The sequence below is a fragment of the Paenibacillus sp. NPDC058177 genome, assembly GCF_042883835.1.
In the GTDB taxonomy this organism is placed as follows: domain Bacteria; phylum Bacillota; class Bacilli; order Paenibacillales; family Paenibacillaceae; genus Paenibacillus_AQ; species Paenibacillus_AQ agri.
This window is the reverse complement of record NZ_JBHVVB010000007.1, coordinates 212145-269087: the sequence shown is the minus strand read 5'-3', so window position 1 is coordinate 269087 and position 56943 is coordinate 212145. Positions and strand designations below refer to the sequence as shown.

55 protein-coding genes and 1 riboswitch (2 of these 56 running past the window's edge) are annotated in these 56943 nt (G+C 51.3%); of the genes, 35 read left to right on the top strand and 20 right to left on the bottom strand.

Going from position 1 to position 56943, the window contains the following annotated elements; genetic code table 11:
• Window positions 1–1310, bottom strand: the 5' portion of a protein-coding gene (locus ACFVU8_RS24760) for a bifunctional diguanylate cyclase/phosphohydrolase (protein ID WP_387430839.1). 562 nt of this gene lie to the left of the window's left edge; 1310 of the gene's 1872 nt are visible here — the first part of the coding sequence; the start codon lies at window positions 1308–1310; the stop codon falls past the left edge of the window.
• A 360-nt stretch (window positions 1311–1670) separates the two neighbouring features.
• Here ACFVU8_RS24760 and ACFVU8_RS24755 point away from each other — a divergent pair, with 360 nt between their 5' ends.
• The 3 genes from ACFVU8_RS24755 to ACFVU8_RS24745 all read left to right on the top strand — a co-directional run bounded on the left by ACFVU8_RS24755 (window position 1671) and on the right by ACFVU8_RS24745 (window position 4741).
• Window positions 1671–1949 (top strand): metal-sensitive transcriptional regulator, encoded by a 279-nt coding sequence (locus ACFVU8_RS24755; RefSeq protein ID WP_387430885.1) that lies wholly within the window; start codon window positions 1671–1673, stop codon window positions 1947–1949.
• A gap of 16 nt (window positions 1950–1965) precedes the next feature.
• On the top strand, window positions 1966–2166 hold the full coding sequence (gene copZ, locus ACFVU8_RS24750) for a copper chaperone CopZ (protein WP_379467112.1): 201 nt from the start codon (window positions 1966–1968) through the stop codon (window positions 2164–2166).
• 118 nt (window positions 2167–2284) lie between these two features.
• Window positions 2285–4741: a heavy metal translocating P-type ATPase gene (locus tag ACFVU8_RS24745; RefSeq protein ID WP_387430836.1), complete on the top strand. Its 2457-nt coding sequence runs from the start codon at window positions 2285–2287 to the stop codon at window positions 4739–4741.
• 191 nt (window positions 4742–4932) lie between these two features.
• Here the strand turns inward: ACFVU8_RS24745 and ACFVU8_RS24740 are convergent, their stop codons facing one another.
• Complete coding sequence (locus ACFVU8_RS24740; protein ID WP_387430834.1) at window positions 4933–5889, bottom strand: DMT family transporter; 957 nt, start codon at window positions 5887–5889, stop codon at window positions 4933–4935.
• Window positions 5890–6115: 226 nt separating this feature from the next.
• On the opposite strand from ACFVU8_RS24740, the gene ACFVU8_RS24735 reads away from it, so the two are divergent.
• The 6 genes from ACFVU8_RS24735 to ACFVU8_RS24710 all read left to right on the top strand — a co-directional run bounded on the left by ACFVU8_RS24735 (window position 6116) and on the right by ACFVU8_RS24710 (window position 12076).
• The gene (locus ACFVU8_RS24735; RefSeq protein WP_387430831.1) at window positions 6116–7459 is read left to right on the top strand and encodes an aminotransferase-like domain-containing protein; all 1344 of its coding nucleotides are present in this window, start codon (window positions 6116–6118) and stop codon (window positions 7457–7459) included.
• 104 nt (window positions 7460–7563) lie between these two features.
• Complete coding sequence (nfsA, locus tag ACFVU8_RS24730) at window positions 7564–8319, top strand: oxygen-insensitive NADPH nitroreductase (protein ID WP_387430829.1); 756 nt, start codon at window positions 7564–7566, stop codon at window positions 8317–8319.
• Between the two features lie 354 nt (window positions 8320–8673).
• Entirely contained in the window at window positions 8674–9582 is a 909-nt protein-coding gene (locus tag ACFVU8_RS24725) for an ABC transporter ATP-binding protein (RefSeq protein ID WP_387430827.1), read from the top strand.
• A gap of 2 nt (window positions 9583–9584) precedes the next feature.
• Window positions 9585–10319, top strand: a complete 735-nt coding sequence (locus tag ACFVU8_RS24720; protein WP_387430825.1) for an ABC transporter permease — start codon at window positions 9585–9587, stop codon at window positions 10317–10319.
• A gap of 6 nt (window positions 10320–10325) precedes the next feature.
• Window positions 10326–11477, top strand: a complete 1152-nt coding sequence (locus ACFVU8_RS24715; protein ID WP_483875058.1) for a sensor histidine kinase — start codon at window positions 10326–10328, stop codon at window positions 11475–11477.
• Window positions 11474–12076 carry a response regulator transcription factor gene (locus ACFVU8_RS24710; RefSeq protein WP_379467120.1) on the top strand — a complete coding sequence of 201 codons (603 nt, stop codon included), beginning with the start codon at window positions 11474–11476 and terminating at the stop codon, window positions 12074–12076. The genes ACFVU8_RS24715 and ACFVU8_RS24710 overlap by 4 nt, the downstream gene beginning before the upstream one ends.
• A gap of 653 nt (window positions 12077–12729) precedes the next feature.
• Here ACFVU8_RS24710 and ACFVU8_RS24705 read toward each other — a convergent pair.
• From ACFVU8_RS24705 to ACFVU8_RS24690, 4 genes are read right to left on the bottom strand one after another with little or no spacing between them, the layout of a single operon-like run.
• Window positions 12730–13584, bottom strand: coding sequence for an ABC transporter ATP-binding protein (locus tag ACFVU8_RS24705; protein ID WP_387430820.1), 855 nt, complete (start codon window positions 13582–13584; stop codon window positions 12730–12732).
• Window positions 13585–13602: 18 nt separating this feature from the next.
• Window positions 13603–14364, bottom strand: coding sequence for an ABC transporter permease (locus tag ACFVU8_RS24700; RefSeq protein WP_387430818.1), 762 nt, complete (start codon window positions 14362–14364; stop codon window positions 13603–13605).
• The gene (locus ACFVU8_RS24695) at window positions 14361–14654 is read right to left on the bottom strand and encodes an MTH1187 family thiamine-binding protein (RefSeq protein ID WP_066374901.1); all 294 of its coding nucleotides are present in this window, start codon (window positions 14652–14654) and stop codon (window positions 14361–14363) included. Before ACFVU8_RS24695 ends, ACFVU8_RS24700 begins: the two co-directional genes overlap by 4 nt.
• 37 nt (window positions 14655–14691) lie before the next feature.
• Window positions 14692–15744, bottom strand: a complete 1053-nt coding sequence (locus tag ACFVU8_RS24690) for an ABC transporter substrate-binding protein (protein ID WP_387430815.1) — start codon at window positions 15742–15744, stop codon at window positions 14692–14694.
• Between the two features lie 213 nt (window positions 15745–15957).
• Window positions 15958–16069: riboswitch (TPP riboswitch) on the bottom strand.
• A 137-nt stretch (window positions 16070–16206) separates the two neighbouring features.
• Between ACFVU8_RS24690 and ACFVU8_RS24685 the strand changes: the two genes are divergently transcribed.
• Window positions 16207–16563 (top strand): Hpt domain-containing protein, encoded by a 357-nt coding sequence (locus ACFVU8_RS24685; protein ID WP_379467124.1) that lies wholly within the window; start codon window positions 16207–16209, stop codon window positions 16561–16563.
• A 9-nt stretch (window positions 16564–16572) separates the two neighbouring features.
• Here the strand turns inward: ACFVU8_RS24685 and ACFVU8_RS24680 are convergent, their stop codons facing one another.
• Complete coding sequence (locus tag ACFVU8_RS24680) at window positions 16573–18027, bottom strand: hypothetical protein (protein ID WP_387430812.1); 1455 nt, start codon at window positions 18025–18027, stop codon at window positions 16573–16575.
• A gap of 72 nt (window positions 18028–18099) precedes the next feature.
• Window positions 18100–19314, bottom strand: a complete 1215-nt coding sequence (locus tag ACFVU8_RS24675) for an MFS transporter (RefSeq protein ID WP_387430809.1) — start codon at window positions 19312–19314, stop codon at window positions 18100–18102.
• A gap of 164 nt (window positions 19315–19478) precedes the next feature.
• Between ACFVU8_RS24675 and ACFVU8_RS24670 the strand changes: the two genes are divergently transcribed.
• Together ACFVU8_RS24670 and ACFVU8_RS24665 are read left to right on the top strand one after the other, a co-directional pair.
• On the top strand, window positions 19479–19919 hold the full coding sequence (locus tag ACFVU8_RS24670) for a pyridoxamine 5'-phosphate oxidase family protein (protein WP_387430806.1): 441 nt from the start codon (window positions 19479–19481) through the stop codon (window positions 19917–19919).
• 276 nt (window positions 19920–20195) lie between these two features.
• Entirely contained in the window at window positions 20196–20561 is a 366-nt protein-coding gene (locus ACFVU8_RS24665; protein WP_066374889.1) for an ArsR/SmtB family transcription factor, read from the top strand.
• A gap of 57 nt (window positions 20562–20618) precedes the next feature.
• Here the strand turns inward: ACFVU8_RS24665 and ACFVU8_RS24660 are convergent, their stop codons facing one another.
• The 3 genes from ACFVU8_RS24660 to ACFVU8_RS24650 all read right to left on the bottom strand — a co-directional run bounded on the left by ACFVU8_RS24660 (window position 20619) and on the right by ACFVU8_RS24650 (window position 22632).
• The gene (locus ACFVU8_RS24660) at window positions 20619–21380 is read right to left on the bottom strand and encodes a CPBP family intramembrane glutamic endopeptidase (RefSeq protein WP_387430803.1); all 762 of its coding nucleotides are present in this window, start codon (window positions 21378–21380) and stop codon (window positions 20619–20621) included.
• Window positions 21361–21561: a helix-turn-helix transcriptional regulator gene (locus ACFVU8_RS24655; protein ID WP_379467129.1), complete on the bottom strand. Its 201-nt coding sequence runs from the start codon at window positions 21559–21561 to the stop codon at window positions 21361–21363. Before ACFVU8_RS24655 ends, ACFVU8_RS24660 begins: the two co-directional genes overlap by 20 nt.
• A gap of 108 nt (window positions 21562–21669) precedes the next feature.
• Window positions 21670–22632 (bottom strand): cation diffusion facilitator family transporter, encoded by a 963-nt coding sequence (locus ACFVU8_RS24650; protein WP_387430801.1) that lies wholly within the window; start codon window positions 22630–22632, stop codon window positions 21670–21672.
• A 235-nt stretch (window positions 22633–22867) separates the two neighbouring features.
• Here ACFVU8_RS24650 and ACFVU8_RS24645 point away from each other — a divergent pair, with 235 nt between their 5' ends.
• On the top strand, window positions 22868–25126 hold the full coding sequence (locus ACFVU8_RS24645; RefSeq protein ID WP_387430798.1) for a heavy metal translocating P-type ATPase: 2259 nt from the start codon (window positions 22868–22870) through the stop codon (window positions 25124–25126).
• A 70-nt stretch (window positions 25127–25196) separates the two neighbouring features.
• Here the strand turns inward: ACFVU8_RS24645 and ACFVU8_RS24640 are convergent, their stop codons facing one another.
• The 3 genes from ACFVU8_RS24640 to ACFVU8_RS24630 form a co-directional block, all read right to left on the bottom strand.
• Window positions 25197–26159: an L-lactate dehydrogenase gene (locus ACFVU8_RS24640; protein ID WP_175370861.1), complete on the bottom strand. Its 963-nt coding sequence runs from the start codon at window positions 26157–26159 to the stop codon at window positions 25197–25199.
• A gap of 300 nt (window positions 26160–26459) precedes the next feature.
• On the bottom strand, window positions 26460–26960 hold the full coding sequence (locus ACFVU8_RS24635) for a CcdC family protein (protein WP_066374857.1): 501 nt from the start codon (window positions 26958–26960) through the stop codon (window positions 26460–26462).
• A 213-nt stretch (window positions 26961–27173) separates the two neighbouring features.
• The gene (locus tag ACFVU8_RS24630) at window positions 27174–27434 is read right to left on the bottom strand and encodes a GlsB/YeaQ/YmgE family stress response membrane protein (RefSeq protein WP_066374856.1); all 261 of its coding nucleotides are present in this window, start codon (window positions 27432–27434) and stop codon (window positions 27174–27176) included.
• Window positions 27435–27622: 188 nt separating this feature from the next.
• On the opposite strand from ACFVU8_RS24630, the gene ACFVU8_RS24625 reads away from it, so the two are divergent.
• Complete coding sequence (locus tag ACFVU8_RS24625) at window positions 27623–28678, top strand: lactonase family protein (RefSeq protein ID WP_387430796.1); 1056 nt, start codon at window positions 27623–27625, stop codon at window positions 28676–28678.
• 393 nt (window positions 28679–29071) lie between these two features.
• On the opposite strand, the gene ACFVU8_RS24620 is transcribed toward ACFVU8_RS24625, so the two are convergent.
• Window positions 29072–31354, bottom strand: a complete 2283-nt coding sequence (locus ACFVU8_RS24620) for a poly(ethylene terephthalate) hydrolase family protein (protein WP_387430794.1) — start codon at window positions 31352–31354, stop codon at window positions 29072–29074.
• A gap of 350 nt (window positions 31355–31704) precedes the next feature.
• Here ACFVU8_RS24620 and ACFVU8_RS24615 point away from each other — a divergent pair, with 350 nt between their 5' ends.
• The 4 genes from ACFVU8_RS24615 (at window position 31705) to ACFVU8_RS24600 (ending at window position 35012) form a co-directional block, all read left to right on the top strand.
• Window positions 31705–32814 (top strand): sulfate ABC transporter substrate-binding protein, encoded by a 1110-nt coding sequence (locus tag ACFVU8_RS24615; RefSeq protein WP_387430792.1) that lies wholly within the window; start codon window positions 31705–31707, stop codon window positions 32812–32814.
• 99 nt (window positions 32815–32913) lie between these two features.
• Window positions 32914–33768: a sulfate ABC transporter permease subunit CysT gene (gene cysT, locus ACFVU8_RS24610; protein ID WP_175370856.1), complete on the top strand. Its 855-nt coding sequence runs from the start codon at window positions 32914–32916 to the stop codon at window positions 33766–33768.
• 62 nt (window positions 33769–33830) lie between these two features.
• Window positions 33831–34694, top strand: a complete 864-nt coding sequence (gene cysW, locus ACFVU8_RS24605) for a sulfate ABC transporter permease subunit CysW (RefSeq protein ID WP_175370855.1) — start codon at window positions 33831–33833, stop codon at window positions 34692–34694.
• Between the two features lie 102 nt (window positions 34695–34796).
• Complete coding sequence (locus ACFVU8_RS24600; RefSeq protein ID WP_066374835.1) at window positions 34797–35012, top strand: YezD family protein; 216 nt, start codon at window positions 34797–34799, stop codon at window positions 35010–35012.
• Between the two features lie 129 nt (window positions 35013–35141).
• Here ACFVU8_RS24600 and ACFVU8_RS24595 read toward each other — a convergent pair whose 3' ends face one another.
• The gene (locus ACFVU8_RS24595; protein ID WP_387430790.1) at window positions 35142–35450 is read right to left on the bottom strand and encodes a hypothetical protein; all 309 of its coding nucleotides are present in this window, start codon (window positions 35448–35450) and stop codon (window positions 35142–35144) included.
• Between the two features lie 194 nt (window positions 35451–35644).
• Between ACFVU8_RS24595 and ACFVU8_RS24590 the strand changes: the two genes are divergently transcribed.
• The 3 genes from ACFVU8_RS24590 to ACFVU8_RS24580 all read left to right on the top strand — a co-directional run bounded on the left by ACFVU8_RS24590 (window position 35645) and on the right by ACFVU8_RS24580 (window position 38646).
• Window positions 35645–36058, top strand: a complete 414-nt coding sequence (locus tag ACFVU8_RS24590; protein WP_387430788.1) for a GNAT family N-acetyltransferase — start codon at window positions 35645–35647, stop codon at window positions 36056–36058.
• A 228-nt stretch (window positions 36059–36286) separates the two neighbouring features.
• A complete protein-coding gene (locus ACFVU8_RS24585; RefSeq protein WP_379467136.1) occupies window positions 36287–36919 on the top strand; it encodes an NAD(P)-dependent oxidoreductase in 633 nt (210 codons plus the stop codon).
• An 89-nt stretch (window positions 36920–37008) separates the two neighbouring features.
• Entirely contained in the window at window positions 37009–38646 is a 1638-nt protein-coding gene (locus ACFVU8_RS24580) for an NAD(P)H-hydrate dehydratase (protein WP_387430786.1), read from the top strand.
• Window positions 38647–39923: 1277 nt separating this feature from the next.
• Here the strand turns inward: ACFVU8_RS24580 and ACFVU8_RS24575 are convergent.
• Both ACFVU8_RS24575 and ACFVU8_RS24570 read right to left on the bottom strand, forming a co-directional pair.
• Window positions 39924–40382, bottom strand: a complete 459-nt coding sequence (locus ACFVU8_RS24575; protein ID WP_387430783.1) for a hypothetical protein — start codon at window positions 40380–40382, stop codon at window positions 39924–39926.
• A 26-nt stretch (window positions 40383–40408) separates the two neighbouring features.
• Entirely contained in the window at window positions 40409–41314 is a 906-nt protein-coding gene (locus ACFVU8_RS24570; RefSeq protein ID WP_387430781.1) for an SDR family oxidoreductase, read from the bottom strand.
• A gap of 163 nt (window positions 41315–41477) precedes the next feature.
• Here ACFVU8_RS24570 and ACFVU8_RS24565 point away from each other — a divergent pair, with 163 nt between their 5' ends.
• The 5 genes from ACFVU8_RS24565 (at window position 41478) to sdaAA (ending at window position 44702) form a co-directional block, all read left to right on the top strand.
• The gene (locus ACFVU8_RS24565) at window positions 41478–42203 is read left to right on the top strand and encodes a DUF4269 domain-containing protein (RefSeq protein WP_387430779.1); all 726 of its coding nucleotides are present in this window, start codon (window positions 41478–41480) and stop codon (window positions 42201–42203) included.
• Window positions 42091–42558: a GNAT family N-acetyltransferase gene (locus ACFVU8_RS24560; RefSeq protein WP_387430776.1), complete on the top strand. Its 468-nt coding sequence runs from the start codon at window positions 42091–42093 to the stop codon at window positions 42556–42558. Before ACFVU8_RS24565 ends, ACFVU8_RS24560 begins: the two co-directional genes overlap by 113 nt.
• Window positions 42555–42971 carry a GNAT family N-acetyltransferase gene (locus ACFVU8_RS24555; RefSeq protein WP_387430774.1) on the top strand — a complete coding sequence of 139 codons (417 nt, stop codon included), beginning with the start codon at window positions 42555–42557 and terminating at the stop codon, window positions 42969–42971. The genes ACFVU8_RS24560 and ACFVU8_RS24555 overlap by 4 nt, the downstream gene beginning before the upstream one ends.
• A 145-nt stretch (window positions 42972–43116) precedes the next feature.
• Complete coding sequence (sdaAB, locus tag ACFVU8_RS24550; RefSeq protein ID WP_387430772.1) at window positions 43117–43827, top strand: L-serine ammonia-lyase, iron-sulfur-dependent subunit beta; 711 nt, start codon at window positions 43117–43119, stop codon at window positions 43825–43827.
• Window positions 43824–44702, top strand: coding sequence for an L-serine ammonia-lyase, iron-sulfur-dependent, subunit alpha (gene sdaAA / locus ACFVU8_RS24545; protein WP_387430770.1), 879 nt, complete (start codon window positions 43824–43826; stop codon window positions 44700–44702). Before sdaAB ends, sdaAA begins: the two co-directional genes overlap by 4 nt.
• Before the next feature lie 25 nt (window positions 44703–44727).
• Here the strand turns inward: sdaAA and ACFVU8_RS24540 are convergent, their stop codons facing one another.
• On the bottom strand, window positions 44728–45030 hold the full coding sequence (locus tag ACFVU8_RS24540) for a hypothetical protein (RefSeq protein ID WP_387430768.1): 303 nt from the start codon (window positions 45028–45030) through the stop codon (window positions 44728–44730).
• 91 nt (window positions 45031–45121) lie between these two features.
• Here ACFVU8_RS24540 and ACFVU8_RS24535 point away from each other — a divergent pair, with 91 nt between their 5' ends.
• Window positions 45122–45316 (top strand): YwbE family protein, encoded by a 195-nt coding sequence (locus tag ACFVU8_RS24535; protein ID WP_175370842.1) that lies wholly within the window; start codon window positions 45122–45124, stop codon window positions 45314–45316.
• A 153-nt stretch (window positions 45317–45469) separates the two neighbouring features.
• Here the strand turns inward: ACFVU8_RS24535 and ACFVU8_RS24530 are convergent, their stop codons facing one another.
• A complete protein-coding gene (locus tag ACFVU8_RS24530; protein ID WP_387430766.1) occupies window positions 45470–46396 on the bottom strand; it encodes an HNH endonuclease in 927 nt (308 codons plus the stop codon).
• 132 nt (window positions 46397–46528) lie between these two features.
• On the opposite strand from ACFVU8_RS24530, the gene ACFVU8_RS24525 reads away from it, so the two are divergent.
• The 8 genes from ACFVU8_RS24525 to ACFVU8_RS24490 form a co-directional block, all read left to right on the top strand.
• On the top strand, window positions 46529–47041 hold the full coding sequence (locus tag ACFVU8_RS24525; protein WP_387430764.1) for a hypothetical protein: 513 nt from the start codon (window positions 46529–46531) through the stop codon (window positions 47039–47041).
• A gap of 52 nt (window positions 47042–47093) precedes the next feature.
• Entirely contained in the window at window positions 47094–48113 is a 1020-nt protein-coding gene (locus tag ACFVU8_RS24520; RefSeq protein ID WP_387430762.1) for a LacI family DNA-binding transcriptional regulator, read from the top strand.
• 170 nt (window positions 48114–48283) lie between these two features.
• Complete coding sequence (locus ACFVU8_RS24515; protein WP_387430760.1) at window positions 48284–49624, top strand: glycoside hydrolase family 30 protein; 1341 nt, start codon at window positions 48284–48286, stop codon at window positions 49622–49624.
• Window positions 49625–49647: 23 nt separating this feature from the next.
• Window positions 49648–52875 carry a cellobiose phosphorylase gene (locus tag ACFVU8_RS24510; protein ID WP_387430758.1) on the top strand — a complete coding sequence of 1076 codons (3228 nt, stop codon included), beginning with the start codon at window positions 49648–49650 and terminating at the stop codon, window positions 52873–52875.
• Between the two features lie 263 nt (window positions 52876–53138).
• Window positions 53139–54134, top strand: coding sequence for an ABC transporter permease (locus ACFVU8_RS24505; protein WP_387430756.1), 996 nt, complete (start codon window positions 53139–53141; stop codon window positions 54132–54134).
• Window positions 54135–54152: 18 nt separating this feature from the next.
• Window positions 54153–55043 carry a carbohydrate ABC transporter permease gene (locus tag ACFVU8_RS24500; protein WP_175370836.1) on the top strand — a complete coding sequence of 297 codons (891 nt, stop codon included), beginning with the start codon at window positions 54153–54155 and terminating at the stop codon, window positions 55041–55043.
• 92 nt (window positions 55044–55135) lie between these two features.
• Window positions 55136–56830: an extracellular solute-binding protein gene (locus ACFVU8_RS24495; protein ID WP_175370835.1), complete on the top strand. Its 1695-nt coding sequence runs from the start codon at window positions 55136–55138 to the stop codon at window positions 56828–56830.
• Between the two features lie 104 nt (window positions 56831–56934).
• On the top strand, window positions 56935–56943 hold the 5' portion of the coding sequence (locus tag ACFVU8_RS24490; RefSeq protein WP_387430754.1) for a cache domain-containing sensor histidine kinase. The gene runs 1914 nt beyond the window's last position; the window shows 9 of its 1923 coding nt (coding positions 1–9); its start codon is at window positions 56935–56937; its stop codon lies off the right edge, out of view.

Sequence of the window (56943 nt, the reverse complement as noted above, 5' to 3'; positions counted from 1 at the left end):
AAATCCTTGTACATGAACAGGTTAAGCTGCTGCTCAATGTCCCGCACATCTTGGCTAAAATCAATCTCGCGTTCCAGAGGCGACTGGTTGCCATAAATATGGACCAGATTTTTCCCCTGCTTCTTGGCATAATACAATGCCTGATCCGAGTGTTCGACAAGCTCCGACTTCTCGTGCACATCAGGCTTGTAACCAGCGATGCCTGCAGAGAAGGAGAGGCAACCTTGCGGGAAAATTTCGACACCTTCAAAAGGGGACCGGTTAAGCGTCCTGCGCAGCCGTTCGATGAACTGCTTGGCCTGTACTGTATCATGTGCGGGCAGGAGCAGTGTGAATTCCTCGCCGCCATAACGGGAAACGATAATCTCTGTCCCCTTCGACTCCTTTTTCAGCAGCTCTGCGAGGAAGACGATCAGCCCATCTCCCTTCAAATGACCGAAATGATCATTGTATTTCTTGAAGTCATCAATGTCGATCATCGCCAGGGAGAGTGCGGAGCCATCAGCCTTAGACTTGCGCATAGCCTCTTCCAGCGCCGTCTCGAAATAGCTGTGGTTGAACAAGCCTGTACGCTGATCCCGGTTGGCGCGTTCCTCAATGCTGCGGTACATCGCGAACAATTGCTTGAATGAATAGGACAGCAGAACGCTTAGACATAGAAATAGTGCCAGCCCAACAAATTCGTTATGGGATACCAGAATAGTCAACACAAGTGAAAGCACCAGCGTACTAAGATAGGCCAGGAGGGTATCTCTCAGCATTCCTTTGAGCGTTTCGTACAGATTTTCGTGGAAAACCACGTAATAATAAAGTCCAATCAAGAGCGTATTTAGGATAAAATATACAGCCATACTTGCGGCGTAGGCGTACAAGTGATGGCTCACTAGAGGACCTTCCTCCCCGCCAAATATCGCAAAGATTAGTGAGGACGTACAGATCATGATGGAATAGACGGCAAAATTATTGAGCTGCTTCCACCAAACCTTATTCCGCTCCAGGAAGAAAGAAATCAGGGAAGAGAGCAGCAGTACCGTCAATGAGAATGAAGGGCCGAAAAGGAAGATACAGGCCAGATAAACCGAAGAATCCAGGGACAAACCATTTCCCTGTGGAGGAAGCTGGAAGGTGAATACAGTAAGAATGACCACAGCTGCCGACATGGCGCAAATCCAGACCCAGCCTGAAGCGGTATACTGCAGAAAGGCAGCCTGATTATAGATGGCAAAGAGGCCAAAACCGGCCATGCATATGATCAGTGCATACAACTGGCCTATATTTCGCCTGAACAAAATTAATGTGCGGTTGGGCAAGGTAGACCCTCTCCTCTCGAGCAATGTCATGATGTTTCATTAGTGTAAGGGAAATTCCCCAAATTTTCTAGGTACGAGGATGTAAAGGATAGTACTGGAAAAACAAGGGTATAATTCTAATTGAATTCGCTTCCATATGCTGAATTCCTGCTATTTTATAACAAAAAACAATTAATTTTACTCATTTTCAACATCGTTAAACGTGAAAGATGTGGTGAGTTAATTTTCTCTGATTCATCTTGACATACCCATGGGGGGTATATTATATTGAATTCAAGGAGGTTGATGCATGTGTCTGTCAATGACAAAGAACGGGCAGGGCATTCCTGCGACGATGAATGCGGGACGTCTGATTCCGGCGTGCGTAAGAGTCATCACTCTGCGGATTTCAAGAACTTACTGACCACGCGACTCAACCGAATTGAAGGCCAGGTTCGCGGAATCAAAGGAATGATTGACCGTGATACCTATTGTGATGATGTACTTAATCAACTGGCCGCAGTCCAATCGGCTCTCAACAGTGTGGGACGGCTGCTGCTCGAAGGCCATATGAAGAGCTGCATTATCGAGCGGATCGAAGCCGGTGAGCATGAGGTCATCGATGAACTGCTGGTGACTGTGAATAAATTAATGAAATAATTAAGGAGGAATTATCATGTCAAATGCTGTACTTAATGTTGAAGGAATGTCTTGCGGTCACTGTGTGAATTCTGTAGAGAAGGCCGTATCGAGCCTTGGTGCCTCTGCGAAAGTAGATTTGCCAGCGAAGACTGTAGCTGTTGAATTCGATGAGAATAAGGTAAGCCTCAGCGCGATCAAGGAAGCTATCGAAGATCAAGGGTATGATGTAGTTTAACTTGAAGCACAGTAATAAGGCTTGGAGCGGTGCGGACCTTCTTTGGTTCCCAAGGCGCCAACGCCTTTTCTTTTGAAGATAATTATACCCCCTTGGGGTATAAAGAGGGGTGGAGAAGATGGGGAATACCGCAGCGGCACAGGAAGAGAAGCAGACGACTCTGCAAATTACAGGAATGACCTGTTCGGCTTGCGCAACCCGGATTGAGAAAGGGTTGTCCAAGATGGAGGGAGTCTCCCGGGCAAATGTTAATTTAGCGCTGGAGCAAGCTACAGTAGGCTTTGATCCAAAGGTGGCCGGACTGCCGGAGATCGAAGAGAAGATACGTGCATTAGGCTATGATACTGTAAAAGAATCCGCCGATTTTGATATCTCGGGCATGACCTGTGCGGCCTGTTCGGCACGTATAGAGAAGGTGCTGGGCAAGATGCCGGGGATTGCTTCGGTGAATGTGAATCTGGCGCTGGAAACCGCGCATGTTGAATACATTCCTGGTGATATTGGGACCCGTGAGATCATGGAGAAGGTCAGCGGCATCGGATATAAAGCTACGCTCAAGCAGGATCGTAAAGAGAATGTTGACCGGCGGGGAGCGGAGATTAAGCACAAGCGGAACAAGTGGATCATCTCCGCGATTTTGTCCTTGCCGCTCTTATGGGCTATGGCTGGACATTTTTCCTTCACCACCTGGATTCCTACCCCGGATCTATTCATGAATCCGTGGTTCCAACTGATTCTGGCTACTCCGGTCCAGTTCATTATTGGCTGGCAGTTCTACGTCGGCGCTTATAAGGCGTTGCGTAATGGCAGTGCCAACATGGACGTGCTGGTGGCACTTGGAACCTCGGCAGCCTATTTCTACAGCTTGTACCTGACGATTGATTCGCTTAACATGTCGGGCATGGATCATACGGTGGAAATGTACTACGAGACGAGTGCGGTTCTAATCACGTTGATTCTGGTCGGGAAGTGGTTCGAGGCGCTTGCCAAGGGCCGCTCTTCGGATGCTATCAAGAGTCTTATGGGCTTGCAGGCGAAGACCGCGCTCGTTATTCGGAATGGTGCCGAAATCAGCATCCCAGTGGAAGAGGTAGTTCCTGGCGATATCGTACTGGTCAAACCGGGCACGAAAGTGCCAGTGGATGGCGAGGTTGTAGAGGGTCTGTCATCAGTGGACGAATCTATGTTGACTGGCGAGAGTATCCCGGTGGAAAAGAAGCCGGGGGATACTGTAATTGGTGCAACGATTAACAAGAACGGAATGCTGCGGGTGAAAGCAAGCCGGGTAGGCCGGGACACTGCACTTGCACAGATTATCCGAGTCGTAGAAGAAGCACAGGGCTCCAAAGCGCCTATCCAACGGATTGCTGATGTCATATCCGGTATTTTCGTACCGATTGTGGTCGGGATTGCAGTCTTGACCTTCCTGATCTGGTATTTCGGGGTTGCCCCTGGTCAGTTCGCGGAAGCGCTGGAGAAAGCAATCGCGGTGCTGGTGATTGCCTGTCCGTGTGCCTTGGGGCTGGCAACGCCAACCTCAATCATGGCAGGCTCGGGCCGTGCAGCGGAACTGGGTATTCTGTTTAAGGGCGGCGAGCATTTGGAAGGTGCACAAGCTATTCAGGTCGTTGTTTTGGATAAGACAGGGACTGTAACCAACGGCAAACCTGTGCTGACGGATGTTATCGTTACCGCAGGTGTTGCGGGGAATGACAACGCAGCAGCCGAGAATGAGCTGTTGGCGTTGACCGCGGCTGCGGAAAAGCTGTCGGAGCATCCGCTTGCGGAGGCAATTGTCGCCGGAGCTGTAGACAGAGGGCTGACCTTGCCGGAAGCGGGACAATTCAATAATATACCGGGCCGGGGTATAGCGGCTGTGGTGAATGCAAAAGCGGTGAGGGTTGGTACGCGCCGGATGATGGAAGAGGAAGGTCTGGATATTGCGCCCTGGACGGCAATTATGACAGGGCTGGAGCAGGAAGGGAAGACAGCGATGCTGGTCGCTGTCGAGAAGGCTGTAGTCGGGGTCGTCGCTGTGGCCGACACGATTAAGGAAACTTCGCGGGCAGCCGTAGCCGCGCTGCACAAGATGGGGATTGAGGTTGTCATGATTACAGGTGACAACAAGATCACTGCCGAGGCCATTGCGCAGCAGGCAGGGATCACTAAGGTGTTGGCCGAGGTCTTGCCGGAGGGCAAGGCTGAGGAGGTCCGCAAGCTGCAAGCGGGCGGGACCAAAGTGGCGATGGTCGGCGACGGCATCAACGATGCGCCGGCGCTGGCGACTGCCGACACGGGCATGGCGGTCGGCACCGGGACGGACGTGGCGATGGAAGCCGCGGACATCACGCTGATGCGCGGCGATCTGAAGAGCATCCCGGATGCGATTGAGATGAGCCGTAAGACGATGCGGAACATCAAGCAGAATCTGTTTTGGGCGCTGGCCTACAATACAATCGGAATTCCGATTGCGGCTCTAGGCTTCCTGGCCCCATGGCTGGCGGGAGCGGCGATGGCATTCAGCTCTGTATCCGTTGTGCTGAACGCACTGCGGCTGCAGCGGGTGAAGCTGTAAAGCAATATAGTTTTGATTTCTGTTGATAGGAGAAACCTTTACATCCATAGACAGCATTAATAAAAAGTCGCAGGTGCCTTATTAGGCATCTGCGACTTTTTTTAATATATATAGAACAGTACCTTACTGATTCGTAAGTTCAGCTTATATGGCAGGATCGAAGTGACGATTATACGCCACTATGGTATGGATCATAATTTTGCTGATTTAGACAATGGTACATTGGCGGGAATAGCGACAGCTTTTTTCCGACCGAGACGGTTCGTACCAATAACGCCTGCGATGATCAGAGCCGATCCGATCCAGTGATAAACCGTGATTTCTTCGCCCAGAAAAATCGCTCCGGCTGCAAGCGAAACAATTGTGGAGAGATTGGCGAACACGCTCATGAGGGAAGCTTCGATTTTGGACAAGATATAGTTAGAGGCCAATGTAGTGACAAGTGATGCGATAACACCTAAATAGAGCGCCGATAAGACAAACGTGCCGCTGCTCAGTGGCTTGAAGAACTCGCCCATCGTTCCGTTGCTGACATGCCCGGTTACCGAAATAATCAGGAAGGTGGCGAAGCCAATTCCCATCATCAAGTAGCTGATTTCAGCAGGGCTGAAGTGCTTCGTGAGTGAACGGGCCAAAACGCTGTACCCAGCAAAAGCGATACAAGTCAGGAATAGCAGCACAATTCCGGTCATATTGGCCAGATTAATACTGCTTCCTTTCATCACAAAGATGAACACCACGCCGAACACGGACAGGAAAATACATAGCTTCTGCAAGAGTGTCGTCGTTTCTTTCAAGAAGATCGAAGCGATAATCATCGTCACTACCGGTGTAAAAGCGTAGAGAATCCCTCCCTCGGCCGAGGTGGCGTGCTGGAGTCCGAACACTTGAAGCGTGAAGAACCCGAGCGGGTACATGGATGCCAGTAGTAGTGCTTTAAAAATGGGTTTGCCGCGGTAGGAGATTTTGACCCAGCCGAAGGCGACCGGGATCGACATCACCAGGAAGGAAGCAGCGAAGCGGAAGGTCAGGGTATCGAGCGGTCCGGCGTGGCCGAGCGCTACTTTGGTGAACAAGAATGAGAATCCGATAATAGCCGCATTGAGTACGGCGAGAATATATGCCAATTTAAGACCTTTTTGTTGCATGGTTGCATCTCCCTTTCTATAACAAGGCGGGATCGTGTATCCGCCTCTGTTTGTTAGTTTAAAATTAAAAGAATTTACGCGGGGCTACAATGCCAGTTTTTCATGACTGTACCGGTACAGTTTATGGATTCGTTTATAATGAATGGAGAAGAATGGTGTTAATATGAATTTATAAGATCTCGGATTTCACTTTTGGAGTGTGACGAAGGCTGTACAGGGGGGCAATATGAAAAAGTATCATTCCGTTTTAGCTGATATGGAATACCAAATCCGGGAGGGCAAATACAGCCCTGGGCAAAAGCTGCCCTCCGTGCGAAGTGCCGCAACATTCTACAACTGCAGTGTCAGCACTGTTCTGAGGGCATACGGTGAGCTCGAAAGAAAACACACGGTATATTCTATTCCGCAGAGCGGATATTACATGGTGGAGAAACCTGAAGACCTGGAGCCTTCCACTGGCCATGAGACTCTGGATTTTGCTTCTGCTTCGCCCGACCTGAACGTGTTTCCGTATTTGGATTTTCAGCATTGTCTCAACAAAGCGATTGATATCTACAAGTATCACCTGTTCACCTACAGTGATGTTTTGGGATGGGGGACGCTGCGTCATACTTTGGTATCTCATTTGGCTGAATATCAGGTGTTTGCCAAAGCGGAGCGGATCATCATCACCTCTGGCATCCAGCAGGCGCTCGAAATTCTGGCCAAGATGCCATTTCCAGGCGGAGGGACACAAATTCTCGTCGAACAGCCCGGCTATGACATCTATCTGCGTTATTTGGAGGGTGAGGGCCTGCCAGTCAGCGGAATCGCTCGTTCGGCGACGGGAATGAATCTGCAGGAGCTGGAGGAGCGGTTCAGGAGCGGGGATGTGAAATTTTTCTATACTATGCCCAGGTATCAAAATCCACTCGGAACCTCCTATAGCGCAGAGGAACGGAGAACCATCGCCGGATTGGCTGCCAAATACGATGTTTATATTGTTGAGGATGATTATATGGCTGACCTGGGTGCAGAGCGGCGTTTTGATCCCATCTATGCGTATGATCAGACTTCACACGTCATTTATTTAAAAAGCTTCTCCAAGATCATCTTCCCTGGCCTCAGACTGGGTGCAGTGGTATTACCAGAAGTCTTGCTGGAGGCCTTCCGCGCACATAAAGGATATACGGACACTTCCCTTTTGTCTCAGGCGGCACTTGAGATCTACATCAAGAATGGGATGTATGAGCACCACAAGCACAAAATAAAAGACCTGTATGCGGAGAGAATGCATGCTCTGTATGCGGCCCTTGAACGACATAATACAGAAGGTTTGATTGAGGTGTCTCCCGGTAGTTCCGGTGTCTACGTGCAGTTGAAGCTGCCGGGAACGATGAACCTGGATCGTCTGCTTAAACGTCTGAAAGAGAGAAAGATTAGCGTTGTGTCCGGCAGGGGGTTCTATTTATCCGATTATCAGGAGCGAGAGAAATTTATACGGATTAGCATTTCACGTGCCCGGCTCGATCAGATTGACGAAGGCATTAAGGTGATTATCGAGGAGGTTAAGCGCACGGGTAGGTGGTAGATTGCCTGCTCTATATATTTTTATTTGTGTGGGAATGTATGCTAATAATATAGAGGCAGGCTTGCATGAGAAGCCAATTTCGGAAAAAGAGAGGCGAATAAGTTATGAAACCAAATAATGAAACCCTGGAGCTGTTGAACCGACATGGATCGGTCCGTCAGTATAAGGATACACCTGTTAGCGAAGAGCAGCTTGCGGCTATCATCGGTGCAGCCCAGATGGCCTCCACCTCCAGCAATGTTCAGGCGTACAGCGTCATCTCAGTGACCGATCCTGGATTGAGAAGCCAGCTAGCCGCATTAGCCGGAAATCAAGCCTATATCGAGCAGGCTCCTGTCTTTTTGGTCTGGTGTGCGGATCTGTATCGTCTGCGGGAAGCATCCACGCCGCATCTGGTGGCAGACAGTCCCACATATGAGGACACCACGGAGAATCTGATCGTTGCTACCGTTGATGTGGCCCTCGCCGCGCAAAATGCAGCTGTAGCGGCAGAGTCGCTGGGGCTAGGCATCGTCTATATCGGGGGTATCCGCAGTAAGATTGCCGAGGTGTCGGAGTTGCTGGGTCTTCCAGATTTGGTCTACCCTGTATTCGGGATGTGCGTCGGTTATCCGGCAGCAAGGGCAGGGCTGCGTCCGCGCTTGCCGCTTCAGGCTGTGTTGCATCGCAACGGCTATGATGCAGCGACAACTCTGGAGCAGGCCAAAGCTTACGATGAAGAGAGTCGGGTATACATGCGTGAACGGACTGGAGGCGCGAATGACACACCTTGGTCTGCAATGATGGCAAAACGAATCTCAGAGCCCGCTCGTATGCAATTGAAAGACTTTTTGCAGGCGAAAGGCTTCTTACGTAGATAATCCGGATTCATATGCAAGGAAGCTACAGGGGAATTATAGCGAATCTATAACGAACCAAAGATAGTTCTTGTAGAAGTGATTAATGTGGCAATTAGCGAGCAATCAGAAATCCAGAGAACATCCCCCGGGAGCGTAGGCTTCAATCGGGGGATTTTTTAATGGGAAATTTTGTACATCTATAATAAAAGGAAAGTGGTATTATCCAAATAAATGAAATTGTGGAAGTTGATCTCGACATACGGGTGACAATTGTCAACTTAAAGCAGTGACACTCCATACTAATGTCATCTTCTTTTTGACATTAATATTAGATACATGGAGCAGAACGCAACGGATTACGGGAGGGAGCAGGACATGGAGACAGTGATTGCAATGAACGGCGTCAGCAAAGTATTCAAGGGGAAAAAGGCGGTAGACAACATTAGCTTTAAAATATACAAAGGTTCGATTACCGCCATTCTGGGGCCAAATGGAGCAGGCAAGACCACAGCCATTCTGATGATGCTGGGTCTGCTGGAGCCCACTGAAGGATCCGTAACCATCTTTGGGCAGCATCCCAAAGACAAGTCAGTGCGCGAGAAGACGGGTTCCATGCTGCAAGAGGTTAGTGTCATGGACCGCCTGAAGGTAAAGGAGATCATTAGTCTGATCTCAAGCTACTATCAGTACCCCATGGAGCAGAAGTTACTGGTAGAGGCAACAGGTCTTGACCCGGCAGATCTAAACCGATACGCCGAGAAGCTGTCGGGCGGCCAGAAGCGTAGTCTCGGCTTCGCGCTTGCACTTGCTGGAGATCCGGAGCTGCTGTTCTTCGATGAGCCGACGGTCGGGCTGGATATTACCGCCCGGCGGCGGTTCTGGGAGAAGGTGCGTGGGTTGGCAGAACAGGGGAAGACGATCCTGTTCACCACTCATTATCTGCCGGAAGCGGAGGATATCGCTGACCGGATTCTGCTCTTCAATCGGGGAAGCCTGGCGGCAGACGGCAGTCCGGATGAGATCAAGGCGAGAATCGTGAAGCGTTCGCTGTCTTTTTTAGAGCCGGCTGATGGACTGGATCTTCAGCAGCAGTTGCTGGCTCTGCCTTCCATAGACGGCTGTTACTATAAGGACGGACGAATTTTCGTGACTACAGAAGACACGGATGAGGCTTTGCGGGATATTTTTACGGCGGGTCTGCCGGTGAAGGATGTACGTATTGATCAGGGACGGCTGGATGAAGCCTTTGAACAGCTTACAATGAACCAAGAGGGGGCAGTTTAACGATGAGAAGCCTAACGATGCAGTGCAAAGCAGAAATGCTGCGGATTGTGCGCAACCCCTACTATGTATTCTGGTCGCTGCTCATGCCGATCATGTTCTATTTTATTTTCACTAGAGTCGTGAACACGGGCGATAGCGATCCAACCTGGGCAGCACATTATCTCATGTCGATGGCGGCCTTTAGTGTGATGGGATCAGCGATCATGACGCTGGGGATTCGTCTCGTGCAGGAGCGTTCACAGGGCTGGACGACCTTTATCCGCATTACTCCGCTGCCAGGATATGTGTACTTTTTGGGCAAAATGTTCGGTCAAACGATGATGCACCTCTTCTCGATCATCTGCATTTTTGCGGCAGGCTATCTCATTAACGGGGTCTCGCTGTCTGCCGCTCAGTGGTTGCTCTGTGGATTGTGGCTACTGGTAGGCTCCCTGCCGTTCCTCGCGATGGGGACGCTGGTGGGTTCGATGAAACGGGTCGATACGGCCAGTGGTGTCAGCAACGCCGTCTATATGGCCCTTGCTATAACCGGTGGCATGTGGATGCCGCTGGAAATCTTGCCGCGTCTGATGCAGAAGATCGGAGTCTGGTTGCCTTCCTACAACTATGGAAACGGCGCCTGGCAGATTGTGCAGGGCTCGCATCCGGAATGGAGTAATATCCTGATTCTGCTCGGTTATCTCGCTGTATTTATGTTACTATCGGTGTATATTCGCAAACAACAGGAAGCGGTGTAAAAGACAATGAGGCAGTGGCAGTTCCGGTTATTTCCTAAAAAGTTAGGCATCTTCCCATTCATTTGGGTGGTTTATATGATCCTGCCGATTTTGAATATGCAAGAATATACCGGAATCAAGCTGGCGGTGGGCTATGCCATGGTGGGCTTGTTCGCTGTAACTTATCGCCAGCTGTATTGGGCTCAAGGCCGGGCATTTACTTTGTGGCTGGCCTTGCAAATGCTGCTGATTTTACTGCTTTGTCTATTTTACAGTCCCCAAAACGTGTATCTAGGTTTCTTCACAGCCAATTTTGTCAGCTGGTATAGTGATAATCGGAAATTCAATATCATCTATTCCATCTTCGTGGTACAGGAGTTATTCCTTGTGGGTTGGGGACTTAAGACGATAGAAGGTACGGAGTTATTGTTTCTACTTCCATTCATTATAATCATGCTGATTTCGCCTTTTGGGATACGTTCTATGTTCCGCCGCCGACATCTGGAGCGGGAACTGGACGAGGCCAACGAGGTCATTAAAGAACTGGTTAAACGTGAAGAACGCATGCGTATCGCCCGCGACTTGCATGATACGCTGGGTCATACGCTCTCACTGATTACCCTGAAGAGCCAGTTAGTTGAAAAACTCGTGTCCAAGGATACGGACCGCGCAGAGGCCGAAGCGCGGGAGATCCAGCGCACTTCCCGTGCCGCGCTGCGGCAGGTGCGTGAACTGGTCTCCGAGATGCGGGCTATCACGGTGGCCGAGGAGTTAACTGAGGCCGGGGAGATGCTGCGGACGGCGGAGATTGCCCTGGAGATTGAGGGGGATATTTCCCTTGGGGAAGTATCCGATCTCAATCAGAATATACTCAGCCTCTGTATCAAAGAGGCTGTCACCAACATTGTGCGGCACAGCGGGGCCAATAAATGTGTTATCAGTATTGTGAAGAGTGAGGGACAAGTGAGAATCATGATCCGGGACAACGGGCATGGATTGCACGGTCAGGGTATCGCAGATGCTGGATTCAGAGAGGGCAATGGCCTGAAGGGAATGAATGAACGCCTGTCCCTAATTGATGGCTCGTTGACCATTAATGCCGACGGAAGCAAGGGTACAGTGCTGACTGTAATGATTCCCTTAGTGGTCAAAGAACGAAAGGACGGGGAGACTGCATGATAAGAATCATAATCGCGGAGGATCAGCGCCTGCTGCGCGGCGCCATGGCTTCCCTGCTGGACCTGGAGGACGATATTGAGGTGGTCGGAGAGGCGGGGGACGGCGCGGAGGCGCTGGCCCAGATCGAGAAGCTTCAGCCGGATGTCTGTCTAATGGATATTGAAATGCCGCGAATGAGCGGGTTGGAAGTTGCTGAATTATTGAAGAAGAAGGGCTCCCGAACCCGAGTAATAATCCTGACAACCTTTGCCCGGCCGGGTTATTTTGAACGGGGTGTGAAGGCGGATATACAAGGCTACCTGCTCAAGGACGAGCCTGTTGAGAAGATCGCGGGTGCCATCCGCCAAGTCATGCTGGGGCATAAGGAAGTATCCCCGGAGTTGGTCTTTGGAAGCTTGCGGGAGGAGAATCCGCTGACCTCCAGAGAGCGTGAGATTCTGAAGCTGGCCGGGGGAGGTCAGACGGCAGGCGAGATCGCGGCTACATTGCATCTTTCTTATGGCACAGTCCGCAATTATATTTCCGAGATTCTGAACAAGCTTGAAGTGAAGAGTAGAATTGAAGCGGTAAGAATTGCTGAGGAGAAGGGCTGGATTTAGTGTTAGGATTATTCCTATTAAAAATAAGTCGCTTCTAATAAATAAAGTTTTCATCTTTGATTCCAGTGTGAGTTAACATATTTCTTAGCCGATAAATCTGTTTGAGATCATTCTTCAAATGATCTTCAAAGTTTTGGATTTGTGCAGAGATGTTAGATGTAATGTGTTGTGTTCTGACTTATTAGCGAATCAGGAGCTATATGAGAAGGATCGCAGTGTAATTAGCGGCATTTTCGTATCTTAAATCCTCTGCAGCTAGGGGTTAGTGGAGATTAAGTGCAATATTGTACCTTAAATATTCCAGAATAGACCATATAGTATGGTTTTTGGAAAAATAAGATGCAATAATGCCCTTATGTCCCTCATTTGTCTTTATTAAAGGAAAATAAGGTACAAAAATGCTGTTAATTGAGGGGAGATCCCTCTTTTTTACTGTTAAGAGGACTGGCGAAGGGGGCTACACCGCTTCTAGTGGTTGAAATCTGTCGAGAGAGAGTCTATGATCCAGTGCTAGCTGTCCTATCGAAAGAGAACTTTGCGGGAGCGTGCAACGGACTGGTTCAGGTACAATAGATGGGTAATTAACGAGTCTTCTGGTCTCTCTATCCTAAAATAAACCCAGTTTCGCCTTTGTGTGCGGAACTGGGTTTATTTTATACTCGACTCTTGGCCTGCTCCTCACGCATCCACTGCGAGAGCTGACGCTTCAGCGCGAGGAATTCTGGCGTATCCGCAATCTCCTCGCGGCGCGGGCGTGGGAACGGCACATCTACCGTGTGCAGAACCTGGCCAGGACGACCGGAGAAAACGTAGATACGATTCGAGAGGAGCAGCGCCTCTTCAATGTTGTGGGTGATGAACAACACGGAGCGGCGGTTCTCCTCCCATAGCTCCAGCAGCCAGCGCTGCATTTCACTGCGGGTCAGGGCATCCAGCGCACTGAATGGCTCATCCAGGAGCATCAGCTCCTGCGGTGCAAGCAGCGCCCGGAGAAATGCCGCGCGCTGCTGCATACCGCCCGATAACATATGCGGGTATGCCCGCTCAAAGCCGGCGAGGCCGACCTTGGCCAGCCACTGACGTGCTTCTTCGCGGCTGCCGCCGCGGGCAGCGCCTTTGATCTCTTGGGACAGGAGGACATTGTCCTCGATGGTCCGCCAGGGAAAGAGCGCAGGCTGCTGCGGCATATAGCTGATTTCCCCGCGCTGGCCGGTAACGATTTTCCCATTCATGCTGACTGTTCCACTGTCCGGCTGCTCCAGGCCGCCGATGATATGGAACAGCGTGCTTTTGCCGCAGCCGGAAGGGCCGAGAATGGTCACGAATTCTTGTTGATCCACCTTTAGTGAGACATTGTTTAATACAGGAGTAGAGTTACGGCGCTGGGTGAAGGTCTTGGACACGGCGCTGATTTCCAGCGCAGGCGGCAATCCGTGCAGTCCGGCAGCGCTAGTTCTAATCTCGTTTTTCACCAGCTCATGCGGTGGTGTATGTGTGAGTTGAGACATTTCGGGAATCCCTCCTTTCTAAGGGTTGCGGCGCGGCTTCCAGCGCACCAGCCATTTTTCCAGTAAGGCGATAATAGCGAAGAGCACCAAACTCAGCAAGACAACAATGACGATGGCAACGAACATCCGGTCGGTACGGTAGGCTGATTTTTGCAATTGCATATAATACCCGATCCCCTTGTCGGCGCCGATCCATTCGGCAACCACGGCCCCCATGACAGCATAGGTGGCTGAGATTTTAACCCCGGAGAAGATCGCGGGCAGAGAATGAGGCAGCTCCAGCTTGGTGAAAATCTGCCACTTGCTCGCCCCCGCCATTTTCATATAATTCAGCATCACCCGGTCGCTCTGTGCCAGCCCGCCCATGGCGGCCACGGCGACAGGGAAGAAGCAGACCAGCGTAATCAGCACCATCTTGGGTAGCAGTCCGAAGCCGAACCAGATGACAAGCAAGGGACCTAGGGCGATGGAAGGCACGTTCTGGCTCAGAATCAGCAGCGGGTAAAAAGCACGCTTCGCCCAAGGCATCAGGTGCAGCAGCAGCGCTACCACAAGCCCCACACCAGTACCGATGGGAAAGCCGATCAGCGTCAGCTTCAGCGTAGCCAGCGTATGGTCCCAGATGCCAGCTGGATTACCTGCAAATTCATGACCGATATCTCGGGGACTGGGCAGAATCCATTTTTCAATATCAAAAAAGGATACCGCTAGCTGCCATACCGCTAAAAAGAAGACGACCGCCACAATGGGCGGCCATATCTGCTTCCAGGACGATCTCACGGGCGATATTTCTCCGTCAGTTTGTCCATGCTGATTCCGTTCGGATTGTGGGCGATTTTGATCTGGGAGATCACGCTCGGGCTGCCGGCTTGGACCAGTGCTTCATGCATCTCGCGCACGACTTCTAGCAGGTCGTTCAGTTCGCCTTCCATTGTCGTTTCGAGCGGATTCACCTGATGCTTCACACCGGACTTCTGAATGACCTCGATCGCTTTATCGACATAAGGGATGGAATCCTCATTGTTAGGGGTTTTAGGGATAACTTGAATGCTTAGCAGTGTGTTCGCCATGGTTGATTCATCCTTTCGATTATCAGTAATGTTTGAATTATTGTGCAGGCAGGAAATCATTCGTAAACGCCTTGGTGGTATCTACTGGTTTCTCAAGCAGCTTAAGGCCATACATCCAGTCGGCATAGTTCTTCCAGACCTCAGCCTTTTGTTCGCCCCAGCGCGGCGCATCATCCTGATATTTTGGACTGAGCCATTTCTGACTGGCCATCACAAGTTTCGGATCGAGATCAGGGACGGCTTTGATCAGAATGTTCGCGGCATCCTCTGGATGCTCGATGGCGTATTTGTAGCCTTTAGAGGTCGCTTTAACGAAGGCTTTGACGATCTCGGGATGCTCGGTGATCTCTTTCTCGCTGGTGGTCAGCACAGGTGTATAATAATCGAGCTGTGGAGCGTAGTCCTTTACATAGAGCATGTCGATGGGTTCCCCGCGCAGTTCAGCTTCAATACCGGTCCAGGCATAGAAAATCCAGGCGAAATCAATATCCCGCTTCACAGCTGTAAAAAAGTCGGCTTCGCCCATATTGATGATCTTTACCTTTTTGACATCGGCACCTTCCGGGTCCATGATAGCTTTGAGTGCTGCTTCTTCGACTGGAGAACCCCAACCTCCATATGTTTTTCCTTCAAAATCCTTCGGAGAGGTAATCCCCTTGCTCTTCGGGGCCGCAAAACCAGACGTATTATGCTGAATGATCGCGGCAAGCGAGACCAGCGGTACGCCTTGCAGACGGGCCAAAGTCAGGCCTTCCTGATATCCGATACCAAAAGCGGCTTCACCAGAAGTAACCATCGTGTCCGCACCAGCTGCTCCGGGCTGCACAATCTCAACATCCAGTCCCTCTTCTTTGTAATACCCAAGATCTCTTGCAACATACACCCCCGTGTGGTTCGTGTTCGGTGTCCAGTCGAGCGCGATCTTGACTTTGGTCAGTTCTTGCGGCGTGCCTGACTCCCCGGCAGAGGCTCCGGTGTTTGTCTTGCCGGCTTCCTTGTTGCCTTCGGCAGAGTTATTGCTGCCGCATCCGGCAATGGCGATAACGAGCAGACAGGTCAGGCCCAGTATAAGCAGTTTCTTGACTCCCATTTTCTTCTCTCTCTCCTTTTGGTACCGTTCCTCCGCAGTGACTGCGTCAAATCCGGCGAATTCCCCGTCTTCACACCGTCACCCGCCACCTAAAATACAGGCAGCGCGATTCAATTCCCCATGAATTGTGTTAATCGGAAATATACCATAAAAAAAGCGTCCCGAAGATGAACGGGACGCGGCTTTGCGCAAGGATGGCATTGGCTCTAAAGCAGCCATGCTCAATTATGGTTCCTACGCTGGCATTATCCAGATCAGGTATAAGGGTCAGTATCTTGAGGGATACACTCTCAGCCGGCCAATTCCAGCCCCCCTGGTGCTATGAAGTTAACGGGTGATGCTTCTTGCTTACGGTGTAATTATAGACTCCCGTCTTTTCGTTGTCCAGCAGCTTTGTTGTTCATTTTGAAGTTGGAGGCAGGAAAGAGGGTTATCATAAACTATTTAAGGGGTGGGATTATCATGAAAAATAACCAACATTTAATTGACGAAGAGACGGTAGCTAGCATCAAGGCACTGGATGAAGATGGCGAAGGATTGTTCGCCGGACTGATTGGGATGTTCAAGACCGATACGCCGCCGAGATTGGAGGCGCTTCGGCTAGCCTTGGACAGTAGCGATTCTGCGAGCATCGCCGGAATTGCCCATAGCCTGAAGTCAGGCAGCCTCAGTATTGGCGCGGGGTACTTTGCTTCTCTGTGTGCAAGTATTGAGCAACAGGCCCGGCGGGGGGATCTAACCTCCTCACGGTCGCTAGATTCCCTGCTGGTCTCTGTTTTTACGGATACGTGTCGTGCGTTGGAGCAGCAAATGGAGTAGTAACGAAGGCTAATTCTGATATTTGAATTTTTTCCGGCGGCGGCTCCGGATGCTGTTCCAAATCTCCCGCACAGTCAGGATAATGCTGATGACAATGCCACTGAAGGTCAGCATTAACGCGAAATACTGGAATAAGGAATATTGCAGCATTTTCCCCCATTGAATACTTCCTTCCAGGTCGTCGATCACCTGATTCATTCCGTATATACCGCTTACCACAGTGAAGACAGTCAGAATCATCAGCAGCATATCCCGTCGTTTCGACTGGAACTTCACTTGGTACTGAAACAGATCATTTAGTGTCTGCTTCACCTCGTCGAATAGCGCATCATTGCCATAAACTTTGCGGAGCTGGAAGAAAATCTCCCGGCCCTGCGACTGTGAGATCAGCTCCAGAAAATAAAATTTGGCCGAGAATTTATTGATGTAAAAGATCAGATCCTCAATATCGTCATCATCCCGATTGATGCGGAGCCGGGAGTGCATATTCGCGAGCTTCAGCAGGACGATCTTATGAAACATGCTAAGTAGCAGGCCGTAATAATATTCGCCATACATTTGATTGGCAAGCTTTACGGCGAGTGGGCGTTCCGCCCGGCTGATGCAGCAGAAGGTCTGTTCATTGGTCATATAATACGTCTCTGGACCCCAGCGTTTATAGGTATGCTCCTCGCAATATTGTTCAATGTAACCAGGATCGCTCGCGCTGATGTAGGGCCGGCCCGCGGCATCCAGTCCATCCAGCTGGGAGGCACGGTAGCGCATGCTCAAGGGGATTTCGTCGGCATCTCCTTCCGGTTCCAGACCATAAAAGGCTTGCACCAGCATACGTTCATCCACGAAAAAAGGCAGCGTTTCGAAATAAGCCCCGTTCAGCTCGGACTGGTCCAAAAACGGCTTCAGCCCTTCCGCCAGATAATTAAAGATAAAATCCTCGACCTGACTAAAGGTTCGTTCTCCGCTATGGATAACCGTCTGTTCGTCCTGCACACTGACATTCTCAAGGGTACGGAAGCGATCAGCAAATTCCAGAGCGATGCTGAAGGGGGTTTTTTCTTCTTCAATCTGCACCCGCAAGGTTACAAATCCGGTTTGAAATGGGCAAATGAACAGGTCTGTGGAGAGTACCCGGAAGGCTACATTCGCTTGTGACATTTCCATCCGGCAGGACAGACCATTCACACGCGAGAAGCGGCGGAAGGAATCCTCGTCATCCTCCTGAGGGAACAATAGGTGGGCAGCGAAAGGCAGATAGGTGCGTTCCATTTTTTCATGGGATACACAGTATTCATTGCCATAATAAGCGCCTTCCAGTTCTTTTTTATCGAGGGAAAAAGAAGTGTATCCGCTCTTTCGTAGCTCAGAGATCAGTCGTGCAGACGCTCCCTGCTTGATGGAGAAGGGAAAAATAAACTGGAGCAGCGCGGTATGAAGTAGGGGTTCGGTAGATAGCATATCCATCATGAGTTCCACCTTATGTGCAGGATATCAATACAATCTACATTACCCCAAAAAGCGAATTGTGATTACCCGGCCTCAATGGCCGGGTGTTGTGTGTCCGGAATCCCGTCCGGGACGTATTCTCCATGCAGCAATGCTGAGCAAGAAGAGGACAGTAGCAAATGCCGCAAGTAGTCCTGCCGTTTGTGCCGCTTGCAGGTGATCCATTGACCAGCCGGTAAGCAGCGGCAGGATTGCTCCGCCAATGCCGCCGGAGGCAATCATGATGCTTGGCGTGGATTCCTCGGTGCCCGGCATTAATTTGCTGGAGAAGACCAGTGCGATGGAGAAGAGGCCGGACATGAACAATCCCAGTAGAATGATAATGATAAAGGCCACAAGATGGTGTTCAGTGAATGGAAACAGAGCCAGTAACACCACAGTCAGCAGGCAGCTGCCCAGAACATAGACGCGGTAAGAAATTTTCTCCGCGAGCACCCCGGCGAACAGCCGTCCTATCGACATAGCCAGCCAGAAGCAGGTAACGGTCAGGGCTGCCCCTGATTCCGACATGCCCAGCTTGGCAATGAAGATGGCGGGCATGAAATTCACCAGGCTCATTTCCGTGCCTACATAGATAAAGAAGAAGACAATGAAGATCCCGAGTATGAACCACTGTTTGCCCTTGTAAGGAAAGCGCGGCGTGTGACTGTCTGAAGTCTCGTTCGTCACTGGGCGGCGTGGACCGCGGTCATCCAGCAAGGACTGTAGCTTGCCGAACCGGCCCTTGCTCCAGAAGATCAGGGCAACTAAGGAGAAGGCAGCTACAATCAGGAAGCTCAGCTTCCACCAGCCGAAGGCGATCAGGCCGCTGGAGATTAAAGGCATAAGCAATGCACCGACACCGAATAGAACTTCAAGCCTACTCATGGCAACAGCGGTGCCTTCTGTGACTGCGGCAATAATGACAGTGCCGATGACGGCTTCGACCATACCAAAGCCAAAGCCTGCGGCAACAGCGATAACATACATCCAGCCCCACGGTGGTAAGAAGGTGTAAGCAACCTCGGCAACAAGCAACAATGCAGTGGCAATGAGAATACCACCGCGCTTGCCGAAGCGGCGATTCAGAAAGGGAGAGATCAATACACCGGCCAGGAAGCCGGCAAATTGGGTGAAGATCAGCTGCCCGCCAGCGCTGTAGCTCTGGTCATAATGCTCCAAGAGCACGGGGAGAATAGAACCCAGTACTACATGAGCCAAGCCGATCACAAAGTAGGAGAGACAGCCAAGCCAGATCAATTTTTTCACGTTGGAATACTCCTTAACAAGTTAAGTTTATGGAACCGCACCCGGATTCAATATGCCCAGAGCGGGTACACTATCTTAGGCACAATCATTATCATAAGTCTAATTGGCAGATGTGGATATATAAACTTATATTTACACTCGCCAGGAAGGAGATGTCTTGAATAATGAATCCAAAGGATCTGGAACAGAGCATCATCAAGGCACTGGATGACAACAAGTTCGGCTCTTTCGGAACCGTTGAAGCGGGGAACAAACCGAAGGTGCGTTACATGGCGGTCTTTCATGATGGACTTAAAATTTATTTGGCAACGGACCGCAAAACCCATAAGGTAGAGGAACTGAAGGAGAACCGTAACGCTTTTCTGCTGCTTGGCTATGAAGCCGGCGGGGGGAAGGATATACTGGAGATTGAAGCGACCGTAGACATTACAAAGGACGAGACCCTTCGTTCCAAGGTCTGGAATAAGGATCTGGAGCCATGGTTCAAAGGACCGGAAGATCCCGATTATGTCATTCTGGAGCTTACCCCGTCACGTATCGAATATATGGGCAAAACACAGGAACATGGTGTCTGGGAGAGACAACCAGCAGGCAGTGTAAAATAATCCTATATTAAACGAACAAACAGCAAGCTTCCTATAACGGGGCTTGCTGTTTGTCATTCTCAGCTTAGGGTGAATAAAAATTGCGATATAGCCTCGCTGGCAATGCTGCCCTACATTAGGATGTCTGAGAGACCCTCAACCTTCCGCTGGAGCAGTTAATGTTCGTTGTCTGCGGCGCTAGCGCTTCCATGGACAGCAGATCATCTTTTTCTTATAATAGATGAAAGTGATCGGGTGATCCGGTGAATTGACAGAACTGTGGAGGAGGGCGAAGTCATGGAGCCAGCAGCAATTGAAGAGTGCGACAACACATGCCACGGTTCAGAGTTGGAACCAGAAGATGTGTCCTTGATTCTGCCTGACCGGGAGACAACAGACAAGATGGCCGAGATGTTCAAGGCACTAGGCGATCCGACAAGGGTGCGTCTCATCTATGCTCTGTCACAGCGGGAGCTGTGTGTGCATGACCTGTCCGACATTCTGGATATGGGCCAGTCTGCCGTATCCCACCAGTTGCGGTACTTGCGGAACCTGCGGATTGTGAAGCGTCGCAAGGAAGGCAAGACGGTGTATTATTCGTTGAACGATGCGCATGTGGAGCAGATCTTCATGCAGACGCATGAGCATATCAGACATGAATAACTATTGATGCATACAGCAATAGACCGCCTATGGCGGTCTATTTTAGTGTGTGGATATTTAACCGGCTTGGTCTATTCCCGAAGGCAACGGTGTTCTTTTTAAAGATAAAGCAATCCATATCGCATAGGCAGCAAGCACCACCACGATAAGGAGATCATAGCCGATAAAGCCTTCGGGACTATCATTGCCCACGAATCGAATCAGGTTATGTAAAAAGTGGAACAGAATCAGTGGAATGATATTGTTATTCTTCACCATCAGCAGAGCCAGCACTATTCCTATAAGAAGAGCGTATACGATCTGAAGCAGGGTCTCGGTGAGATTTTGTCCGGAAAGAGCATTCAGAATGTGGGTGACTGCAAACAGGATACTGGACGTCGCTACGGCGACCTTCACGCTCTTGGTCAGCAGCGTCTTCAGGATTAGTCCCCGGTAGAGGCCCTCCTCCACGAATCCCACCAGCAGGGTGAAGAAGAGATAGTATAATGCATCGGAAAGTTCGATTTTTCGAAATCCATTTAACGTAGTAATAACAAGGATTAGCAGCAGCGGGGCATAATAAATCCAGTTCGCTGCAGGAATGCTACCTAGCGGGCGAAAGCCCATATAGCTCCACTTGTGCCTGATTGTAAAATAGGCAATTAAGACAAGCGCGATAGGGACAAACGCAATAAGCACAGGTGCAGTGTAGCTGAGCTGTTTGATGGTAGCGTAGGCTCCGGCGGCTATCATGGCGACCAGTAGCAGCCCTTCAATAATAACAACGGCCCATACCGGGTGTCTCTGTGAAAATGAAGAATTAACCTTCAGGTTTGTCATTGCAGAGCCTCTTCCTCTCCATAATTTCTTTTAACCACTGCTTCTCCACCATCCCCTTATCGGTCAGTCGTTTGAGTACAGGGTAGAGACTGCCAAAATTGGCCGTGTGAAAAATCTCTACGGAGCTATCAAAGGTTTTTTCAAACCAGAGCTGCTCCCGACCCCTTCCATTAACATCCATTTGACGCAATTCATAATTACATTTATTTGTAATAATGTCAAACGTTTATTTCAGTATGTAAAAAAGCTGCCCTGGCCATAATCAGGATGGCGGGGCAGCGCTAAAACTTTACACCTTTAACTCTCCGTGCTGGAATGGGGAGGTCTCGATCTGGATGGTAGTATGATTGATATTATATTTATCCTCGATTAGAGTAACTGCTTGCTGCAATATTTCCTGAGCTCTTCTGTCATCTTCAATCCGCAGGTGGCAGCTTAACGCATTGAGTCCTGAGGTAATGGTCCAGATATGCAGGTCATGAACGTCGGCAACACCGCTAATTTGTAGCAGAGTTTGTCTGACCTGATCACTGTTAACTGCAGGCGGTGTCCCTTCCATAAGGATGTGGAACGAATGTCTGAGCACGCTCCAGGCACTTTTGAGTATCAGAAGAGCTACCAGCACACTGATAATTGGGTCAGCTGCATACCAAGAGAACAATTGCATGATCACACCAGCAACAATGGCCCCGACTGAACCAAGAGCATCACCAATAATGTGGAGATAGGCACTGCGCACATTGAGGTTATCTTTCACATCACCTTTGCGTATCAAGACCCAGGCGCTCACCAGGTTGGCAAGTAAACCGATGGTAGCGATGATTATCATAGAGCCGCTGGCGACAACGGGTGGTTCGAGCAGGCGTTGCCAGGCTTCCCGGATAACAAGTCCGGCAATCACGAACAGCATGACGCCGTTGAATAGTGCGGCCATGACCTCAAAGCGGTAGAAGCCGTAGGTATTTTTGGAGGAAGCCGGTTTAGCGGCAAATATCATTGCTACAAGGCTCAAAGCCAGCGAGGCAATATCGCTGAGCATATGACCTGCGTCGGAGAGTAGGGCAAGACTATGAGTGAAGAGTCCGCCGAAGAACTCCACGAACATGATCCCCGAGGTAATGATGAGGGCAATCAAAAGCCCTTTTTTATTATTAGGTGCGTGCGAATGTCCATGATGATCATGCGTATGATCGTGATGGGAATGCCCGGGTTCTTCATGAGAATGTCTGCCGGATTGTGGATGATGGTTCATAGAAAGACCTCTTTTCAAATAACATATGAATAACTGCTCATATATTAATAATAAATGTCTGAACCAGGTATTTCAAGATGTTTTGAATAAAGTGAGGACATTTCATTATTCTCAGATAGGAGGAGGGAAATTATGCATATGCACATTGACACTCCAAGATTGGAAGGCATATAATGTGGTTAAGTTAACATATGAACAAATACTCATATATGATTATTTGAGGGAGATGAGTAGTTTGAATACGATTCAGGGAACGGTAAAACGCCAGTGGGAGCTGGAAGGACTGCACTGCGCAAACTGTGCAATGAAAATTGAAGATAAAGTGGGCAAAATCGAGGGGGTGTCCTCCTGCTCCGTGAATTTCGTGACCAAGACGCTAACTATGGTTACAGACGAGAACCATGCGGAAGCGGCCGGGGTGGAAGCGGCGCGGACCGTCACGGCGCTGGAGCCCCATGTGAAGCTAAAGGAGAAACTGGCTGGAGGCAGAGCGATTCCGCAGGCTAAATCCGGTCATGAGCATGGGCATTCACATGAAGAAAAGGGACATACACATGATCATGGAACCAGTCATGATCATGGACATGGGCACGCCCATGGCGATGAGGATGGTCACGGGCATACGCATTCCCATGGGGAAGGCGACACGCGCCGAATCTTGACCCGCCTGGCAGGCGGAGGGATTCTTGCTGCGGCAGGGATGCTGCTGCCGGTCAACGGAGCTGTCGAACTGCTGATCTTTCTCGCCGCTTACTTTATTGTCGGTGGCGAGGTGGTGCTGCAGGCAATCAAGAATATCGTCAGAGGTCAGGTGTTTGACGAGAACTTCCTGATGGCGCTGGCAACGATCGGCGCATTTGCGATTGGGGAGTACCCGGAAGGGGTCGCCGTAATGCTCTTCTATCAGGTCGGGGAGCTGTTCCAGGGCCTGGCGGTGAATCGTTCGCGCAGATCGATTACGGCGCTGATGGATATTCGCCCCGAGTTCGCCGAACTTAAAGTCGACGGCGGTACAAGACGTGTCTCGCCAGAGGAAGTGGCAATTGGTGACATTATTCTCGTCAAGCCCGGTGAGAAGGTTCCGTTGGACGGAACTATCCTTGAAGGTAGTGCGATGATGGATACCTCAGCGCTGACAGGTGAATCGGTACCACGCTCTGCGGGTCCGGGCAGCAAGGTCTTGAGCGGGTTCATTAACCGCAACGGGGTAATTACCGTGGAAGTTACGCAGACGTTTGGAGAGTCGGCAGTCTCCAAGATTCTGGAGCTGGTGCAGAATGCGTCCTCCAATAAAGCTAAGACAGAGAACTTTATTACCAAATTCGCTCGTGGCTATACGCCTGTAGTAGTGATCACAGCGCTGCTGCTGGCTGTTGTTCCACCGCTTCTGATCAGTGGAGCAACCTTCTCTGACTGGATTTACCGGGCACTGGTCTTTCTCGTGATCTCTTGCCCTTGTGCGCTGGTCGTGTCGATCCCGCTTGGCTTCTTCGGCGGTATCGGGGCCGCTTCCCGGAGCGGTATTCTCGTGAAGGGCAGCAATTACCTGGAGGCGCTCAATGATGTTAAGGTCGTTGTTTTCGATAAGACGGGTACCCTGACCAAGGGGCAGTTCAAGGTCACTGGTATATATCCGGCGGCAGGCAGAAGTAAAGACGAACTGTTACGCATGGCCGCCTATGCGGAGAGTCATTCGAACCATCCGATTGCGGAATCTATTCGGGCCGCTTACGCTGAGGAAATCGCTAAGGATGCCATCTCGGATTATAACGAGATTTCCGGTCACGGCATCTCCGTGAATGTGGACGGTAAGGCCGTGCTGGCCGGGAATGCCCGACTGATGGAACGGGAGGGCATTGCTTATCAGGTGCCGGAGCAGAGTGGCACAATCGTGCATATCGCGACCGGCAAGCAGTATGACGGATACCTCGTCATTGCCGACGAGGTGAAGGAGGATTCAGCGCGGGCCATCTCGGCGCTGAAGGGACTTGGCATCCGCAAGACGGTCATGCTGACCGGCGATGCTGCTTCTGTGGCGGAGGCTGTAGGCCGCGAACTCGGCGTAGACGAGATTCACGCCGAGCTGCTGCCGCAGCATAAGGTTGAGGCTATTGAGCGGCTGGAGCGCGAGAAGAGCGGGCGGGAGAAGATTATTTTTGTCGGGGATGGAATCAACGACACTCCAGTATTGGCGAGAGCAGATGTTGGCATCGCGATGGGCGGACTAGGCTCGGATGCGGCAATTGAAGCTGCGGATATCGTCATCATGACCGATGAGCCTTCGAAGATTGCCACCGCCATCGGCGTGGCTAAGCGCACACGGAGAATCGTCTGGCAGAACATTGGGTTCGCACTTGGTGTTAAGGCGATCTTCCTTCTGCTCGGCGCATTCGGGATCGCGACGATGTGGGAAGCGGTCTTCTCGGATGTTGGTGTCACTGTACTGGCTGTACTAAACAGTGTTCGCGCACTAAAAGTTGAACAACAAGGTTAAATCCATTATAAAACCTCCAGTGTCTGCACATTTATGAGTGCTTACGGACTGGAGGTTTTTTGGTTTGTTCTTATTCAGGCTGAGAGAGACTGAGGCTGCTAATTCCTGAACGCACGATTTCACAAGAAGCGCCGAATTTAACGGATTCCTCATCATTCAGGTTCAGCTCCAGCAATTCATGGATGCCGCTGCGCCCAATAATGGCAGGCACACCTGCACACACATCCTCCTGCCCGTATTCTCCTTCCAGAATTGCCGAGACAGCAATAATCTTGTTCTCATCGTTCAGGATAGCCCGGGTAATGTAGGCCAGGGCACTGCCGATTCCAAAATGTGTTGAGCCCTTGCGGGTAAAGATCTCCCAACCGGCATCCTTTGTCTTACGGGCGATGTCGTCCAGATCCAGGTGACTGAATCGTTCGCGATGCTGCTCCATAATGTGGAGAATAGGTTTGCCGCCAATGGTCACATGTGACCACGCAACGAACTGGGACTCCCCATGCTCGCCTAGCGCGTATCCGTTCACGCTGCGAGGGTCGATGGAGAAAACATCGGATAGCAGCGTCTTGAGCCGGGAAGAGTCAATGGAGGTGCCTGTGCCGATCACCCGGTGCCGGGGGAGTCCGGACATTTTCCAAACCATATAAGTGACGATATCGACCGGATTCGCCGCAATGACGAAGATGCCGTCGAAGCCGCCAGCCATAATTCCGGCCACAATTTCTTTTGTTATTACAGCTGCAGCGTCAAGTACATCCAGTCTGGTCTGACCAGGCTGCGGGTTAGCACCCGCCGTGAGAATAACAACGTCCATTCCAGCACAGTCACTGTAGGTTCCGGCGTATACCTTAGTTCGGGTACCTGTGAAATCCATGCAGTGGGAGAGATCCAGCGCCTGAGCCATGGCCCGATCGTAGGTCCGGTCGATCATCATAATCTCATCGCAGATCGATTGATTAACCATGGAGTAGGCACAACTGGAGCCCACCATTCCGGAGCCGACAATCGCTACTTTTCTTGTTTTACTCTTCAATTTGTAAATCCCCGCTCTCTCAAAAAAGTCTGCGATTTGCTGCTTAAAGTTTTCTTGCGCATATCTTTATTCTAGCCGATCATCCAGAAAGTTACCTGACATACAGTGAAAAAAGCGGAGGGAGCGTGTCCCTGTTCATCTCAGGTTGTACATTAAATCAGCGGGCTTTCGTGAGGATAGATACATTGCTACATGCCGTTGTTCGCAAATGTATTGTCTGCATTAAAAAGAGCATTCATCAAACCGTTAGGCTTGTTGAATGCTCTGTCGTGAGATAGTGCTACTGTCCTCGGACTAAGATTAAGATTGTGGAATCCGTGTTTCTGGCGGCACGATCACATTGTAGCGTTTATACATGAACAGTCTCCAGTGGACAATCATGCCAAAGGCCAGGATGAAGAACAGCCCCCCGGATTGCGGTACCGAGACATAGCGGTTAATGAACTCATGCAGCAGTGTGCGGACCAGTAGCAAGCCGAGTAGAATAAACGCGAAGCTCTTGGAGCGCTGGGCAAATACCTGTCCGTCCCGTTGCTCGAAGCTTGTTGTACGGATAAGCGGGTAAGCAAAGATAAACCAGCCGACCAAAAAGGCAATAGCTGCCCACCATAGCGGAAACCTCACCTCCGGGACGACGAACATGGCAAAGCCAGTTGACATGCCGAGGGGGGGAATCCATATTTTGCGAATGGTAACCGGGCGGGCGCTGGCCTTCAGCCGAATAAAGATCACCATCAATGCCATGATAACGGCCCCCACGGTGGAACCGATATGCAGTAGCGAGGGGTTGATGCTGCCCATAATTCACGACCTCTCTGTGATTTGAGTCACTTGTGCCTTCATTATAACAGAAAAATGATGGCAAAACATTGAAGCCTCCGTGAGGCTCCTCGCAATGCGAGGTCATTGGCATGGGGGAGCTGCAAGCTCAAAAAAACCTGCCGCTCAGGCTCCGGCAGGTTTTCCATCAATCAATATCTATGGGTATCAGTTATATGTTCCAAGATATACAGTTTATGAGCGGCTACGGCCTCCGGTCGAGCGCAGGATCAGACTTACAATGAAGATCAGCACGATGGCACCAATCAGGGACGGGAAAACATAGAAATCACTGACCTTGGGTCCCCAGCTTCCCAGCAGCATGCCACCCAGCCATGAGCCGAGAATCCCGGCAATAATGTTGCCGATTACGCCTCCCGGAATATCTCTACCCATAATCAGACCTGCGAGCCATCCGATAATTCCGCCAACAATCAACATCCATAGAAAACTCATTAGGCTTCAGCTCCTTTGTGATGTACTGTTCGATGATAACTATTAACCTGTTGCCGATTGTTTTAACCAGATGTGAAAAATTGGTACATGCTTTCGCTTTTCGCAGAATTCCGAAATTTTAGTCTGATGTATTGCCCCAGTAAACATGCTATAGTGAAAAAAATGATAATCGATAAGGAGTCGCTGCCATGGAACGCTCTGATGAAGTATTATTTTATGTGGGTACGTACAGTCCTGAGGGTGAACAGGGTATTCGTCTCTGCACCTTGAACCGCAGCACCGGGGACATGAGAGTTCTGGAGGGAACGAGCGGTATCGAAAACCCTTCTTATTTGGCAGTGAATCGCGCCGGGAGTGTCTTGTATGCGGTCAGTGAGAAGGATGAGGGAGAGGTTCAGGCATTCGCTATTGATCCTGGATCGAAGGTATTGTCACCGCTGGGAAGCATCCGCAAAACGGAAGGTGGCGCGCCGTGTTATGTCTCCATCAGCCCGGAGGAAGACAGGATCTTCGTAGCCAACTACTCGGGGGGAAATGTTAATGTGTTCCCTTTAAGTGAAGACGGCTCGATTCTGGAAATGTCGGCACAGATCCGGCATACCGGCTCTGGGTCACGTCAGGATCGGCAAGAAGCGCCGCATCCGCACTCGGTCATTCCAGGCAGCACGGGTGATCGTCTTTTTGTCTGTGACCTTGGTCTAGATCAGGTTATTATCTATCGCCAGAAGGAGGACGCGCTGGTCAAGCAAGCTGCAGTAGATCTGCCGCCGGGCTCCGGGCCGCGCCATCTGACACTCCACCCCTCTGGAAAATGGGCTTACCTGATCAATGAGCTAAACAATACGGTCACAGTATTCGCAAAAGATGAACAGCATGATGAGCTCACTGTCTTGCAGCATGTTAGTACGCTGCCTGAAGCCTATATTGCCGGCAGCGACGATTCAGGGGCCGATATTCACATCGCACCGTGTGGTCGTTATCTGTATGCCTCCAACCGGGGGCATGATAGCATTGCGTTGTTCCTTATTGATGGTGTTACAGGTCTTCTGGAGCCTGCCGACTGGCAGAGCACCGGCGGACGGACTCCACGAAATTTCGCTATTCTTGGTGGAAAACTGCTGGCAGCCAATCAGAACAGCGGTACGATTGTTTCGTTCCACATCGACGGGGACAGCGGCCGGTTGATTCCGACAGGCAATGAGCTGGAAATTCCAACCCCGGTCTGTATTAAGGCACTTAATTAACATAGAACATATTATCGAAGTGTAATTAACGACATTTTTGTACCCTAAATATTCTGTGGGTAAGGGTTTGTGGGAATTAAATGCAATTTTGTACCTTAAATCTTCCATAATACCCCTGTTAGCGTATTTTCTTCGGGAATAAGATACAATAATGATCTTATTTCCCTTTTATACCTCAATTTAATAAAAATAAGGTACAAAAATGCTGTTAGTTGGGGTGGTTCCGTTTGAATCTTCACTTAAATAGAGTACTTTCTAATTAAATACAGGCCATTCCAAGTTCATCCGGGTTACCGGAGGGGAGGAATGGCCTGTTCGATGATATGGGGTAGTTTACTTTCCATGAGGATATGAGAGCAGTTTACTGTTCGTGATGATATAAGGGCAGTTTACTTAACGTACATTTTCGGTACTTCCGCCATAAAATCCAATGTCGTCGAGCATGATTTTGTCGCCTTTTTCTTCGAGATAGAACGTAATCTCGGTCAGGTTCTCCGGCTCCAGAGCGGGCTCTACTTCCTGGAATCGCTCAAAGGGCAGTTCGTAGGTCTGGAATACGGCCTCCGTAGGATCTCCGTATTTGCCGTCGCTAACGCGTTCCTCCAGCCAAGGAAGCAACGTGAACTGAGTGTGCGGCAGCGGTAGCACGTCCATAATTTCAGACAATGGCAGGCGCGCCGAGGTGTCATTGCTATCCGTCAACTCTACCTCCACCTCAGGAGCTAACGAACTTTCCTCGTTCTCCTCTTCATCGTCGTCAGCATTGCGGTTGGCGAGGGAGAAGGACAGACCTTCCGCTTCCGACAAATCAAGGGGAGCAGCGTCTTCCTCCTTCCATTTGACCCGGTAGTAGGCTTCTTCCCCCTTTTCTGCTGTACGTTTCAAAACAACGCCATAGGTGGTTTTGCTTTTGTCTTCCCGATCCTTGGCCAGCTCCTCGGTCCAGGTCATGCCTTGGGCAGAGGCGGTACCGATACCTGCGGTATACTTGTTGCGGTCCTCGTCAAAATTGACAAGGGTACGATAGTCTCCGCCTTGGAAGCGGCTATAATACGCGGTGTCCGGCAGCCACTGCAGTCCGCTCCGGTAATCGCGGAACATCCCCCGGTATTCATCCTTGCCAAGCAATGTCGTCTCCAGAAAAGCCGACACGTACACCTTGGTAATCTGCCGCTGTTCGGCGCCATCCATGATTAGGCTGAGGTCCAGGAACAGCCCGGTGGGCAACGACTGATCGCGCAGTCCCCAGTCGCTGTTGAACTGGCTGTGATTGGCATCGGCAATGTAGAGAGAGCTCTTGAAGGCGGCTGAGCCTTCGGAGTAGGAGGAGCGGATATATTGCCGATCCCCGTAAAAGTCATGTACATCGCCATCGCGTGCGCCCTGCAGTGTCAGATAGCTGATATCCTTCAGCTTGGCTTGTTGTCCGTCAATAGCTTTATCGGTAGGTGCAAGGGCAACGACCGAAGAAATCTGGAAGCGGTCGGTTACTGTTTTCCATACAGGATCATCCTTGAACCAGCGGCCAGAATCGGCGGCCATAGCTACGGCTTGTCCGCCCCGGCTATGGCCCATTAGAGCCGTCTTGCTGAAATCAATTTTTCCATAGAACGGATTGCCGGGCTGATCCGAGAATGCCGCTAGCTGTTCCATATGCTTAAGGATTAGCCAGGCGCGTACCGTAAAGTCATTGTCGGGAATGCCCGTCCAGGCCGAATAATTAAGGAAGTTCTCGTCCAGTGAGACGGCGATAAATCCCCGGCTGGCCAGCAGTTCCCCAAGATAGGCGTAGCCTCCATCAGAATAATCCTCCATCATATGGTTGCCGTGAACGATTAGCACCAGCGGGTGCGAACCTTCCCCCTCTGGCATCCAGACCCGTCCGTTGAGGGGCAGCGAACGATAGTCAAACCCCCAGAACAGGCTGCGTAGCTTCGGCCAGCCCTTCTGGATATACGCAGAAGCATCGACCGGGGAAGAGAGGAGTGCTGCATCGCTTCTGTATTCCTTACGGTGCAGATCATTACCGCTGGCATACGTGAAGGAGTCATAGGCGTAGGGGCCGGGCTCCGCAGGATTGGAGGCAGCCAGTGGCTTTACAATGCTGTCGCTAATGGCATCTGCCCCGGGGTCGCCCGGCTTATTCTGTCCACCACCAGCCAAAGCCAGCTGTGATAACATAAGTGCCGACGTCAGCAGCAATCCAGCAGCGACTCGCTTGTTCCGCAGCAGCCCTAGAGCGATGCCGCTGAGGGCGCCAAGAGCGGTGCACAGCACGGCTATGACCGTAGAGGCGACCCAGTCCATGTTGGCGCCGTATAGGACAAGCCATACAATAAACAAATCTGAGAGCAGACAGCCTGCGAATAAGCGCGGGATGCGCAGGCCTGTCAATGCAATTAGTAAGGCGATCAGATGGCCTGCGGCTGCTAGTATTATTGTTCCCACCACAGCGGCAAGGGCGATGTCGGCCGGGATGCCGAGACCAGTTGGCATCCCCAGAATGGTTGCGCTGAAAGTCAAAAAGCTGAGCGTCCACAGACCAGCCAATGCGGTTCTCCATAGAGTTGTATCATAACGATAGGTTTCCCTGATTCTTTGTTCAATTACAGCTGAAATTCGCTTGTGCAGCCGCGGCTTTTGCGGCACCGGCACAAGTTCTAAATCCATTCCCATGACAGTGTCCTCCGAAAATTGCAGTGAGATCCTGTTGCTCCCTCATTTTATCTTATATATTGCAGTAATGACATTACTTTAAAGAAAAAAAGGTTTGACAGGCTAGAAGGGTTTAAGTATTATATCAATAATACCCTACTAATTAGGTAGGAATAATGAATAAAGTTCTTACCGTACAGACGGAGGAACGCCTATTGTAGCTCGCAGACACGTGTCTTGGGACCGGTTTGACCTGCCATCTTAGGCCTTCCTCCGTTATTTTTCATGTCAAAAATCTACCATGTAAGTCAGAGGGGTCATCGGGAAAGAGAAACATGAACTCATCACAACAATATGGGGGGATGGTTAGAATGAAAAAGAGGATCAAGAAGGGACTTTTAACGGGCTTAACGCTGTTGTTGACGGTGGGCCTTACGGCTTGCGGAAATAGTACAAATTCGGCGGGTAATCCACCGGCAGAGGCTACCAATTCAGGGAGTACCACCGCAGCGACGACTGAACCGACTAAAGCTCCATCCAAAGATCCGGTAGAACTGCTCAACGTTTCCTATGATCCAACACGCGAACTTTATGAGAATTATAATAAGGCTTTCTCAGCCTATTGGGAAAAAGAACACGGTCAGAAAGTAACCATCAAGCAGTCCCATGGCGGCTCCGGCAAGCAAAGCCGTGCAGTGCTGGATGGGCTGGAAGCAGATGTGGTCACTCTTGCGCTAGGCTATGATATTGATGCTTTGCAGGAGACAGGTCTGATTCATGAGGGCTGGCAGAGCAAATTTGATCATAACAGTTCTCCGTACACCTCAACGATTGTGTTCCTGGTGCGCAAGGGTAATCCTAAAGGTATCAAGGATTGGCCGGATCTTTTGAAAGAAGGGGTAGAGGTCATTACGCCGAACCCGAAGACTTCAGGCGGTGCGCGTTGGAACTATCTGGCGGCTTGGGGATATGCGCTGGATCACAATAATAACGATGAAGCCAAGGCTGAGGAGTTTGTAAAAGAGCTGTTTAAGCATGTGCCTGTGCTCGATACCGGTGCGCGCGGAGCGACCACAACGTTCGTTGAGCGTGGGATCGGTGATGTGCTGCTGGCCTGGGAGAATGAAGCCTATCTTTCTGTGAAGGAGCTCGGTCCCGATAAGTTCGACATCATCAATCCGTCCGAGAGCATTCTGGCTGAGCCGCCGGTGGCTGTCGTTGATAAAGTGGTCGACAAGAGAGGTACCCGTGAGGTGGCTGAGGCCTACCTGAAATATCTTTACACTGAAGAAGGGCAGAAGATCGCTGCGGAGAACTACTACCGCCCAACGCTGGAAAGCGTGAAGGAAGAGTATAAGGATAAATTCCCGGAGATCAAGCTGTTCACATTGGCAGATAAATTCGGAACGTGGAAGGAAACACAGGAGAAGCATTTCAATGACGGCGGAGTCTTCGACAAGATCTATGTACCTGGTAAATAATATCCTCTTAGTTTCGGCAGAAAGTTAGCAACAAGTATGCTGTAAGTAGGCTTGAGCTGATCGGTAAAAGGACCGAAGGCGAGAAAGGATGAACAGGGAATGAGTGTCACCGCAACCACCACTGCTGTCGCATCAACCGCACGGCGGAAGGTTCTGCCCGGCTTCGGGCTGACTATGGGCTACACAGTGCTGTATCTGAGTCTTGTTGTGCTGTTGCCGCTGTCGGCATTGCTCTTTAATTCGACAGGCTTGAGCTGGGCTAAATTCTGGGATGTAGCTACAGATGCACGGGTGCTGGCATCTTATCGTGTCAGTCTGTCAACGGCCGCTGCGGCGGCCTTGGCTGATGCATTCCTGGGTCTGCTGCTGGCCTGGGTCCTGGTGCGGTATGAGTTTCCGGGTAAAAGGTTGTTCGACGCTCTGATCGATCTTCCGTTCGCGTTGCCAACAGCGGTAGCGGGTGTCTCACTTACCGCTCTGTATGCAAACAAAGGCTGGATCGGCTCCTGGCTGGAGCCGCTGGGGCTGAAGGTGGCCTTCACCCCGATCGGCATTACACTGGCGCTAATGTTCATCGGCATTCCGTTCGTCGTCCGCACCGTTCAGCCAGTACTTGAGGAACTGGACCGGGACATGGAGGAAGCGTCCGCTACATTAGGCGCCGGCCGCTGGCGCACCTTCCGCAAGATCGTGCTGCCAGAGCTGTTCCCGCCGCTTTTGACCGGCTTTTCGCTGGCCTTTGCCAGAGGTATTGGTGAATTCGGATCGGTCGTTTTCATCTCCGGCAATATGCCGATGAGAACCGAGATTGCGCCGCTGCTCATCATGTCCAAGCTGGAACAGTTTGACTACGCCGGAGCCACCGCCGTGGCGCTGCTTCTGCTGTTGATCTCCTTCCTGATGTTGCTGGTAATCAATACCTTGCAGCGCTGGGTCCGCAAAACGTCCCGGTGACAGGTGATCCGCCGGAAATTCACAAGGCTTGCTTCGTAAAATCGTTGTAAGGAGGAATACCTATGGCGGGCACCGTCCCACTGTATGCTCCCCAATCGCGAAAAAGCGTCTCTTCGCCGGCTACACAGGAATCTGCGGTCGTAAAGTGGCTCCTGATTGCCGCGGCCGGACTGGTGCTGTTCTGGCTGATTGTACTGCCGCTGATTGTTGTGCTGACTGAATCACTGAAAAAAGGGGTGGATGTCTATCTGGCCGCCTTGACCGATCCGGATGCTCGTTCCGCTCTTCGACTGACCCTACTGGTCGCGTTGATTACGGTTCCGCTGAATACTATATTCGGTATAGCTGCAGCCTGGGCAGTCACCAAGTTCAGGTTCCGTGGCAAGGGTTTCCTTATCACCCTGATTGACCTGCCGTTTGCTGTTTCTCCGGTCATTGGCGGGCTCATCTTCATTCTGGTATTCGGGGCTCATGGCTGGTTCGGGCCATGGCTGAGCGCACATGATATCAAGATTGTTTTTGCCATACCAGGTATTATTCTGGCTACATTGTTCGTGACTTTTCCGTTTGTGGCCAGGGAACTGATTCCCTTAATGGAGGATCAGGGGACGCAGGAAGAGGAGGCGGCAATTACTTTGGGCGCCAAAGGCTGGCAGATCTTCCTCCGAGTCACGCTACCCAATATTAAGTGGGGCTTGTTGTACGGTATTATTCTCTGTAATGCGCGGGCTATGGGAGAGTTCGGCGCAGTGTCTGTCGTGTCTGGGCACATTCGCGGAGAGACGAATACGCTGCCGCTTCATGTCGAGATTTTGTATAACGAATATCAGTTTTCGGCATCGTTTGCGGTCGCTTCACTGCTCCTGTTATTGGCTTTAGTGACAATGATTCTGAAGAGTTGGCTGTCGCGTAAAAATGCTCATTGACGCGCTAATATATCCGTGCTAAGTTAATTCGTAGTATACAAATTGGTAATGACGGATTTCGATTGAACATCTCCCCGGATCTGGGGGAAGGGAGGCTGGGGAATGGCTAAACCGCTGAAGGTGGATGAGGTGTGGCTAGAACGTATAGCTGGGCTTTTGGATGACATGGAATTTGGTTCGTTGCAAATCGTCGTACATGAAGGGCAGATTGTGCAAATGGAACGTACAGAGCGCAAGCGTTTTGAGAATGGTAATGCACGTTATAGTGGCGAGACCGGAAGCCGGCGTACCGATACCCGTCCAGCGAGACGAGGATAGGTCATTCGCCGTCGCTGTCGAATCATGACCGTCCTTTTGGCATCCATTATAATCGGAGAATATGAAATGGCCCGTTTCCCTGGCAAAGGGAGCGGGCCATTTCTGCGGTCATTGATATGACTTCATTATTTAGTAGCGGCGTGTTCTTTGTGACACCATAACGCTTTCTACGAACAAACAGATGGCCGTAAGACCGTGCATGATCCAGCCGACTACAGGAATCAGGGCTACGACTGAGGTAATAACGCCAAGAGCGTTGCCGACAAAGGGTCCCCGTTCTTTCATCATCACGACAATTGTAATTGCATGCAGCAGAAAAGCGATGCCCAGCGGAGTCCACCCGTTCGCTACAACGAATATTCCACCCACAAAGGGGATCGCGAGAAAGGCTTCATAGAGAAAGGTTACCCATTTCAAAAGTTTTGCCAGGGAAGACATTAGACTTCACCAACCTTTTTATAAAAGTAGTGTTTAAAATAGACCCTTGGAATAGGTTACGCAGCAAGCGCCAGATTGTTTCAAGTGATGGATAGTGTACTCTTGTTGTGGACAGCTTAGTCGTATATAGTGGGTAACAGAAATGCTGTGCAAGAAACATGTGTTTTTATTCGGAAACTAGAAGGGGAGAAGATATGGAGATCCAGGGGAAGCTGGTTATCCGCCATGCGCCACCTTCGGTTCAGCAGTATTTGGCGCTACGGGTTCAAGCAGGGCTTAGTCCAATGAGTGAGGAAGGGGCCGCCATCGGGTTGCCGCGTTCCATCTTTGCAGTTACGCTATTTGAGGACGATGTCTTGATTGGTATGGGACGCGTCATCGGAGATGGAGGGTGCTTCTTCCAGGTAACCGATATCGCCGTGCAGCCTTCTCACCAAGGACGGGGTCTGGGGAAAATCATTATGCGCGAGATCAGGGAGTTTCTGGATACGCTGCCTGACAAAGCTTATACCAGCCTTATTGCTGACGGAGAAGCATCGCGGCTGTACGCCCAGTTCGGGTTTGCACCCGTCGCTCCCAGATCACAGGGGATGGCTTTTAAGCGTTGAACTGCGCGGTGTCGAAGTAACCCTATTAGCGGATCATTGACAGGCCGCGGTATAGTGGACTAGTCAGAGCCTGGTGCGCGTCTAAGTAATTCTATTAGCGAATCATTGAACAGGCCCCCTTATTCCAGGGGGTTTTCGTATGCTTGCTGCTGTCTGCAGGGTATGCAAAATTTTTTATATAAATGTAGTTATGGCATCATTCAATCAGAGAGAGCGAGGAATAAAAGAATGGATATAGTGGTACTTGCAGCATCAGGAACGATTGGAAAGGCAATTGTAGAGGAAGCTTTGAAAAGAAAACATCAGGTGACGGCGGCGATGCGTCATCCGGAGAACTTCCCTTTTGAACATGAGCGTCTGAAACTTGTGGCTGTAGATTTACTGGACCCAGCCTCAGTAACGTCTGCTGTTCGCGGACATGAAGCTGCCGTTAGTGCCTATGGGCCAAAGGCTGGCGAGGAGAACGAACTGCTCGCGGCCGCTGCTTCACTGGTAGAAGGCTTGCAGGCGGCAGATATGGATCGACTGCTGATTGTAGGCGGTGCAGGCAGCCTGAAGACAGAGTCCGGTGAGTGGCTGATGGATACGCCAGATTTCCCGGAACATGTACGGCCGCTGGCTGCTGCGCATGCGGATGCCTATGAAATTTATAGAGGTTCAGATCTGGACTACACCTATGTCAGTCCTGCGGCTTCCATTCAACCAGGACGCCGTACAGGGATGTTCCGCATCGGTCTTGACCGGCTGGTTGTTGATGAGAACGGGCAAAGTGCCATCAGCGTGGAGGATTTTGCTGTGGCCATTATAGATGAGGTAGAGGAAGGGAACTTCAGCCGCGAAAGATTCACGGTGGCTTACTAAAACCCGGCTTGTATAGGGATGCTGAGGGAATTCCGTAAGGCTAAAAGCGGCGGTGGCTGGCACCAGGGATAGGAGAGAGGAGCGGAGCGATGTATCTTGTAACTGCAGAGCAAATGAGAGAGTTGGACCGTATCACCATTGACCGGCTGGGTATCCCGGCGGTTGCACTGATGGAGAATGCAGGACGCGCTATTGCCGAGGAGATCATTGAGTTATGCCGCAAGCGGAACGGCGGCGTTGCTGGCGGGGGAATTGGGCGTACCGTTGACAACGGGACTGGTCAAGACCTGACGGGTTTTGATGTCAGCGGAGACCGTGCGCTGACCTTGGATACTGCCGCTGCCGAGCACTGGTTCATCCTTGTCGGCAAAGGCAATAACGGCGGCGACGGATTGGTCGCCGCCAGGTATCTCCGCGAGGCGGGCATTGCCGTCACGCTGGTGTATGCCGTGCCGCCGGAATCGCTGACCGGCGAGGCCGCCCTGCAGCGCGATGCCGCTGCAGCCCTGGGCTTGTCCGCGGCCGTCTACGGCCAGGACGCCCTGGACTTTGCCGCATGCAGCGGCATCCTGGATGCGCTGCTCGGCACGGGCGCCGCTGGCGCGCCCCGCGGCGCCTACGCGGAGCTGATTGCCGCCGCCAATGCCAGCGGCAAACCGATTGTGTCCGCGGACATCCCGAGCGGGCTGAACGCGGACACGGGGGAAATGCATGCGCCTTGCGTGCATGCATCGGTGACGGTCTGCCTCGCGTTTCTCAAGCGAGGCCTGCTGCAGTACCCCGGCGCCGGGGCTGCGGGGACTGTGGTGGTGCGCGCCATCGGCATCCCTGTGTCTCTGGCGCGTGAAGTTGGCCTGCAGAGCTATTGGCTGACGCCGGAGGTGCTGCAGGCCGGTCTGGGCGTGGATGTGTTACGCCATCGTTCGCCCGAAGGGCACAAGGGCACTTACGGCCATGTACTGGTGGCCGGTGGTACGCTGCGCATGAGCGGCGCAGGTCTGCTGGCGGCCCGGGCTGCGCTGCGGGCGGGCAGTGGTCTGGTGACTTGGGCGCTGCCACAGAAGCTGCAGCCCGCGGTTATTGGCGCTGCTCCGGAGCTGATGCTGGCTGAAGTCGGCGGAGATGAGCAGGGCAACTGGAATGCAGGTACGGCTGCGGAATTGCTCCGATTGAGTGCAGAACGGGATGTAACGGCCGTTGGGCCAGGACTTGGGCGTTTTCAAGGAGATACCGACTGGCTCCGTACTTTATGGGAAGGAACGGAAGGGCCGCTGGTCATTGACGCAGATGCGCTGAACATCCTGGCGGAGACGGATTACAGTCATTGGGCCAGCCGCCGGGGATCGGTCGTTCTGACTCCCCATCCCGGGGAGATGGCCCGGCTGGCCGGTATCTCTACCGCTGAAGTACAGCGTGACCGGATTGGCCTCGCGGAAAGCTACGCGAGGGAGCATGGTGTGATCCTCGTGCTCAAAGGATCACATACTGTCATTGCCGCCCCGGACGGGGTAAGCTATGTCAACACTACGGGACACCCCGGCATGGGAACCGGGGGTGCGGGTGATGTGCTGACTGGTATCATCGCCGGCTTATTAGCCCAAGGGCTGAATGTATTGCAGGCTGCGACGTTTGGCGTTTATCTGCACGGCCTGGCGGGAGAACGCGCAGCAAGTCTGCGGAATCATCCGGCGTCATTGATCGCCGGAGATATAATTGAGTCACTATGAAAAAGGCCGGTTAGTGTGAGTCCTACGAGTGCTGGCTACAGGACGACGGAGCGTTGTCGCGTTGTCGCGTTGTCACGCTAAGAAGCCTAAACACAGAGTAGCCGGATACTATAACTTACTGAGCTAACCATATAAGACCAACTTAAGATTCGAACTTAAATTTCAAACATAAGATTGAAACTCAAGATTCGAACTTAAGGTTCGAACTCAATATCCAACTTAAGGTTTGAACTCAATATTCAAACTTAAGGTTCGAACTCAAAATCCAACTTAAGGTTTGAACTCAATATTCAACTTAAGGTTTGAACTCAAAATCCAAACTTAAGGTTCGAACTCAAAATCCAACTTAAGGTTTGAACTCAACATCCAAACTTAAAGCTCGAACGTCACTACGGTGAGTCATTGCTTTATATAAAACGCACTCCTGAAGTACAATTAACGGCATTTTTGTACCATAAATACTCTGCAGCTAAGGGTTTGAGGAAATTAAAGGCAAAATTGTACCTTAAATCTTGCACAACAGCCCTTTTAGAGTGAATTTATTGAAAATAAGGTACAAAAATGCTCTTATTTACTTTATTCGCTCATATTCGAGAAAAATAAGGTACGAAAATGCTGTTAATTAGGTCGAACAAAAGAAAGTTAGGTAGCAAAGAAGAACGAATGGGGAAGTTTGGAACTGTAAGGGAGAAGCGATCGACTGAAAGCTTTCCATGGGAAAGCTCGCACTCGTAAGCCTAAGCTGTCGTCAGATAAACGGCTAAAAAGAGGAAGTCTGAGGACAATCGCTACCGGAATTCCAAACATCCCACCTTAGTGACGACGGACTATGCGTTCGTTTCTTAAGTTCACCTTTATAGCTGAACGATAGGCCGCGAAGCCATACCCAACGAAGCCAAACCTAACGAAGCCAAACCTAACGAAGCCAAACCTAACGAAGCCATACCCAACGAAGCCAAACTTAACGAAGCCAAACCTAACGAACCCAAACCTAACGAAGCCAAACCTAACGAAGCAAAACCTAACGAAGCCATACCTAACGAAGCCAAACCTAACGAAGCTCTACCTAACGAAGTCATACCTACGAAGCAACCTAACGAAGTCATCATACCTAACGAAGTCATACCCAACGAAGCCATACCTAGCGAAGTCATAACGAACGAAGCCATAAACTAACAAGCCAAAACTAACAAAACCATAACTACGAAGCTCTGACTAACAAAACTCATTACAACACCAGGAACATTAGCTGATAGTGTCGATCCCTACCTAATCCGTTAGGACAGCACTAAGCACAGGAGCGGAACGAACAGAGCGAACACTGGCAGCAACAACGGGAGCCGTTCCACGGCGATCTGTGCCGTGCGGAACAAGAGCAGGACGATGATGCCAGCGACTGCACAGAGCAAGGGAGTGCCGCCTTGCTCCGCAGCCAGCCAAAGGCCTGCGCCTAAGCCTGCTACGGCGTAGACGACGAAGGCCAGGGCCAGCAGGTGGATGCGCAGGAGGCGCAGCAGTCCGTCTGCTACCAGCGCCGCAGGCAGGCCATAGGCATAGATGGCATAGGCAGCAGAGACAGGCCATTCTTCGCCCGCTGATCCATTGCTTGTGGGGTAGGCCAGGATCACCAAGGATAAGAGCAAGAATGACAGACCTGCACAGGCTAATTTGCTCAAGGCATACATTCCGGCAGTTAATCTGACGGAAGTGATTTCAGAAGGATGGGTTCTTTGCATCGTTTTGGTTCCTTTCGGTAAAATTCTCAGCTGGTGATCATGTCTCCACCGTTGACATGAATGCACGCGCCGGTTACGAAGGAGGACTCCGGTCCCGCCAGATACAGGTATGCTCCAGCCAGCTCATACGGCTGTGCTGCCCGCTTGAGCGGAGTCCCCGTGCCGAATATGCTGACCTCTTCGGCTGAGAAGCTGGATGGAATCAGCGGTGTCCATGTCGGTCCGGGGGATACGCTGTTAACGCGGATTCCGCTATCTGCGAGCGAAAGGGCTAGCGCTCGGGTAAAGGAGACCACGGCTCCCTTGGTGGAGGAGTAATCAATAAGCTCTACATTCCCCCGATAAGCGGTAATGGAGGCCGTGTTGATAATGGAAGCCCCTCTTTTCATATGAGGCAGTGCGGCTTGGGTCAGGAAGAAGTAAGAGAGGATATTCGTCTGGAAACTCAGATACAGCTGTTCTTCCGAGATGTCGAGGATGCTCTTCTGTGGAAAATGAATACCATGGTTGTTCACAAGAATATCCAGCTTACCGAAAGTGGCGACGGTATGCTCTACAGCTGCGGTGCAGTTCTGTTTGAAGCGCAGGTCGCCTTCAATGCGCAGACAGCGCTGGCCCAACTCTTCAATGCGCCGCTGGGTGACCTCGGCGTCGGAGACTTCATTCAAATAGGCGATGGCTACATCTGCGCCCTCTTTAGCAAAAGCAATGGCTGCGGCTTTGCCGATGCCGCTGTCGCCCCCGGTGATAAGGGCAACCTTGCCCTTCAGCTTGCCGCTGCCGCGCAGCTCCGGGTTCTCGCTAATCGGACGAGGATTCATCAGGCTTTCAAGTCCAGGCTTTCGGTCCTGATGCTGGGGCGGGAAGGCAATCGGCTGATCCTTGCAGACTGTTTTCTGTCCGTAATAGGGATATACCAGGGGTTGCTTCATGGGACGAACTCCTCCTCGGACTTCTCTGTGTTCTTATATTTCTATGCGTTCGCCCAGGGAATCGTGCACCGCCTTGCGAACGGGTGCAAGGATTCATTAAAAAGAAAAAACGTTGGCCAGACTTTCGAGGTCGAACAGAGCCATAGTTTGCAAGGGGGATTAGATGGTGAAAGAAGAGCGTTGGCTGGATATCTCCTATTTGCAGCAGGGCACAGCACTTCAAAAGGAGGTGCATGCCCTGTTGGCGAGACTTAATGTGATGAACCTTTTGAACGGTTACCACCCTGTACTTGTAGGGACAATTCCGCTTGGCATTCAGGTGGAGGGCAGCGATCTGGATATCATCTGCGAGGTGCATGATCTGGAAGCTTTTGCTGCGCAGGTCGGTCTACATTTTGGCGAGATGGATAAGTATAGCTGTGAATCGCGTATCGTGGATGGAATTCCCCGTATTAAGATCAACTTTACCGTGGAAGGTTGGCTGGTGGAACTGTTCGGACAGCCGCGCTCGAGCAGGGAGCAGAACGGGTACATCCATATGGTCGCCGAAGCCCGGGTGCTGAATATATTGGGCACCTCTTTTAGAAGGCAGGTTATAGAGCTGAAGCGTCAAGAGGTGAAGACGGAACCAGCCTTTGCCCGGCTTTTGCTACTGGAGGGTGATCCCTACCAGGCTATGCTTGAACTTTATAAGCTTCCCGAGATGGAATTGGAGGCTTTGTGCAGGGAGAGGTTTATAAATCATTCTCGAAAAATCGTAGAGGAGTCGTTGCCGAATGAATCTGGTGATCCGAAAAGCGCACAAAAGCGATGCGCCGGAACTGCACCGGCTAATGGTACAGTTGATCAGCAAGCCTTTGCAGCTGGAGGAAGTGGAGAAGAGACTTGATTTTATAGCTACCAGTCCTATCGAAGAATTGTATGTCTGTACAGGAGAGAAGAGCGAGGATCTAGCAGCGGGACATGAACGTCTTCTGGGAGCTTTAGGTTTTCGTGTGCGGGAAAATATCGAGGATTACACCCGCTATGGCGAAATTTCCGTGCTGGTGACAGATAAGGAAAGCCGGAGACTCGGTGTGGGGCGGCAGCTAGTAGAGTATGCGGAGGAGCTGGCTGCAGCGTGCGACTGTATCGGAACCTGGCTGGTAAGCGGCATTGAACGCGAGGAAGCACATACTTTTTACAAGAAATTGGGATATGAAATTACGGGCTACCGTTTTGTAAAGGCAGGAGGGAAATCATGATCTACAGAGCTATGACAGCTGACGACTATGATGCTGCTTATGAATTATGGGTGAATACTGAGGGGATGGGACTTAACGAGGCAGATTCACGGGAAGGAATCTTGCGTTTTCTGGAGCGCAATCCGGGGTTAAGCCAGGTTTGTGTACACGAGGACGGTTCTCTGGCCGGTACGGCACTCTGTGGGCATGATGGACGCCGGGGATTTCTGTATCATGTTGCCGTTAGCCACGCATCCCGCGGCAAGGGCGCAGGGCGTGAATTGGTAGCACGTTGCCTGGACAAGCTGCGAGAGAACGGCATTGGTAAATGCCATCTCATGGTGTTCAAAGAGAACCAGAAGGGCCGGCAGTTCTGGGAAGAGCTCGGCTGGCAATACCGTGACGATATCGCGCTGTACTCTCGGGATACATAAGCTAGGATCTCAGTAGGGAGCTAAGGCTTGTCGTTTGCAAAAATAATCGCTGGCTACACCGTGTAGGTTTGGAACCTGTGCAGTATAATAAGGATATGCAAGCGTAGAATATTTGCTTAGCTGTATAAACGGAGGCTTTATCATCATGCGTTTTAAAGATGTATTCTCAATTATTGGCCCGGCGATGGTCGGGCCTTCCAGTTCACATACAGCGGGAGCGGCCCGGATTGGCCGGGCGGCCCGCCAGGTGTTGGGCGAAATGCCGCGTGAAGCCGAAGTTACTTTCTTCGGCTCTTTTGCTGCGACTTATGAAGGTCACGGCACGGATCGGGCAATTATCGGCGGTCTGTTGGACTTTGCCACCGACGACCCAAGGCTACCGGATTCCATAACGCTTGCCACAGAGGCAGGTATGGATATTTCCTTCCGCCAGGGAACGGGTTTGTTCCCTCATCCCAATACGGTAAGGTTACGTCTCATTGGTCAGGACAGTGAGCAGGAGCTCACATTGACCGGGACTTCTATCGGGGGAGGCAACATCGAGATTGTTGATATTGACGGCTTCGGAGTCAAGCTGACAGGGATGTATCCTACGGTTCTTATTCAACATATGGATTACTTGGGCGTACTTGCGAGTGTCACGGATGTTATGCGCAGCGGGCAGGTCAATATTGGGCATATGTCTCTTGACCGTAAGAACCGCAGTGGCGCTGCGCTGACCGTGCTTGAGCTGGATGAATCGGCGACACCGGAACTGCTTCAGGCACTGGGGGACCTCCCGGCAGTAAAGTCAGTGAAGCTGGTAGATTTGAATGAAGCTGGGCAAGAGGAGAAAGGGAAGGAAAGTACATCATGAATTTTCGAACATTAAGTGAATTGGCTGTATTATGCGAAGAACGGGGCCTTGGAATCGGCGCCCTGATGCTGGAAGAACAAAGCGCGGAATCGGGTCGCTCCAAGGAGCAGGAATTCGCCACGATGAGTCAGTATTACGGGGTCATGAAAGAGGCTGTACATCGTGGGATGCATGAGGATACAACCTCCCGTAGCGGACTTACCGGGCTGGATGCCCAGCGGGTAGGCTCCTATAATACGGCAGCGGAGCCCCTCCTTGGCGGCCCAGCGGGTCAGGCTATGGCTTATGCGCTGGCGGTATCCGAGGTGAATGCTTCAATGGGTCGTATTATTGCAACGCCTACAGCAGGCTCCTGCGGCATCATTCCAGGGGTGTTCCTCAGCTGCCAGGAGCGTTTTGGCTGGAGTGATGATGTCATGGTCTCCGGCTTGTTTGCCGCCGGAGCGATTGGCTATGTCATCGCCAACAATTCCTTCGTTTCTGGCGCCGAGGGCGGTTGCCAGGCCGAAGTAGGCTCAGCCATCGGTATGGCAGCCGGCGCACTGACCGAACTGCGCGGGGGAACCCCGGCACAGGCTGTGCATGCCGTTGGCCTGGCGCTTAAGAACACGCTGGGTCTCATCTGCGACCCTGTCGGCGGGCTCGTAGAGATCCCTTGCATCGTTAGAAACGGTTTCGGTGCAGTGACCGCACTGGCCGCCGCAGATATGGCGCTGGCGGGGGTGCGCAGCGTGATCCCTTCCGATGAAGTGATCAAGGTAATGCTGGAGGTTGGCTCAGCGATGCCGGAGATTCACCGCGAGACCGCTGGCGGAGGATTGGCTCAGACGCCTACCGGGCGTAAGATCATGGAGGACCTGCGGCGCAAGAAATAGCGCAACAGGGCAATGTCTTCCTGGATCAGAGCAGCTTAAACCGTTCCAACTGATCGAGCTGCCCTTCGCTGCGGAGAATTTCCTTCTGGCGTTGGCCCATGAGATCGAAATGGGGGAACCGTGAGCGGTTATGAATATATTTGGCGGGCAAGCCATGCTGCTTGCACCAGCGGGTCAGCCGATCCAGGTCGCTGCAGCCAACCTTGGTCACGGTGGTCATGCCGGGAAATCGGGGATCAATCCAATAGTGTGTCAGAAACGCAATCTCTCCTGCAGAGACAGCCTTCTTCCATGCCTGTAACTCTTCTCTGTTGATTCCGAAGGCCATGACTGTTCACATCCTTAATTAATTTAAATATATAGATTCAGCTGTAATTGGTTATTAACAATAATACTAAGTATGAAAGGGGGATGTCATCATGAATGGACAAAACAGGGCGGATATCCGGCCCGGGCTTGAGGTGGACATTGTACTGAAGCAGGATCAGGCTACAGGCAAGCTGACCCATGGTCAGGTTAAGGATATCCTGACTAATTCCCCCCGGCATCCGCATGGCATTAAGGTCAGGTTGACCAGCGGCCAAGTCGGGCGGGTCAAGAATATCACGGGCTAAATGCTCATCCATCCCGTTGCTTCAAGACGGAACCGGGCTGTGTTCAGCTCTATGTTAACAATCTCTAAAAACGCTCCAATGCCTTGGCTTATGCTGCCTATTAGATAGCAGTTTGCCGGGGAATTGGAGCGTTTATTTGTTAAGGGCAGGTGACTACCTTGTTCTGCGCATAAATTCCTCAACGTCCTTATCTGCCTTGGTCTGGTTGCACAGGTTGCAGGCGCATACACAATTGTCCGGTGTCGTATGTCCGCCCTTGGCACGCGGGAGCAAGTGGTCGATAGTGTCCCCGTAGAGTCCGCAGAAATAGCAGGTGTAGCGGTCCCTGTTCAGAATCAGGGAGCGAAAAGCCTTGTTGCTGTAAAGGCGGCGGATGGTACGCCGGTTGACGACTACTGCAGCATGCTCCTTAACCAGTGTAACCGCCAGCTCCAAGTCAATCTCCTGATGCCAGCGTCTCCCCTTGTCACTGTGACCACGCATCAGGATCATCCCCTGCGATGAGGGCACCAGGGCCGTGGTATCCGTGGGCTCTGGCTTGGGCCCCCGGTGCTGCAGCGGTGCTCGCCGCGGCTCGGCCCCGCGCGGCCGCCCTTTGGCGGCAGGCTTCGCTGCCGGGAGCGAAGCGGCGGATTTTCGCTCCTTCGCTCGTTCCGCCCGAGAGCGGGCCAGCGGGCTAGCTCCCGCTTTCTTAGGAACACCCTGCGTGACTTCCGGCAGGGATGGGGTGGCTACGGCCGCCGTACTAGGCTCCGGCTGGCGAGACAGGGACGGCACCGGCGGCTGTAAGGACAGCGGCGTGGCACCAGATTCAGCGGCGCGCTGCTTGCGGCAATCCCGACACGCGCCTCGCCGGGCGTGGGCCTTGGAACGTTTACCGGTCCGCCTGCGGAAATCGGCGAGCGGCTTAAGCTGCTCACAATATGCACATTGTTTGGATGAAGGCAGAATGGTATCGGTCATCGGTATGTTTTGGACGAAGAACCTTACAGCCCTGTCCTGTCCCCTCGTAGTATAGATAGCAGTTTCAGTATAACGCAAAGTGCAGACGTTTACACCGCAGACAATAAATGTCGCCAAAAGCCTCTCAGTTGTGATTTCTGTCTCGGTACATCTAAGGATAACACTGTAAAATGATAGCAAGGTAACGGATCTCATGAAGCAATTAGGATGTGGCATAAGCACAACTATTCATGGAAAAGAGGGATAGGGATGCAGTCCGGATTAGAGGTTTTGCACCGCCAGCCAAGTGGAGGCAAGAGACCGCCTTCGGTAGTAATGCTGTATATTCTTCAGGTTTTTTTGGGAGTTGGAGCGGTTGCGGGCGGAGGCGCGCTGGTGGCCGATCCTGGAGGTGGCTTGCTGGGAATGCCGCTAACCTTGCTGGAAAGATCGCCTTTTTCTGATTTTCTGGTGCCGGGATTGTTGCTGTTTACGGTATTTGGTCTGTTCCCTTTGCTGGTATTGTACAGCATGATTAGAAGGCCACAGTGGAGATGGGCCGAGGCGCTGAATCCGTTTAGAACACTTCATAGCTCGTGGGCATTTTCACTCTATGTCGGCTTTGGATTGATTATCTGGATCATGGTGCAGACCTATATACTGAATGCGGTGCACTGGATTCATATTTTGTATATGAGCCTGGGACTTCTGATTCAGGTGGTTACCCTCTGGCCTCCTGTACAGAGATATTTTATGCTGGACTACCGTACGGAAAGACGTTAGAATGTCAGTGAACGGAGAGCGTTCTCATGATGAGAGGCGGGAGTGAACCGGATTGACGACCATTTATGATATTGCCAAAAGAACCGGTTACTCTCCGACGACCGTGTCCAAGGTGTTCAATAATTATTCCGATGTGCGCGAGAAGACGCGCCAGGATATCCTCCGTACAGCACGGGAGATGGGATATGTTCCTAACGCCCATGCCCGTACGCTGACCACGAAGAAATCGTGGACCATCGGCGTGTTGTTCGTGGAGAGCACCGGAGCAGGTATCCGCCATCCCTTTTTCAGCGCGGTGATCGAAAGCTTCAAGCAGGTGGCCGTAGCCAAAGGGTACGCGCTGATGTTCATATCGAAGGATGTGGGCGGCAAGCAGAGCGGATATCTGGAGAACTGCCGGATTCGCGGGGTGGACGGGGTTGTGGTCTTCCTGTCGGATTATGAAGACCCTTATTTTCAGGAGCTGCTGGACAGTGATATTCCTACAGTGGTTCTGGACTATGAGACGCCGGAATCCCATACCGTATGCTCGGATAACTGGAGTGGCGCAGTGCAGGCAGTAGAGTACCTCGCCGGCTTGGGCCACCGCAGAATTGCCCATATTTCCGGCGGTGTGAACACTACTCCAGGAAGTCGCCGGCAGGAGGGGTATGAGGCCGCGATGCTGCAACAGAAGCTGGACCTGCGGGATTCCTATATCGTCACAGGTGCCTATTATTCTATGGAGAGCGGTTACAATGCCATGCTGGAATTGCTGCGACTGCCGGAGCCGCCAACGGCCGTGTTTGCTTCGGGTGACTTGTTGGCCTTTGGGGCCGTCAAGGCAGCACAAGACTCTGGTCTGGCTGTACCAGGAGATATCTCGGTCATGGGATATGACGATATCGAACTGGCTCGCTATGTCACCCCGGCCCTGACAACGGTAAGGCAGGACACGGAGCTATTGGGAAGCCGGGCAGCGGAAATCCTGCTCGCTGCGATCGACAAGATCCCGGACGGCAAGGAAGCTCTAGCGTTGCCAGTGGAGGTTATTGTAAGGGATTCCTGCGCATCCCCGGCGAACGAGGAGTAACTATAATCGGGGCCCATCCGCTCTTAGGCAATAAGCACGGATGGCGCTTCAGTTGGCTCTCTGCGATGATTTTTTGCGTCAAAGAACAGACATCATTTTTTTTCGAAACAATCGAAACCGGTTTCGATTGTTTCGAAGGCAATTATTCCAACTAATAAGGAGATATGACAATGACAACAGTTCAAACCGTAGTAACCGCCAAAGACACAGGAGAACGCCTCAGCAAGGTAGACGGAATTGAGTTTAAGTCTAGAGAGGGCAGCGTTGCAGCCCAAGTGGAGCTGAAGCCTGAAGAGTCTTACCAGAAGATGATCGGCTTCGGTGGAGCATTCACTGAAGCGGCTGCGTATACATTGTCCCGGCTTAGCCCTGAGAAGCGGGCCGAGGTGATTCACCGTTATTTTCACCCTGAAGAAGGACTTAACTACTCCATGGGCCGCGTACATATCCATAGCTGCGATTTTGCGCTGGGTAACTACACGTACGTGGAGGATAACGATACAGAGCTTGCCACTTTCGATATTTCCCATGACCATCAATGGGTACTGCCGCTGATCAAGGACGCTATGGCTGTTAAGGGCGGCGAGTTCACCATGCTTGCTTCCCCATGGAGTCCTCCAGCATGGATGAAGACGAATGGAGAAATGAATAACGGCGGACAACTGAAGCCGGAATATGCCGATGTATGGGCGCGTTACTACACGAAGTTCATTGAAGCTTACGGCAAGGAAGGCGTGCCGATCTGGGCGGTTTCCGTACAGAATGAGCCGGCTGCTGTTCAGACATGGGATTCTTGTGTGTACAGTGCGGAAGAAGAACGCGACTTCGTGAAGAATCACCTGGGACCAGTGATGCACAAAGAAGGCTACGGCGATGTGAACATTGTAATCTGGGATCATAACCGGGACATTATGGTTGAACGTGCGTCAGCAGTTCTATCTGATCCTGAAGCTGCAAAGTATGTATGGGGTACAGGTATCCACTGGTACGGCGGCGAGGAGTTCGAGAAAGTGGGCCAGGTGCATGATCTGTTCCCTGACAAGCACCTGCTGTTCACAGAGGGCTGCCAGGAAGGTGGCGTGAGACTGGGAGAGTGGTTCACAGGCGAACGCTACGGACGGAATATGATCGGCGACCTCAATCATTGGACCGAAGGTTATCTGGACTGGAACCTGGTGCTGGATGAGACTGGAGGCCCGAACCATGTTAACAACTTGTGCGATGCTCCGGTGATTGCGGACACGACTACGAACGAAATTCATTATAACAGCTCGTATTACTATATCGGGCATTTCAGTAAATATATCGCTCCAGGTGCGGTGAGAATTGGCTTGCAAAATGCCACTGAAGGCGTCCTGTCCACAGCTTTCCGCAATCCGGATGGCAGCCTTGCCGTCGTGCTGATGAACGAAGGAGAAGACTCCCGCGAGGTTACTTTGGGACTGGGTGATGAGGTTGCCCGCTTCGAGCTTCCGGCGCATTCCATTATCACGCATCTCATTACACAATAGTTCATTCAGAGAGGAGTAACAGCATGAGCCATTATTATTTTGATTCCGGCAAATTTGTAATAGAGCAGTTCCATGAAGGCAAGCCATTCGCCAGTTTCCTGCCTGGTCTTGCCGGCCTGAAAGGAATTCCGATGTGGTCCTTCTATGTGAACCGGGGCCAAGGGGTGTGCAGCTTCGGGATTCGCGACAAGAACTCTCCGATCATGGAGTTCTCTCCTGCGAACATCTCCTACAAAAATGTGGCTAACTCCGGCTTCCGGACCTTTATCAAGATTAAGGGCGAGCGAGAAATTTATGAACCGTTCCAGTCGGCACGTCCTGATACCGATGCCAAGCGGGTTATGACTATTCTTCCGAACGGCCTGACCATTGAAGAAAGTCATGCCGGGCATGGACTGAAGACGACAGTTCACTACTTTAATCTTCCGAATGAAGACTACGCTGCACTTGTACGGCGGGTGACGATTGAGAATATCGGAGAACAGGAGATCGACTTTGAACTGCTGGACGGTCTTCCGGAAATTCTGCCGTTCGGTGTGGAGAACAGTGGCTACAAAGACATCGGCAACCTTCTACGGAGCTGGATGGATGTCTACAACTTGGAGAATGGTATCCCGTTCTATAAGCTGCGTTCCAGCACCAATGACGATGCAGAGGTCAGTGAGATTACGAAGGGTCATTTCTATCTGTCCTTTACCGGGGAGGGAGAGAAGATTTCTCCGTTCGTGGATTTTGAGGTTGTATTTGGCGGCAATACTTCACTGTCTTATCCCGACCGGTTCGCGGAGCTATCGTTGTCTGGTCTTGCAGAACTGCCGCAATATCCGGTCAATAAAGTTCCTTGCGGTTTCAGTGGCGTAGCGCGGACTCTGGCTCCAGGATCCAGCCTGACGGTGAACACCCTGATCGGCCATGTCAACGACATTGATAAAATCAATCATAAAGCCACGGACATTAGCCGCGATGCCTATATTACCGACAAAGCTGAGGAAGCGGCCAGACTGACTGAGGATTTGACGGAAGATATTGCAACTAAGACCTCTTCCCCGATCTTTGATGCGTACTGCCGCCAGTCCTATCTCGACAACTTCCTGCGTGGAGGCTACCCGTTTATCTTCGACAACGGTGGAGACGGCTTCGTAGTGCATTTATATTCCCGTAAGCATGGCGACATGGAGCGGGACTACAACTTCTTCTCGCTAGCGCCAGAATACTATTCGCAGGGCAACGGGAACTTCCGGGATATGAACCAGAACCGGCGTAATGATGTGTTCTTCAATCCGAAAGTAGGCAGCTTCAATATCAAAATGTTTTACAGCCTGATGCAGGCTGACGGGTACAATCCACTGAGTGTTCAGGGGACAACCTTTGAAATTCTGCCGGAGAACCGCTCTGCGCTGGAAGCCTGGATTGAGAAGGGCGCAGCAAATCAGCACGAAGGGCTTCGCAAGCTGCTCAGCGGCGTTTTCACGGCAGGCGGTCTGATCAATTTCATCGCCGATCATCATGTCGAGCTGCAAGTAGAGGAGCAGGAATTCCTGTCTGGTGTGCTATCCTTGTCCAAACAGAACATTGAGGCTTCCTTCGGAGAAGGCTTCTGGTCTGATCACTGGACGTATAACCTTGATCTGGTCGAAGGCTACCTGGATATTTTCCCTGACCGGAGACAAGAGCTGCTCTTCGGGGACGCTACGTATGCATTCTATGACAGTCCGGCCTACGTTCTCCCGCGCAGCGAGAAATACGTTATTAGCGACGGGAAAGTACGTCAGTACGGCGCGCTACTTGAGGATGAGGAGAAGCTGCACAAGCTGAAGCGTAAAGCCGGAAGCACGGAGTGGCTGCGTACGGAACGCGGACGTGGAGCGGTGTATAATACGAACCTATTTGTAAAAATCGTGTCGCTGGCCCTGAACAAATTCGCTACCCTTGACCCTTACGGGATGGGCGTGGAGATGGAAGGAAACAAGCCGGGCTGGAATGATGCGATGAACGGCTTGCCGGGATTGTTCGGCTCCGGAATGAGTGAGACCTTTGAACTTAAGCGGACTGTATCCTTCCTGCTGGATGTACTGGACAGCCCTGAAAATGCGGAAGGTACAGCACGCCTGCCGGAAGAAATAGCGTATCTGCTGGAGCAGGTGAACACTGCTGTGACTTCTGTGTTGGAGGGAGAGCTGACCCAGTTTGCTTACTGGGATGCGGTAGCTTCGGCCCGCGAGGCTTATCGCGAGAGTATCCGGTTCGGCATTACAGGAAGCGAGTCTGATGTTGCCCTTACTTATATCCGCGGCGCTTTCTCACGGTTCCTGCGCAAGCTTGACGAGGGGATTGAGCGAGCGGTGAAGCTGGGGAACGGACTGACACCGACCTATTTCCGCTTCGAGGCTACCCGGTTTGAGCCTGTGGTGGATGCAGAAGGTGGACCGGTGCTTAGTGGCTATGGTCTGCAAAAAGCAGTAGTGCAGGAGTTTGAGGCCAAGCCGTTGCCTTATTTCCTGGAAGGTCCAACCCGCTGGCTGAAGACCCTGAAGAATCCGGCCAAGGCCAAAGAAATCTATACCTTGATTAAGAGTACTGGACTATATGACCCCCAGACTTCGATGTACCAAACGTCTGTAAGTCTAGAAGAGGAATCTCATGAAATCGGGCGGATGCGCGCCTTCACTCCAGGTTGGCTGGAGCGGGAGTCCAACTTCCTGCATATGTCTTACAAATACTTACTCGAGCTGCTGAAGGCAGGACTATACGAGGAATTCTATTCGGAATTGAAAACCTCGCTTGTTCCTTTCCTTGATCCGGCTGTGTATGGTCGGAGTACGCTGGAGAACTCGTCGTTCATTGCTACAGGAGGCAATCCGGACCCCGGCACGCATGGCCGTGGCTTCGTAGCCCGGTTAAGCGGATCGACGGCTGAATTCCTCAGCATGTGGCGCAAAATGATGGCTGGCAGCAAGGCCTTCTCCGTCGTGGATGGAGAGCTGGCGCTATCCCTCAGCCCTGTGCTTCCGGGCTGGCTGTTTGACGAACAGGGAGAACTGACCTTTACCTTCCTGGGTCAAACCAAGGTGACATATTATAACCACCGCAAAGTCGATACCTTTGGAGAGGGCGGAGCAACCATCCGCAGTATGACGCTTCAGCATACGGATGGTACGGTCAGCAGAATCAATGGTGCTTTGTTACGTGGAGCAACGGCGGAAGCGCTTCGGCGCGGTGAAATCAGCCTGATCAAGGCTGAATTGGAATAGAAGCAAGAGAATAACGTCAAGCGGGTAGTCAGCCCGCTTGCCAATGGAATTCAGGCAGCAGACCCCCCGGTTATCCGGAGGTCTGCTGCTTTTTTGTGCTGGTGTTATTTTTGATTAACGGCTGGGTGATTAGACCCGAAAAATGGAACCCCTGACATGAAAAATGGAACCTTACAGAGTAAGTAGGATAGCGCATACAATGATAGAGGAAAGAATGGAAGCGCTTTTACAAACAAGATAGATAGAGCATGGAGGTCCGTAAGATGGAGAACAAACGAAGCGCCGAACCTGCCGGGGGCATGACACCGCTCATCCCTGCAAATCACAAAATCGGTACCGGCACCGGTAACCGCCCCTCTCTCTGGAGGCGGATGATCGCCCAGAAACACTTGCAGACGATGGCGCTGCTGGGCGTCATTTGGATGATTATTTTCAACTACATCCCGATGTACGGCATCATTATTGCATTCAAGGATTATAACATTGTCAAATCCATTGCTGAGGCTCCGTGGGTGGGGCTGACCCATTTTCGGGAGTTTATGGAGGATGAGAACCTGGTCAATGTCATCAAGAATACACTAGGCATTAGTTTGTTCAAACTGGTCATCGGTTTTCCGCTTCCCATTATATTCGCTTTATTCCTGAACGAGATCCGTTCGGTCCGTTTCAAAAAGAGCATTCAGACGATCTCCTACCTGCCGCACTTTCTCTCTTGGGTTGTGCTGGGCGGAATTTTAGCTACATGGCTTTCAGACGTAGGGATTATAAATAACATTTTGCTGGCGCTAGGTCTAATCGACCAGCCTATCTCTTATCTGGCTGAGCCCAACTACTTCTGGGGAATCGTAATCACGTCTGATATCTGGAAAGAGCTTGGCTGGTCTGCCATCATCTATCTCGCAGCAATCTCCGGGGTCTCTCCTGAAATGTACGAGGCAGCTACGATTGATGGGGCGGGACGTTTTCAGAAAATGTGGTATGTCACCTTACCGGCCATCAAGGCCACGATCAGTATTCTGTTCATTCTGGCGGTCAGCGGTGTACTCAACTCTAATTTTGACCAGATCCTGGTCCTGCGCAACGCCCTCAATGACAGTGCCAGCAACGTGATTGACTACTATGTGTATTACACGGGTATTCTGTCCGGGCGCTTCTCCTATTCGACTGCAGTAGGCCTGCTGAAATCGGTCATTGCGCTAATCTTACTGCTGATTGCCAACAGCGTATCCAAAAAAATCAACGACACGTCGCTGTTCTAGGACAAGGGGGAACTACACATGTGGTCATTAAAGCGTAAAACAACAGGCGAGGCGCTGTTCGATTTGGCCAATAACATCATTATGTTATGTCTTTGCTTTGTCACGTTGTATCCGATCTGGTATGTAATTGTGAATGCGTTCAATAATGGTTCAGATGCGATGCAGGGCGGAATTTACTGGTGGCCGCGAATGTTCAGCCTGGAGAATTTCAAAGCTGTCTTCGCCAGTCCAGGCATTATGCTCGCTATGTGGATTACCGTCGCCAAAACTTTGGTGGGTACGGTCACACACGTTTTTTTCACGGCGATGGTGGCTTATGCGTTCTCCCGCAGGAACCTGATAGGCGGCAAAATCTATATCCTGATGGGAACGGTGACCCTCTTCTTCGGCGGTGGACTGATTCCGACCTTTCTGCTGATCAAGGACCTTCACCTGCTTGATAATTTCCTGGTTTATATTATTCCGGTGTTGTTCAGTTTCTTCGATCTCATTATCTTCATGACGTTCTTCCGTGATATTCCTGAGGGGCTTGAAGAAGCGGCGCGTATGGATGGTGCCAATGACTGGTCGATCTTCCTGCGGGTAGTGATTCCGGTATCCATGCCCGTGATCGCGACGATCGCGCTTTTCCATGGCGTGTACCAATGGAATGATTATTTTGCCGGGATCATCTATGTCAATAATCCGGATCTGCAGCCGGTGCAGACGTTCTTGTATCGTGTTGTAGCACAGTCCAGTTCGAATCAGATGATCACGGCCGTACAGGGCAGCAATCTGGTGAAAAGTGTCACCTCACAGTCCATCAAGCTGGCGACGATGATTGTGACCACACTGCCGATTGTCTTTGTCTATCCGTTCCTGCAGCGGTATTTCGTTAAGGGCATGATGCTTGGTTCCATCAAGGGATAGCACACTTCTCCTGGTAACTCCTCCGGCTGCTTGTACTTAGAGCCTGAGTTGCATTTATATTGAATACATTCATAGAAAAGGGGTAAACACACATGGCGATAAAGCGTAAGCCGATGAAAATGGTGACCTTGCTATTGGCAATGATCATGACATTATCTGCAGCAGGCTGTTCCAGCGGCGGTAACAACGGCAGTAATAACGGCGGCAATGCCGAAGGAAGCAAGAGTACAAATGCTCCGGTCCAGACAGAGGCGGCTACAGAGACGAAGCTGTCTGAAGATGAACCGGGCTGGAAGGCCGATACCTCCCCGATCACGTTTGACTGGTACCTGAACTTCTCCTGGTTCCCGAACAAGTGGGGCGTAGATGCTACTTCGAAATATATCACGAAAAAGACGGGTGTCGACATTAACTTCATCGTCCCTGCCGGTAATGAGAATGAGAAGCTCAATACACTGGTGGCTTCCGGTAAGCTTCCCGATTTCATCACCATTGACTTTGCGAATGATAATGTGAAGAAGATGATTGAAGGAGAGTTGGTGCTTCCGCTGAACAAGCTGGCCGAGGAATACGATCCTTATTTCTTCAAGGCTTCTGACCCGGCGAAGCTGAACTGGTATACCCAAGAGGATGGCAACGTCTACGGATATCCGAACGCTTCATCGTCCCCGGCTGATTATGAGAAATATGGCGATACCTATGTTGCCAATCAGGTCTTCGTAGTCCGCAAAGATATGTACGAAGCCATCGGCAAGCCGGATATGAGTACACCGGAAGGCTTCTTGAAAGCCTTGCAGCTGGCGAAGGAGAAATACCCGCAAGTGAATGGTCAGCCGCTTATCCCGCTCGGTCTGCATGAATTCGGGGATACCGGGAACTACTCGCTGGAAGCCTATCTTCAGAACTTCCTGGCCATTCCAAGGGAGAAGGACGGCAAGCTCTACAACCGCGAGACAGATCCCGAGTATGTTACCTGGCTGAAGACACTGCGTCAAGCCAACCAGGATGGGCTGTTAGCTAAGGACATCTTTATTGACAAACGTGTTCAAATGGAAGAAAAGATCGCACAAGGCAGATACTTCGCCATGCTATATCAGCGGACGGATTTTGCTAACCAGGAAGGAACGCTCTACCAGAAGAATCCTGAGCAGATTTATATAGCTATCGATGGACCGGCCAACAGCAAACATGATGCTCCGACCTTGGATGGCCCGGGGATCTCTGGCTGGACCATTACTCTCATTTCCAAGAATGTTAAGGACAAAGCACGGGCGATCCGTTTCCTGAGCTATTTGAACAGCGAGGAAGGCAACAAGGATCTTTTCCTTGGTGAAAAAGGGGTCAGCTATGATACGATTGATGGGAAAGATCAATTCAAGCCGGAGGTTCTGGAATTGCTTAATAAGGACCGCTCGTCCTTCGACAAGCAGTATGGTTCTTCCTTTACTTTCTGGATGCTGATGAATACGAATATTACCCAGCAATGGACCAACCCTACGGTTGAGCCGTTCAAACAGTTGGAGGATTGGACCCGGGGCAAGACGAAGAGTGCCTCCGCCTTTGAGGGCATTGACCCGACAGGCAATTCACCGGAAGGAATTATCGGCTCCAAGATTAAATCGCTGCGGGCTAAAACGCTGCCGAAGCTGCTAATGGCGCCATCTGATGCAGAGTTCGATAAGATCTGGAACGATTATCTGGAGAAGCAACAGAAGGAAGGTCTGGAAAAGTTCCAGGCATATCAGCAGAAGAAATACGAGGAGAACAAACAAAAACTGTCGCAATAACACTCAAGCATAACTCATAGCCCGCTGCAGGCGGGCTTTTGAGTTATGTTAATGTCTTTTAAAGGCCTTACCCGTGAGGAGCTAAGCGAGGCAGGGGGGATCAGGTGAGATTG

Excerpts from the sequence above, each read along its gene's own strand:
- ACFVU8_RS24585 (WP_379467136.1), top strand. The coding sequence starts at position 36,287 with ATGGATATAGTGGTACTTGCAGCATCAGGAACGATTGGAAAGGCAATT.
- ACFVU8_RS24580 (WP_387430786.1), top strand. The coding sequence starts at position 37,009 with ATGTATCTTGTAACTGCAGAGCAAATGAGAGAGTTGGACCGTATCACC.
- ACFVU8_RS24540 (WP_387430768.1), bottom strand. The coding sequence starts at position 45,030 with ATGGCCTTCGGAATCAACAGAGAAGAGTTACAGGCATGGAAGAAGGCT.
- ACFVU8_RS24650 (WP_387430801.1), bottom strand. The coding sequence starts at position 22,632 with ATGAACCATCATCCACAATCCGGCAGACATTCTCATGAAGAACCCGGG.
- ACFVU8_RS24505 (WP_387430756.1), top strand. The coding sequence starts at position 53,139 with ATGGAGAACAAACGAAGCGCCGAACCTGCCGGGGGCATGACACCGCTC.
- ACFVU8_RS24620 (WP_387430794.1), bottom strand. The coding sequence starts at position 31,354 with ATGGGAATGGATTTAGAACTTGTGCCGGTGCCGCAAAAGCCGCGGCTG.
- ACFVU8_RS24630 (WP_066374856.1), bottom strand. The coding sequence starts at position 27,434 with ATGAGTTTTCTATGGATGTTGATTGTTGGCGGAATTATCGGATGGCTC.
- cysW (WP_175370855.1), top strand. The coding sequence starts at position 33,831 with ATGGCGGGCACCGTCCCACTGTATGCTCCCCAATCGCGAAAAAGCGTC.
- ACFVU8_RS24575 (WP_387430783.1), bottom strand. The coding sequence starts at position 40,382 with ATGCAAAGAACCCATCCTTCTGAAATCACTTCCGTCAGATTAACTGCC.
- ACFVU8_RS24570 (WP_387430781.1), bottom strand. The coding sequence starts at position 41,314 with ATGAAGCAACCCCTGGTATATCCCTATTACGGACAGAAAACAGTCTGC.
- ACFVU8_RS24590 (WP_387430788.1), top strand. The coding sequence starts at position 35,645 with ATGGAGATCCAGGGGAAGCTGGTTATCCGCCATGCGCCACCTTCGGTT.
- ACFVU8_RS24680 (WP_387430812.1), bottom strand. The coding sequence starts at position 18,027 with ATGATGGATATGCTATCTACCGAACCCCTACTTCATACCGCGCTGCTC.
- ACFVU8_RS24725 (WP_387430827.1), top strand. The coding sequence starts at position 8,674 with ATGGAGACAGTGATTGCAATGAACGGCGTCAGCAAAGTATTCAAGGGG.
- ACFVU8_RS24665 (WP_066374889.1), top strand. The coding sequence starts at position 20,196 with ATGGAGCCAGCAGCAATTGAAGAGTGCGACAACACATGCCACGGTTCA.
- ACFVU8_RS24510 (WP_387430758.1), top strand. The coding sequence starts at position 49,648 with ATGAGCCATTATTATTTTGATTCCGGCAAATTTGTAATAGAGCAGTTC.
- copZ (WP_379467112.1), top strand. The coding sequence starts at position 1,966 with ATGTCAAATGCTGTACTTAATGTTGAAGGAATGTCTTGCGGTCACTGT.
- ACFVU8_RS24535 (WP_175370842.1), top strand. The coding sequence starts at position 45,122 with ATGAATGGACAAAACAGGGCGGATATCCGGCCCGGGCTTGAGGTGGAC.
- ACFVU8_RS24595 (WP_387430790.1), bottom strand. The coding sequence starts at position 35,450 with ATGTCTTCCCTGGCAAAACTTTTGAAATGGGTAACCTTTCTCTATGAA.
- ACFVU8_RS24735 (WP_387430831.1), top strand. The coding sequence starts at position 6,116 with ATGAAAAAGTATCATTCCGTTTTAGCTGATATGGAATACCAAATCCGG.
- ACFVU8_RS24670 (WP_387430806.1), top strand. The coding sequence starts at position 19,479 with ATGAATCCAAAGGATCTGGAACAGAGCATCATCAAGGCACTGGATGAC.
- ACFVU8_RS24695 (WP_066374901.1), bottom strand. The coding sequence starts at position 14,654 with ATGGCGAACACACTGCTAAGCATTCAAGTTATCCCTAAAACCCCTAAC.
- ACFVU8_RS24565 (WP_387430779.1), top strand. The coding sequence starts at position 41,478 with ATGGTGAAAGAAGAGCGTTGGCTGGATATCTCCTATTTGCAGCAGGGC.
- sdaAB (WP_387430772.1), top strand. The coding sequence starts at position 43,117 with ATGCGTTTTAAAGATGTATTCTCAATTATTGGCCCGGCGATGGTCGGG.
- ACFVU8_RS24500 (WP_175370836.1), top strand. The coding sequence starts at position 54,153 with ATGTGGTCATTAAAGCGTAAAACAACAGGCGAGGCGCTGTTCGATTTG.
- ACFVU8_RS24495 (WP_175370835.1), top strand. The coding sequence starts at position 55,136 with ATGGCGATAAAGCGTAAGCCGATGAAAATGGTGACCTTGCTATTGGCA.
- ACFVU8_RS24655 (WP_379467129.1), bottom strand. The coding sequence starts at position 21,561 with ATGGATGTTAATGGAAGGGGTCGGGAGCAGCTCTGGTTTGAAAAAACC.
- ACFVU8_RS24690 (WP_387430815.1), bottom strand. The coding sequence starts at position 15,744 with ATGGGAGTCAAGAAACTGCTTATACTGGGCCTGACCTGTCTGCTCGTT.
- ACFVU8_RS24625 (WP_387430796.1), top strand. The coding sequence starts at position 27,623 with ATGGAACGCTCTGATGAAGTATTATTTTATGTGGGTACGTACAGTCCT.
- ACFVU8_RS24685 (WP_379467124.1), top strand. The coding sequence starts at position 16,207 with ATGAAAAATAACCAACATTTAATTGACGAAGAGACGGTAGCTAGCATC.
- ACFVU8_RS24555 (WP_387430774.1), top strand. The coding sequence starts at position 42,555 with ATGATCTACAGAGCTATGACAGCTGACGACTATGATGCTGCTTATGAA.
- nfsA (WP_387430829.1), top strand. The coding sequence starts at position 7,564 with ATGAAACCAAATAATGAAACCCTGGAGCTGTTGAACCGACATGGATCG.
- ACFVU8_RS24745 (WP_387430836.1), top strand. The coding sequence starts at position 2,285 with ATGGGGAATACCGCAGCGGCACAGGAAGAGAAGCAGACGACTCTGCAA.
- ACFVU8_RS24720 (WP_387430825.1), top strand. The coding sequence starts at position 9,585 with ATGAGAAGCCTAACGATGCAGTGCAAAGCAGAAATGCTGCGGATTGTG.
- ACFVU8_RS24525 (WP_387430764.1), top strand. The coding sequence starts at position 46,529 with ATGCAGTCCGGATTAGAGGTTTTGCACCGCCAGCCAAGTGGAGGCAAG.
- ACFVU8_RS24600 (WP_066374835.1), top strand. The coding sequence starts at position 34,797 with ATGGCTAAACCGCTGAAGGTGGATGAGGTGTGGCTAGAACGTATAGCT.
- ACFVU8_RS24710 (WP_379467120.1), top strand. The coding sequence starts at position 11,474 with ATGATAAGAATCATAATCGCGGAGGATCAGCGCCTGCTGCGCGGCGCC.
- cysT (WP_175370856.1), top strand. The coding sequence starts at position 32,914 with ATGAGTGTCACCGCAACCACCACTGCTGTCGCATCAACCGCACGGCGG.
- ACFVU8_RS24715 (WP_483875058.1), top strand. The coding sequence starts at position 10,326 with ATGAGGCAGTGGCAGTTCCGGTTATTTCCTAAAAAGTTAGGCATCTTC.
- ACFVU8_RS24615 (WP_387430792.1), top strand. The coding sequence starts at position 31,705 with ATGAAAAAGAGGATCAAGAAGGGACTTTTAACGGGCTTAACGCTGTTG.
- ACFVU8_RS24660 (WP_387430803.1), bottom strand. The coding sequence starts at position 21,380 with ATGACAAACCTGAAGGTTAATTCTTCATTTTCACAGAGACACCCGGTA.
- ACFVU8_RS24740 (WP_387430834.1), bottom strand. The coding sequence starts at position 5,889 with ATGCAACAAAAAGGTCTTAAATTGGCATATATTCTCGCCGTACTCAAT.
- ACFVU8_RS24635 (WP_066374857.1), bottom strand. The coding sequence starts at position 26,960 with ATGGGCAGCATCAACCCCTCGCTACTGCATATCGGTTCCACCGTGGGG.
- ACFVU8_RS24515 (WP_387430760.1), top strand. The coding sequence starts at position 48,284 with ATGACAACAGTTCAAACCGTAGTAACCGCCAAAGACACAGGAGAACGC.
- ACFVU8_RS24560 (WP_387430776.1), top strand. The coding sequence starts at position 42,091 with ATGAATCTGGTGATCCGAAAAGCGCACAAAAGCGATGCGCCGGAACTG.
- sdaAA (WP_387430770.1), top strand. The coding sequence starts at position 43,824 with ATGAATTTTCGAACATTAAGTGAATTGGCTGTATTATGCGAAGAACGG.
- ACFVU8_RS24705 (WP_387430820.1), bottom strand. The coding sequence starts at position 13,584 with ATGTCTCAACTCACACATACACCACCGCATGAGCTGGTGAAAAACGAG.